This window comes from Neisseria sp. HMSC067G12 (assembly GCF_001812725.1).
Lineage (GTDB): Bacteria > Pseudomonadota > Gammaproteobacteria > Burkholderiales > Neisseriaceae > Neisseria > Neisseria perflava.
The window spans coordinates 56,236-104,566 of sequence record NZ_KV810226.1 but is presented as its reverse complement, the minus strand read 5'-3'; the positions used below and the strand labels follow the sequence as shown (position 1 = coordinate 104,566).

Here is a 48,331-nt window from a genome sequence, read left to right as displayed (position 1 = left end):
ACAAAAGGCCGTCTGAAAATTTCAGACGGCCTTTTGTTTTAAGCCTGAATAATCAGATTATTCGGCTGCTTTCTCTTCGCGAGCAGGTGCTTCCAGCAAAGCTTTGATAGACAGGCGTACGCGGCCGCGATCGTCTACTTCCAATGCTTTCACGTTCACAACCTGACCTACTTGCAGATAGTCGCTGACATTGCGTACGCGCTCGTGGGCGATTTGGCTGATGTGTACCAAACCGTCTTTGCCCGGCATCACGCTGACAATCGCACCAACGTTGTTGTCGAGGATTTTAACCACAGTACCTTCGTACACTTTGCCCACTTCCACTTCGGCAGTGATTTCTTCGATACGTTTTTTCGCTGCATCGCCTGCTTCTTGAGTAGTCGCAGCGATAGTGATGGTACCGTCTTCAGCGATGTTGATTTCAGTACCGGTTTCAGCAGTAATCGAACGAATAGTTTCACCGCCTTTACCAATCACATCACGGATTTTGTCTTGGTTGATTTTCATGGTGAACAAACGTGGCGCGTGTGCAGACAGTTCTTGCGGGCCTGCAACGGCGGCTTTCATCTGATCCAAGATGTGCAAACGTGCTTCTTTGGCTTGAGCCAAAGCGATTTGCATGATTTCTTTGGTAATACCTTGGATTTTGATGTCCATTTGCAGCGCGGTCACACCTTCTGTTGTACCGGCTACTTTAAAGTCCATATCGCCCAAATGGTCTTCATCACCCAAGATGTCGGTCAGGACGGCAAATTTGTTGTTGTCCAAAATCAGGCCCATAGCGATACCGGCAACGTGTGCTTTCAAAGGCACACCGGCAGACAACAGGCTCAAGCAGCCGCCGCAGACGGAAGCCATAGAGGAAGAGCCGTTGGATTCGGTAATTTCAGAAACCACGCGCATGGTGTAGCTGAAATCTTCAGGTTCTGGCAATACGGCCAACAACGCACGTTTAGCCAAGCGGCCGTGACCGATTTCACGACGCTTTGGCGCGCCTACGCGACCCACTTCACCGGTAGAGTATGGAGGGAAGTTGTAGTGCAGCATGAAGCGGTCGGTATATTCGCCGGACAGCGCATCAATGATTTGCTCGTCGCGTGAAGTACCCAAAGTTGCAACCGCCAAAGCTTGGGTTTCGCCACGGGTAAACAGTGCAGAACCGTGAGTGCGCGGCAATACGCCGGTTTGAATGTTCAGCGGACGAACAGTGCGGGTGTCGCGACCGTCGATGCGCGGTTGTCCGTCCAAAATTTGGCTGCGGACAACATCGGCTTCCAAATGTTTGAAAATACCTTTGATTTCGTTGGCTGCCAAAGTGTCGGTTTCTTCGGTAATCAACGCTTCTTTCACGGCATTCCAAGCTTCGTCCAATTTGGCAGAACGCGCTTGTTTTTGACGGATTTTGAACGCTTCTTTAATGGTTTCGCCGGCAATTTCGCGTACTTTTGCAACCAATTCTTCATTGGTTTCAGGTGCTTTCCAATCCCAAACTTCCGGGTTAACTTCGTCGGCAAACTCATTGATGGCGTTAATGGCCACTTGCATTTGATCGTGACCGTAAACAACCGCACCCAGCATCACTTCTTCAGACAAGATGTCGGCTTCGGATTCCACCATCAACACGGCTTTAGAAGTACCGGCAACAACCAAGTCCAATTGTGATTTAGCCAATTCGGCTTTAGTCGGGTTCAGAACGTACACGCCGTTTACATAACCCACGCGTGCCGCACCAATCGGACCGGCAAACGGTACACCGCTCAACACCAGCGCGGCAGATGCACCCAGCATTGCAGGAATGTCAGAATCGATTTCAGGGTCAACAGACACCACCATCGCTACGATTTGGATGTCGTGGTAGAAACCTTCAGGGAACAGAGGACGAATCGGACGGTCGATCAGACGGCTGGTCAGGATTTCTTTTTCGCTTTGTTTGCCTTCGCGTTTGAAGAAACCGCCGGGGATTTTACCTGCTGCGTAAGTACGCTCGAGGTAATCGACAGTCAGAGGGAAGAAGTCTTGGCCTTCTTTCACTTCTTTGTTGGTAGTAACGGCAACCAAAACAACAGTGTCGCCCATAGATACTTTAACGGCAGCAGCGGCTTGGCGAGCGATTTCGCCGGTTTCCAAAGTAACGGTTTGATTACCGTATTGGAAGGTCTTAACGTGTTTATTGAACATCATTGTTCCTTTCAAAATACCGCACTGCTAAAACACTAATAATGCACACTAAAATCCGAATGTGCATAGTTAGGGTTTCAGACCGTGCGGCAGGTTATAAACAAGCTTTCAGACGGCCTTTTCGGACGCTGAAAACAACTTTCAATTATAAAGGCAACTATCCTTAAAATCCAGTATTGATACAATAAAAAGGCCGTCTGAAACATATCCTTTTCAGACGGCCTTCAAACTTAAAAATCAATCCTGAGTCAGCAAAGTCAATGCTTCCTGATATTTTTCGACTGTTTTCTGAATTACATCGGCAGGCACTTTAGGCGCAGGCGCTTTTTTGTTCCAACCGCTTTGCTCCAGCCAGTCGCGGACAAACTGTTTGTCAAAAGACGGCGGATTGGTGCCGACTTTGTATTGATCGGCAGGCCAAAAACGGCTGGAATCAGGCGTCAACACTTCGTCCATCAAAGTCAACGTACCTTCTTCATCCAAACCAAATTCAAATTTAGTGTCGCAAATAATGATACCGCGGGATTTGGCATATTCGGCCGCTTCCGTATAAAGCTGAATCGCTTTGGCACGTACTTCCGCCGCCAATTCTTTGCCGATAATGCGTTCGCATTCTTCAAAGCTGATGTTTTCATCATGATCGCCGACTGCGGCTTTGGTTGACGGCGTAAAAATTACTTCGGGCAACTGCTGCGCTTCCTGCATACCTTCAGGCAGTTGAATACCGCAGACAGAACCGGTTTTTTGATAATCTTTCCAACCGCTACCTGCCAGATAACCGCGCACAATGGCCTCCACTTTCACCGGAGTGAGTTTTTTAGCCACGACGGCGCGTTTCTCCAAAGCTTTGGCTTCGTTTTCAGGCAAAACATCGTAAACCGTTTGGCCGGTAAAATGGTTAGGCATGATATGAGCCAGTTTTTTAAACCAAAAATTGGAAATCTGCGTCAGAATCTCCCCTTTACCCGGAATCGGATCATCCAAAATCACATCGAATGCAGACAGACGGTCGGAAGCAACCATCAACATACGTTTATCGTCAATTTCGTACAAATCGCGGACTTTGCCGGAGTAGATTTTTTTCAAGCTGATTTCAGACATTTCAGGTATCTCTTTGGTAAACAGAAGAATTTGGTATTTTAGCCCAATTTAGCATCTTTCGTCAGATTGTTTACAAAATAAAGGCCGTCTGAAACCTTATAGCTCGGTTTCAGACGGCCTTAGCCTTTGATTTTAGGGACAAACCCTAAAAACCATCATCCTATCAGATGGCAGGAGCCTGAGTCTGATCTTGGATTTGGTTCACAGCAGACAGAGAGTAGTAGTCGCCGTGGCCGGTTACTTGGTAAGTGCTACCGTCAGCAAACTTGAAGTTTTCAACTTTGTGATCGTTACCGGTAAACCAGTCATCGATGGTGATGCTGTCGTTAGTACCAACAGAAACAGTCAAGTTAGCACCTGATTTGCTCAGCAATACGTCAGAAGCTGCAACGCCTTTACCGAACAACAAGGTGTCATTACCGCTTTCTTCACGGATAGTGTCGTGACCGTAACCTTTGTCGAAGAAGTAAGTATCGTTACCGGTACCGCCGATCAGGATGTCGTTGCCGACGCCGCCGTCGAGGTAGTCGTTACCGTCTTTACCCACCAGGCAGTCGTCGCCAGCCAAACCGTACAGATGGTTGTCGCCGCCGTTGCCTTCGATGTTGTTGTTCAAAGAGTTACCGGTACCGTTCAGGTTTTGCATACCTTGCAAAATCAGGTTTTCAACGTGATCGGTCAAGGTGTAGTCAATAACGGTACGGACAGTATCGATACCGGCGTGTGCATTGCCGTACTCGATAACTTGGTCGTTAACGTTGTCAACGAAGTAAACGTCGTTACCGTCGCCACCGCGCATGATGTCCGCGCCGGAACCACCGTTCAGGTAGTCGTTACCGGCACCGCCTTGCAGGTAGTCTTTACCTTCTTCACCGTACAGAGAGTCACCGTCGGCATCACCGTAAATGGTGTCGTTACCAGCACCGGCGTAGATTACGTCTGTGCCGTTGCCACCGTAGATGATGTCTTCGCAAGCAGTACCGTAAATGGTATCTTTAGCATCAGTACCGCGGATAACGTTGCCGTCTTTGCAGTCTTCAGCTCGGATGACATTACCTGGGTTTTTGTCTTCGTGACCGTATGAGTTGTTTTGGTTATGGTCGTCAACACAGTCTTTGCAGTCTGGCTCTGGCTTAGGCTCAGGTTTTGGTTCTGGCTTAGGCTCAGGTTTTGGCTCTGGCTTAGGTTCTGGTTTAGGCTCAGGTTTTGGTTCTGGCTTAGGCTCAGGTTTTGGTTGTGGTTTTGGTTCTGGTTGCGGTTCTGGCTGTGGCTCAGGCTTAGGCTCAGGTTTTGGTTGAGGCTTAGGCTGAGGTTTAGGTTGTGGTTTTGGACATGGGATCGGTTTGATTGGATCGCAGTTGTAAGGTGGGCAAACCGGAACACATTTGTAGTTAGGAGTTTTTGCCGGTGGGCAGAAAGCCGCAATAGCAGAAACCAGACCGGTTACCGCGTTAACTACTGACACGCCGACGCTGGCAATGCTAGCGATGCTGCCGATAGAAACAGAAGATTTTGCTGCAGGAGCGCAGTAGTAAGAAGAGTAGGAAGCCTTAGGCGCGGGTGCGCAGTAAGAACTAACCAGGGGTCTAGTATAATACCCCCCGTAACAGTATGCCATAATAATTACTCCCAAAAGTTAATAAAATATTGGGTTGACGGAACGAGCAAATCCGCCCTTGCCCAATTATTATTTTAGTAATATTTTGCAAAATATTTACTCAAAAATATCAAACGGTAGAATTTGCCGATAAAAGGACGGAGTTTGGCCTATTTTTAAATTCCATTCTCCTAGCAACAATAAAAACATTAACATTGATTCACACTCTCTCAAACAGCATAGATCCTTTATCTATCTTGTTAAAAGCTGAATTTTAACTATAGTTATAGTAAACAAACATAATACCGATAAGTAGTTATTATTATGGATAGATAATATCGACAATTTACCCCAATACAGCCGCATCCGCATTTTGTTCTACGCTAATAATGTGAATTTGTCGTATTTACACTATAATGACACGAACACCTATTTAACAGCTATCAGAGGAGATACTCAACCATGCGTACTTTATTGACCGGAGCCAAAGGCCAGCTTGCCCGTTGTCTGCGCGACCGCCTGCCCGAAGATTGGGAACTGATTGCTACCGACTCTACTTCGCTGGACATTACTGATACCGAAGCCGTGCATCACATGATCAAAAATTTCCAACCAGATGCCATCGTTAATGCCGCAGCTTACACTGCCGTTGATAAAGCAGAAGAAAACGCAGAGGCTGCTTTTGCCGTCAACGCAACCGCTGTTCACAACCTGGCCGCAGCTGCCCGCGCCGCACACGCCCGCTTTATTCATATTTCCACTGATTATGTATTCGACGGCGAAGGCAAACGCCCTTACCGTGAAACCGACTACACCAATCCGCGCAGCACTTACGGTCAATCCAAAGTAGCAGGCGAGCTTTTGGCTTTAGCCGCGCATCCTGAAAGCACTATTATCCGTACTTCATGGCTGTTTAGCGAATACGGCAGCAATTTCGTCAAAACCATGTTGCGCCTTGCCAAAGAACGCGATTCCCTCTCCGTCGTTCACGACCAAACCGGCTGTCCGACTTATGCAGGCGATTTGGCACACGCTATTATCGAATTATTACAACAACCCACCTCCCCACGCGGCATCTTCCATTACTGTGGTAATAAATCGGCAACATGGTACGAATTTACCAAAGCCATCTTTCAGACAGCCCACCACTTAGACGAAAGCTTCCGCATTCCGGAACTGAACGCGATTACTACCGAACAATACCCCCTGCCCGCACCACGTCCGGCATACAGCATCATGGATTGCTCACGCCTAGAGACCGAGTTCGGTATCAAACCGTCCGACTGGCAAAAAGCCCTACGCGAAATTCTCCGCAAAATCGACTGATAAGCTGATTCATCTATATCAAGGCCGTCTGAAAACACATTTTCAGACGGCCTTTTTGTTTCTTTTATATATATCAAAAGCTTTATCTATCCAGTCTGTCATTTGAAAAGTGCTACAATAGCCGTTTATTTTATTTTTCAGACGGCCTGACAATATGTGCAACCATCATCCCAAACATTCACACGATAATAACACCATCCGCATCCGCGGCGCGCGCACGCATAATTTGAAAAATGTCGATTTGGACATTCCGCGCCACAAGCTCGTGGTGGTAACAGGATTGTCAGGCAGCGGCAAATCGTCGCTGGCGTTTGATACTTTGTATGCCGAAGGCCAACGCCGTTATGTTGAGAGCCTTTCCGCCTATGCCCGTCAATTTTTGCAGATGATGGACAAACCCGATGTCGATTTGATCGAAGGCCTGTCGCCCGCGATTTCCATCGAGCAGAAATCCACCAGCCACAATCCGCGTTCCACCGTCGGCACGGTAACGGAAATCCACGATTACCTGCGTCTTTTGTACGCACGCGTCGGTACGCCGTATTGCCCCGAACACAACCTGCCGCTATCCAGTCAAACCGTATCGCAGATGGTCGATGCCGTATTGAAACTGCCGGAAGACACGCGCGTGATGATTCTTGCGCCGGCAGTGCGCGAGCGTAAGGGCGAGTTTGTCGATTTCTTTGCCGACTTGCAGGCGCAGGGTTTTGCGCGTGTACGCGTGGACGGCGAGGTCTATCAGCTTGACGAAGTACCGAAGCTGGAAAAAAACATCAAACACAACATAGACGTCGTCATCGACCGCGTTAAAGTAAAAGCCGACATTAAACAACGGCTGGCGGAAAGTTTTGAAACCGCGCTGCGCCACGGCAACGAGCGCGCGCTGGCAATGGAGATGGACAGCGGCGAAGAACATTGGTTTTCCGCGCGTTTTGCCTGTCCCGTATGCTCATACAGCCTACCCGAATTAGAGCCGCGCCTGTTTTCGTTCAACAACCCGATGGGTTCCTGCCCGACTTGCGACGGCTTGGGCAACACCAATTTCTTCGACCCCGAAAAAGTAGTCGCGCATCCCGAATTATCCTTAGCCGCAGGCGCGATTGACGGCTGGGACAAACGCAACCAATTCTATTTCCAAATGATTCAATCGCTGGCGCATCATTATAAATTTGATGTCAACGCCGCTTGGGAAACTTTGCCTGAAAAAGTCAGAAAAGTCGTCTTGCACGGCTCAGGCAAAGAAGTCATCGACTTCACCTACCTGTCCGAACGCGGCACCACCTTCAACCGCAGCCACGCCTTTGAAGGCATCATCCCCAATCTCGAACGCCGCTACCGCGAAACCGACAGCGAAACCGTGCGCGAAAAACTGCGCGAATACCAAAACCACCGCGCCTGCCCAAGCTGCGGCGGCGCACGTTTGCGCAAAGAAGCCCGCTACGTTTACGTCAGCGGCGAACCTTTGCACGAAGTCTCCGCCTGGCCGCTGACCAAAACCCACCAATTCTTTGAAACGCTGGATTTGGACGGCAACAAAAAACAAATCGCCGAAAAAATCCTCAAAGAAATCACCGAGCGCCTCGGCTTCCTGATTAACGTCGGGCTGGATTACCTGAATTTAAGCCGCTCCGCCGAAACCCTATCCGGCGGCGAAGCCCAGCGCATCCGCCTCGCCAGCCAAATCGGCAGCGGCCTGACTGGCGTAATGTACGTTTTGGACGAACCCTCCATCGGCCTGCACCAGCGCGACAACGACCGCCTGCTCGCCACCCTCAAACGCCTGCGCGATTTGGGCAACAGCGTGATTGTGGTTGAACACGACGAAGACGCCATCCGCGAAGCCGATTTCGTCGTCGATATGGGCCCCGGCGCAGGCGAACACGGCGGCAACGTACTGATTGCCGACACACCCGAAAACGTCGCCAAATGCGAAAAATCCGTTACCGGACAATACCTAAGCGGCAAAAAATCCATTGCCGTGCCGTCTGAACGCACGCCTGTCAATCCCGACCGAATGCTCGTCCTCAAAGGCGCGCGCGGCAACAACCTCAAAAACGTAACCCTCGAGCTGCCGCTCGGTTTGATTACCTGCATCACCGGCGTATCCGGCAGCGGCAAATCCACCCTGATTAATGACACCCTCGCCAAAATCACCGCCCGCGAACTCAACCGCGCCCAAGAAGAACCCGCCCCATACGACGACATCCGCGGCCTCGAACACCTCGACAAAGTCATCAACGTCGACCAATCCCCCATCGGCCGCACCCCGCGCTCCAACCCCGCCACCTACACCGGCCTGTTCACCCCCATCCGCGAACTCTTCGCCGGCGTACCCCTCTCGCGCGAACGCGGCTACAACGTCGGCAGATTCTCCTTCAACGTCAAAGGCGGCCGCTGCGAAGCCTGCCAAGGCGACGGCGTCATCAAAGTCGAAATGCACTTCCTGCCCGACGTGTACGTCCCCTGCGAAGTCTGCCACGGCAAACGCTACAACCGCGAAACGCTCGAAATCCAATACAAAGGCAAAAACATCAGCCAAGTCCTCGACATGACCGTCGAAGAAGCCCGCGAATTTTTCGACGCCGTCCCCACCGTATCGCGCAAACTGCAAACCCTCATGGATGTCGGCCTCGGCTATATCCGCCTCGGCCAGTCCGCCACCACCCTCTCCGGCGGCGAAGCCCAGCGCGTCAAACTCGCCTTGGAACTCTCCAAACGTGACACCGGCAGAACACTCTACATCCTCGACGAACCCACCACCGGCCTGCACTTCGCCGACATCGCCCTGCTGCTGGAAGTCATAGGTCGTCTGAAAGGCAAAGGCAACTCGATTGTGATTATCGAGCATAATCTTGACGTTATAAAAACGGCTGATTATATTGTGGATTTAGGGCCGGAAGGCGGTGATGGCGGAGGGAGGATTATTGCGGAAGGCAGTCCCGAGCAGGTGGCGAAGGTGAAGGGAAGTTATACTGGAAAGTATTTGAAAGTCATTTTATAGCAGGATAAAGTACAATTATTAACAAAGGAATTTATCATGATTAAATTAAATAAAGTTGAATTTTATGGATTTCAGGATACAACAAAAAATGTTGTATTAGAATTTACAAGAAATAATAATGTTACTATTATTTTTGGTGAGAATGGGTGTGGAAAAACTACTTTCCTCAAATTACTTAATGCTACTTTTAAGAGAGATAGTAAAATTTTATCTGAAAATAATATTGATAAAATAAATATCTACTATCAAATAGATGATAAAACAGATAAAAAAATTTCTATTTGTAGAGTAAATATGGATGAAAGAATATCAAAAATTCTTAGAGCGGATAAGTTACTTAATAAATATTCTGATAGATTTTCAAATGATGAAAAGAACAAATTGCTTCAAGCTATCTTTAGTCAACACAAAATAGAAAATAGTTTTAATGAAGATGAATATGATTGGGAGGATTTTTCAAAATCTGAATTGCAAGAATCAAAATCATTAACACTTGGAATTGATAGGGGGAGTAATTACTCTTTCAGTAGAACATTTACCACTCTAGATTTAAAAAACTTTATTTTACGGCATAGAAAGTTTAGAACAATTTTTGAAAAATTAGATATTAATGAATTCTCTGAGGATTTTTCTCTATACATTAAAAATAGAAATAGCCTTAATAAGTCATTGGAAGACTTTGATTTTGAAAACAACCATATATATCTACCTAAAATTGAATTAAATAAAATTACAAATTTACTTCTTAATAAATATAGAGTTGCTAAGGCGGAAACTACAAGCCGAATACAAAATGCACTATTCAAAACATTGTCAAACGTCATAGATGATAAACTTGAAGGAAATGAAAGTAATGGAATTAATCAAGATAGTTGTAATTTAGAGGCAAGATTAGATGCAGGATATAAAGAAAGAATTATTGATTCTTTGTCTGAGATAGCTGATAATCCATTAAAGAATAAAGTGATAGAATTATTACAGAATGAAAACAAAGCGAAAGATAATAAAATATTACAAATACTAATTTATAATATGGCAATGGAGTTAAAAAGAGAAGAAGAATCTCTTACGTCAATAAATGCATTTATAAATGGATTTAATCGACATTTGTCTGGAAATAAAGAGTTAAAGTTAGAACTAGAAAAAATGTATGTTCTTATAAATAAAAAAAAGTATGATTTAGAAATTTTATCTAGTGGAGAGAAGCATATATTTACCCTTTTGGCATTAGTAAATTTATTGGGAAATTCCAGAGATTTCCTGATTGTTGATGAGCCTGAAATTTCTTTAAATGTTACATGGAAAAGAAATTTACTTTCTCTATTAACTAAAATTTTACCAAATACTCAAATTATCGTAGCATCGCACAGCCCTAGTATAGCAGCAAATTTCAATGATTCTTTGCAGAAAATAGAGGAATTGGCTTGATAGAGGATAGGAAAATGATAAGTACAAATGATTTACTAAGAACACCTCTTGAACTATATGCTAGTGCTAAAATGGGAAATAAGCCTATTCTCTTAGTAGAAGGAAAGGATGATTTTGCTCTATATATGGATATGATTAACACCTGTACTATAGATGTGGAGGTTGTGCCTATTGATAATATTTTCGTTGAAAAAGATGGTCATAGGATAATAGGATGTGAAGGAGTGATTTGTGCTATTGATAAGGTAACTATGAGTAATTTAGCCGATGCAAAAAAGCATATATTAGGGATAATAGATAGAGATTTACGTGATTTTAAGAAAACAAATCCAAAAAATGAGCTAATTTTCTTACTAGATAGATATTCTATTGAAAATTACTTTATAAATTTAAATTCTTTTAAAAAATGCATAAGTCATTATACTTATATAAATAATATAAATTTGCAACAAGAATGGGTGAGTGTTATGTTTAAATCGATATATGAAGATCTTATAGAAGAATTATTTTTATTATGTATCGAGGCAATAAAAAAACAATTGGATTCTAATTATCAAAGTGATGTAGATATTGATATTGATAACCCAGATAGGTATCTTAAAGATTCTAATATAGTTAATTCTATCAAGTCTAAGGAGAGGGATTTGTTAGCTTTTGCAAGTAATTTATCAATAAGTAGAAATATTAATTCATTACTATCTATATGCAAAGGTAAGTGGTTATTGAAAACGTATGTTTCATTAGTTCAAAAAATGATAAATTCAGATGTTTTGGCTAAAAAATGTATGGAAAATCTTATACCTCAATGTCAATATTGTATAGTTGGTAATAATAATAATTGTTTATTTAAACATAAAATTAAATGTAATATGGGAGAAACAGAAATTATGATTAAGTCTTTTGAGTTTTTGGATATTCCAAAAGGGTTGATATCTAGAATAAAAGAGTTAAAACTCGCTTAGTAACCATTGCTTGCATACCCAACCAACCGCGTGCGTGGCTGCGCCACACACCCTACCTGTGAATCATGCGGAATTGAAAACCTACGCGTAGGGTGTGCGCGGTACGCACACACGCGGTTGGTTGATTGATGGTTTGCTGTTGTACATTTTAACTTTGTTAAAACTAACGCTTTCAGACGGCATAAAAAATGGCCGTCTGAAAACTGAAAATGCTTTATCCCAAACACTCTAGTTCACACAACAAAAAACGGATTCCAAATCATTGGAATCCGTTTTTCTCTAAAGCTATCCGAATTATTTAGCTTCTTCTTTAGCGTCTTCAGCAGCTTCTTTGGCATCTTCCGCTGCGTCTTTTGCGTCTTCTTTAGCCTCTTCAGCGGCATCTTTGGCTTCTTCGGCTTTCTCTTCAGGAGTTTCTGCAGCAGGAACGCCTTTCAAAGCGTCCAAAGAAGTTTTACAAGTTGCATCGCGTTGATCTGCAGGCAGGTTTTTCAACGCTTCTTTGGTTTGTTCGAAAGATTTTTGCATCATGTCTTTGGTTGCAGCATCTACGTCTTTAGTTGCTTCGGCAAATGCTTTTTCGTATTCGTCACAAACGGCAGAAGAAGATGAGCCTGAACCGCCGCCGCATGCTGACAGGGACAGAGCAGCCAACAAAGCTGCCAATAAAGCTGATGTTTTCATGTGTCTCTCGCTTTTTTAAATTTAGGTTAAAGGATGTTATATGTTAATTCATTATATGAAGACGTCAAGAGTTTTTGTTTAATTTAATCAAAACTATATCATTGAAAGAGCCAGCCTATCTTAACATGATCAAGGCCGTCTGAAGTTTCAGACGGCCTTAGGTTTGCAAGCAATCTTTTTTCAACGATTACGCCGCTTTACGATGATAATGTCTGAGCGCATGCTCTTTGCGTCGTCCGCTGGAGAAGGCGGATACGCGTTTCAGATAGCCGATGACGCGGGTGCCGTAGTCGATGTCGTGGCTGCCGCAGGCGGAGCATGCGTGCAGGGTGCGTTTGTCGATGTGACCGCATTCGTTGCAAATGGTAATGCGCACGTTCACGCAGAAGTAGTTGCAGCCGGTTTGTGCGGCGATGCCCAAGAGCGAGCGGTAGCCGGATTCGGGCAGGGCTTCATCGAGGTTCAGGTGCAGCGCGGAGCCGCCGTCGAGCCAGTCCACCAATTCTTTGCCGTGCAGCAGGAATTTGTCGAGCGCGTTGATTTCTTCGTCTTCGACGACGTAGAAATAGGAGTTGTAGCATTCGCGGCTGACTTTGTAGCCGTCGGCTTTGTCCCATTTGGCGTTTTTCACGCCGAGGTTTTCGGCGGGGACGAACTCAGTATTGAACTTCACGCCGTAGTGTTTGCTGGCGGCTTGGTTGGCTTCGAATATAGTTTTCAGACGGCCTTGAACGAAGTTGATGTAGTCGTCGTTGTAACCGACTTTGATGCCTTGCGATTCAGCGGCTTCCGCCATGCCGTTGATGCCGATGGTGAGGAACTGTTTGTCCAGCGTGATGAAGCCTGCATCGTAAACGGGCAGCATTCCGGCGGCTTGGTATTCTTCCATCAGTTTGCGGTAGGCGTATTGGTATTTGTGGATTTTGCCCACTTCGGCGGCAAGGTCGCGCCCGTCTTGCTCCAGCCGGTTCATGTTGATGGTGATGACGTTGATGGAACCGGTTGCTACGCCACCCGCACCAAGTGTGTAGCTGAAGGTGCGGTCTTCAATGGCATTGCGCAGGCGGCAGCAGGAAGCCAAGGAGTCGGGGTTGTCGGAAAGATAGACGAAGAAGGAATTGCCTTCCGCCAACTCTTTCGCCATTTCGTCGGCGAACACGGTATCTTTGCATTTGCCGCCGTCGGTCAGCATTGCAGCGGTCACGACGGGGAAAGTCAAAACGGCTTTGGTGCGTTCCTGATTGAACCATTTGAGGAAGAAGTTTTGCAGCTTCGCTACGCTCGTCCAAACCGATTTGCTGAAATCGGGGAAGACGAAATCGCCGAACATCGCGTCGAAATAGTATTGATCGTAAACGGAAATATTCCAAAACACGCTCTGATAGCCTCGCGCGGCGGCAGGCTGGTTGATGCTGTATACCACCTGCTGCATGTGGTTGGCGATTTCTTTGCCGTGTGTTTCCAAATAATCGTCGCCGTAGTCTTTGCGGGCGAAGTAGTCGAAATAGGTCAGAAATTCCACCGTTGCCACCGCGCCGGCAAACTGCGCGCTGATGGCAAACACTAGGTTGATAAACGAACCGCAAAACGAAGCCAGATGCTGCGGCGCCTTGGATTCGCCGCCGAGTTTGCTTAAGCCGTCGAGCAGGAAGGGATACAGCGTAACCGACACACAATAAGGCTTGAGGCTGGTCTCGTCGTGCACATAAATCTCATGCGCCTCAATCTGGCGGATGTATTCGTCGGCGACGGATTGGTCGAAAATTTCGGCGATCTTGCGCGACACTTGGGCGCGGTTAATCTGCACGAAAAAGTCTTTCATGATTTCCGCTTCCATCGTGGCGATGTTTTTTTGCGTTACGTTGGCGTTGGCGTCCATTTTCGAGCCGTCCGCCGCGTTTTGCGCGCTGATGTAGTCGCGCATGAATTGTAGTTTTCCGTTTAACTGTTCGGGATGCAGCCGAATCATGTTAATTCTCCTGTATGGTTTGGATGATTTATCAAGCAATGACGGTCAGGCCGTCTGAAACATCGCTGTCAGCGAATACAATAAATTCAATTTAAATCAGTGCAATACAGCATTAAGCTAAATTGAAGCCACTGGAAACACTTTAGATGCTTGTTTATCTTTGATAAACAATCGGTTCAACACTTCACCCGTGCGCAAATCGACAAACTTTTGATTGGTGGTCGGGCTGTCTAAGCCACCCAGCTCCATCTGCCAACGGCCGGTTTTCAGATACGTCAGATAAGGCAGGATGCCGTCTGAAACCGCCTCCAGCTCTTCACGCTCCAGGCCGGTGTACAAGCAGGCTTTCAAACCCGCCTGCGTCACGATGTCCAGCATTTTCTGCAAGGCTTCCGGCTGCCATTCCCCGCCCATAAACAACACGCACGTAATCAATCCGCGATAGCGTTTCAGACGGCCTTTTAAATAATCCTCGGTCAATTCCGTACCAATACCCTCTTTCCATGTATCGGCACTGTGACAGCCTTTGCAACGCAACGGACAGCCTGAAAACAGAAATGCCAACGATACTTCGCCCGGCACTTCCTGCCATACAATTTGCTCGATTGTGAATTTCAAACCGCTCATTGCAATGCCATAAAACACAAGATATGGTGTGAATTAAAACACAATACTACTATATATGGTATTTTATTTAACAATCCATCTTTATTTTGTAATAGGTTTTTATAATTTGATAGATTGTAAATTTCAATAATTACATCTACACGGCTCCCTTGATAAAGGCCGTCTGAAAACAATTTCAGTGCATTAATATAAAAAAAGAATAGCAAACTCCGTTATAACAAAGACGGTTTTAACAAATAAAAAAGGCCGTCTGAAATCATCTTTCAGACGGCCTTAATTTCAGGTTTTACCCCCGATTCGAGCCTTTAACCATATCCATCAAAAACAATCGGCAATCCAAGTTACCATTAAACAGCGGAATTTTACGCTTCGGAGAAAGGCGCATAAATTTCGGCATATCGCGATCGCCGGTAAACATTCCAACCAGCCAGCCTGCGTAGTGTTGTTTCAACCATGTGCCCAGTTGCGGATAAAGCGCCTGCAAAGCCTGAACCTCCGCAAGGCGCACGCCATAAGGCGGATTGGAAATCATAATGCCGTGTTCGCCGTTCGGCCGCGCGGTTTGCGCATCTTGCACGTCAAAGCGGATGAAATTATCCACTTCGGCGGCTTGGGCATTAGCCAATGCGGCGCGGATCATATAACGGTCGTTGTCGCTGCCGGAAATTGGCACGGCAGCCGGTTTGATTTGTTTTTCAGCTTCACGGCGCAGGGCTTGCCATTTTTCTTTGTCAAAGTTTTGCAGTTTTTCAAAACCGAAACGGCGCATCAAGCCCGGTGCGCGGTGTGTCGCAATCCATGCAGCCTCAATGGCAATCGTGCCGCTGCCGCAAAACGGGTCTTGGAAAGGTTGCGTACCGTCATAGCCTGCCAAAAGCAGCAAACCTGCCGCCAAATTCTCTCTTAATGGCGCTTCGCCGGTATCCTGACGATAGCCGCGTTTGAAGAGTGCTTCGCCGGAAGTATCGATAAAGATTTCCACATTGCGCTCATCGATAAAGGCATGAATGCGGATATCGGGATTGATTTTACCCACGCTCGGACGCGCATCATAAATATCGCGGAATGCATCGCAGACGGCATCTTTGATTTTCAAACCGACAAAATCCAAGCTTTTCACATTGGCGCGCTTGCCTTCGACTTTGACTTTAAAGGTCTGCTCCAGCTTAAACCAACCCGTCCAATGCAGATTTCGTGCGAGTTTGTAGATATCGTGTTCGTTGCGATAACCGCCTTTAGTCAAACGCAGTAAAACACGGCTGGCAACGCGCGAATGCAGGTTGATGCAATACACCTGCTCCATCGTGCCTTTACATGCCACACCGCCGTCAACAGCACGTATATCCTGACATGCCATGCTTTCGAGTTCTTGCGTCAAAGGCGCTTCCAAACCGCGAGGACAAGTGATAAAAAGTGAATAAACCGTCATATAAAACCTTTCCGGGTAGGGCTATCCGAACCACTCGGATAACAAATAAAAACAATATTATAGCCGAAAACCAAAAGGCCGTCTGAAACTTCAGACGGCCTTTGAATAAAGCTTGCTTAGTGCTCCAAACTATCGGTTTCCAACTTAACCGCTTTATCGGTTTTATCCTCCGGCAAAACCAAGTTCAACAATACCGCCATAATACCGCCGGCAGAAATTGAGTTTTGGAACAATACCGGCAGGTTTTTGAACACTTCCGGCTCAAACGCCACACCCAAACCCAAACCGACAGAAGTAGCCGCGATAACTGCTTCACGACGGCGAATACCGTGGCTGACCAAAATCCGCACGCCTGCAATCGCAATCAGGCCGAACATCAACACCATCGCGCCACCCAAAACCGGACTCGGAATCGTGGTAAACGCGCGGCCGATGACGGGGAACAAGCCCAACAATACCAAAATTGCCGCAATATATTTACCCACATGGCGAGAAGCCACGCCGGTCATTTGAATCACGCCGTTATTTTGCGCAAAAGTGGTCAAAGGCAAAGAGCCCAACGCAGTCGCAATCACAGACACCAAACCATCTGCCAATACGCCGCCGCGCAAGCGTTTGGTGTATTCCTCACCCTCAATCGGCTGCTCGGAGACCATCGCAGTCGCCGTCAAATCGCCAACTGCCTCAAATACGCTCAACAAGAAAATCGCACCGGCAACGATAAACGCGTGCCAATCAAATGCGAAACCATATTTAAATGGAACAGGCAGAGTAATCAGCGGCAGGTTTTGCAGGGCGGAAAAATCCACTTTGCCCAAAAACAGCGCAACAATATAACCGACAATCAAACCCACCGCGATGCCGCTCATGCGCAGCAATGGATTTTTCAAGCAGTTGAAAACCAATACAATCAGCAACACCAGCGATGCCAAACCCAAGTTTTCCATCGAGCCGAACGTGCCGTCTGCTTTCGCACCGAAGCCGCCGCCGAAATCGGTAATGCCGACATGTACCAAGCTCAAGCCGATCAGCATAACGACCACGCCGCTTACCGTCGGCGTAATCACTTTTTTCAAATAAGGCAAAAGCCAAGCGGAGAAGCACACCAAAAACGCACCGACAAAGGACACGCCCAAGAGCGTTGAAATCATCACATCTTCAGTCAAGCCGCCCTCTTTCATACCGGTACCGAGCGCAATCATCACAGTTACAAAAGAGAAGTTGACCGACTGAATCGACAACATACCCGAACCGACCGGCCCGAAACGGTTGACCTGCAAATAGGTACCGACACCGGAAGCCACCATCGCCATCGACACCAAATAAGCCGTCATTTCAACCGGCAGCTCCAACGCCCCGCCGACAATCAGTGCCGGAGTAATCATCGGAACAAAAATCGCCAGAAGGTGCGTAACCGCACTCAACAACGCATTCCCAAACGGCGGCTTGTCTTCCAAACCATAAACCAAATCAAGCGATTCCGCCTGTTTTTCAGTCATTCCGGCCATGTTGAACCTTCTCTCAAGAATCGTTAAAAAATATTAAGATGCGTATTTTAACCAATTTGAAATGTATCAGCAAATTCAAAACCATCAGGCCGTCTGAAAGTTCCGCCCAGCCGTTTTCAGACGGCCTCAAACCGCCTTAACACATTTTAATTCTTGACATCATTTTTCTACCTAAAAACAAACAAACCAATGATTTAAAAATGTATTATTCATTAAGATAATGACAAGTCACCATTAAACAGCAAAGCCTCATAGCGGATATGTTTCACACAAACAACAAAGTAAGCTACAATCCGATGAATAATCCACCTACACTATAAAATTAAAGGTTTCCGTATGTTAAAAGGCAGTCTGGTTGCCCTGATTACCCCGATGAATCAAGACGGCAGCATCAACTACGAACAACTTCATGACTTAATCGACTGGCACATTGAAAACGGCACCGACGGCATCGTCGCAGTCGGCACCACCGGCGAGTCAGCCACTCTGCCTGTCGAAGAACATTTGGCCGTTATTGAAGCCACCGTCAAACACGTCAACAAGCGCATTCCCGTTATCGCCGGTACAGGCGCCAACAATACTGTCGAAGCCATCGCCCTTTCCAAAGCCGCCGAGCAAGCCGGTGCGGACTACACCTTATCTGTTGTTCCCTACTACAACAAACCTTCGCAAGAAGGCATTTACCAACATTTCAAAGCCATCGCCGAAGCCACTTCGATTCCGATGATTATCTATAATGTTCCCGGCCGTACCGTCGTCAGCATGAGCAACGACACTATTTTGCGTTTGGCCGAGATTCCGAATATCGTCGGCGTGAAAGAAGCCAGCGGCAATATCGGCAACAACATCGAATTGATCAACAGCGTTCCTGAAAGTTTTGCCGTTTTATCCGGTGATGACCCTACCGGCCTGCCTTTTATGCTGTGTGGTGGTCATGGCGTGGTAACCGTCGCAGCCAACGTTGCACCGAAACTCTTTGCCGACATGTGCCGAGCCGCCCTTGAGGGCGATATTGCGACCGCCCGTCGTCTAAACGAGCAACTTATCCCAATTTATAACACCATGTTCTGCGAGCCCAGCCCGGCCGCGCCCAAATGGGGCCTGAGCTTATTGGGCAAATGCGAACCCCATGTTCGTCTGCCTTTGGTAGCACTGACCGAAGCCGGTCAAGCCAAAGTCCGAGCCGCTCTGGAAAAATCAGGACAAATCTGATCCGGAAATAAGGCCGTCTGAATCCCAAACACCCTTTTCAGACGGCTTCCCTGTTAAGAACTTCATCCACAGGAAAACAAGATGACCTATATCAAACCCATCATAGTAGCCCTCGCCCTGATTAGCATGACTGCCTGTTCCGGCAGCAAAAAAGAACAACCCAAACTCGACTATCAAAGTCAATCACACCGCTTGGTCAAACTGGAAGTACCACCTGATTTGAACAACCCAGACCAAGGCAACCTCTATCAATTACCGGCAGGCAGCGGTGCCGTCCGCGCTAGCGACTTCAACAAACGCCGCACTCAGGCCGTACAACAACCTGCCAATGCAGAAGTTTTGAAATCCGTTAAAGGCGTACGCCTTGAGCGTGACGGCAACCAGCGCTGGTTGGTTGTCGATGGCAAATCGCCTCGCGAAATTTGGCCGTTGTTGAAAGTATTCTGGCAAGAAAACGGTTTCGACATCAAATCCGAAGAACCGGCCATCGGCCAAATGGAAACCGAGTGGGCTGAAAACCGAGCCAAAATCCCTCAAGACAGCCTGCGCCGTCTGTTGGACAAAGTCGGCTTGGGCGGCATCTACTCTACCAGCGAACGCGACAAGTTCATCATCCGCATCGAACAAGGCAAAAACGGTTCGACCGACATCTTCTTCGCCCACAAAGGCATGAAAGAAGTTTATGCCGACCGCAAAAAAGACACTACTATGTGGCAGCCAAGCGAGAGCGACCCTAACCTCGAAGCCGCATTCCTCGCCCGCTTTATGCAATACTTGGGCGTTGACGGCCAACAAGCCGAACAGGCTCTGACCCAAAGCGTTGCCGCCCGCAGCAATGCTTCTGAGTTAGCCCGTGTGGACAATGGCACTCTGTTGCTGGCAGGCGATTACGGCCGCAACTGGCGCCGTACCGCCCTTGCGCTTGACCGCATCGGCCTGACTGTTATCGGTCAAAATGCCGAACGCCGCGCCTTCTTGGTTCAACAAGCGCCAACCGAAGGCGAAGCAGTTGCCAATAAAAAACCAGGCCTGTTCAAACGCGTATTTGGCAAAGGCAAAGCAGAAGCACCAAAAACGTATCCTGAAATCATCGTGTATGTTGAGCCTATCAACAATGGCGCACGCCTCCATCTGTTGAACAAAGACGGCAGCCCATACAAAGGCAGCGATGCCTCCACATTGTTGAGCCGCCTGCACACAGAATTACGTTAATCCGTTATTCGACTTAAGGCCGTCTGAAATATTCAGACGGCCTTTTTAACGGATACGGCATGGTTTCAAATTCCCAATCTGACGTTATAATCAGAACATTTTTCCCCCTCCCCCAAGCTGCCATGACCCGACAAAAAGCCTATCTGCTCCTGACCGCCCTGTTTACCCTGATGTTTATCGTACTGATTCTGTTGGGCGCTTATCTTCTGAGCATTCACAGCAAACAATTTGCCGTTGCCGCCTTTCTGTTTGCCTTTGCCACCGTTTTTGCCCAAATCGGCAGCCTTGCCCTTTACATCCGCCACAAAGCACACGCACAAATGGCTCGTATGCAACAAACCGAAAACCATTAAGGAAAAACCATGTTTGAAAAAATCGTCCTTGCCAGTGGCAACTCAGGCAAACTCAAAGAATTTTCCCGCCTCTTCGCCGACTTAAACATCGAAGTCCTGCCACAATCGCAGTTCAATACGCCCGAATGTCCCGAGCCGTACCATACCTTTGTTGAAAATGCCCTGGCTAAAGCACGTCATGCCGCCAAATATAGCGGCTTACCGGCACTTGCCGACGATTCCGGCATCTGCACCAACGCCTTAAACGGCGCACCCGGCATTTTCTCCGCCCGTTATGCAGGCGAAAACCCCAAATCCGATGCCGCAAACAACGCCAAACTGTCTGCCGATCTTGCCGATAAAGACGATAAAAGCTGTTACTACGTCTGCGTGCTCGTCCTCGTCCGCCACGAAAACGACCCGCAACCCATCATCGCCGAAGGCATCTGGCACGGACAATGGCAGGCAGAAGCCGCAGGTACAAACGGCTTCGGCTACGACCCGCATTTCTATCTGGCCGAACATGGTTGCACCGCCGCCGAGCTTGGTCCTGAAATCAAAAATGCCGAAAGCCACCGCGCCCAAGCATTGCGTGAATTGTTAAGAAAAATTGAATCCTTATAAATCGATAACAGGCCGTCTGAAACCTTCAGACGGCTTACCTCACATTCACTCCCATGCCCAAGCCCACACCTGAAGAATTGGCAGCCTTTGCAAAACACGTTGCTGCCTTTATCCCGACTACGCCTGACGAACTTCTGCAACTTATTGACAGTCAAGAAACTGCTATCGTCTTTTTAGGCAAACCAAGCTGTTCATACTGTCGCCGTTTTGTTGCAAAACTGTTTACCGTTTCCTTAAACAAGCAGCTTACCATCCGCTTTACAGACAGCAGCAACAAAGCAGCTTTAAAAACTTTTCGTGAACAACACGGCATCAAAACTGTTCCCGCATTACTCAACATCTCACAAGGCAAAATAAAATTTGTCTGCAATTCCAAATTATCAGAAGAAGAAATAGAAGCTTTTTTGAGAGCTTAGACTTCGCATATTTCCTACTGATTACTTTCCCTGCCGACATTTCAGTTAAAATAACAGCCTAAAAATTTCAGACGGCCTTGAGCCTCAACACATACCATGACCCAAATTACTTTCCAACGCCCCGGCCAGCTAACCGCCCTGCCTCCTTTATCACTCTATATCCACATCCCGTGGTGCATCAAAAAATGCCCATATTGCGACTTTAATTCCCACAGTCTCAAAAACGGCCTGCCGGAAGAAGCCTATATCGATGCCCTATTAACCGACTTGCAGCTTGAATTGCCGAATATTTGGGGCAGACCGGTGGAAACCATATTCTTCGGCGGCGGTACACCCAGTCTGTTTCAAGCGGAGTCGATTGACCGTTTGTTAAGCGGCGTGCGTTCACTGTTGCGTTTGCAACCCGAAGCGGAAATTACTTTGGAAGCCAATCCGGGCACATTTGAAATTGAGAAGTTTCAAGGATTTAAAGACGCAGGTATTACGCGTCTGTCTATCGGCGTGCAGAGTTTTAACGACGATATGCTTGATCGATTGGGACGCGTTCACAATGGCAAAGAAGCCCTGACAGCTATTGATACTGCCTTGAAATTATTTGATAAAGTCAATATCGATTTGATGTATGCCCTGCCAAACCAAACGATTCAGACGGCCTTAAACGATGTGCAAACCGCTATTGCAACAGGCGTATCGCATATCAGCGCATATCATCTGACAATGGAACCGAACACGCCTTTCGGTCATACGCCGCCCAAAGGATTGCCGCAAGATGAAGCAGCATTGGATATTGAAGATGCCGTACACGGTGAATTGGAAGGCGCAGGCTTTATCCACTACGAAACTTCGGCTTTTGCAAAATCTGGTATGCAGTGTCGCCATAATTTGAACTACTGGCAGTTTGGCGATTACTTAGGCATAGGCGCGGGCGCACACGGCAAAATTTCCTATCCCGACCGTATCGAGCGAACTGTCCGCCGTCGTCATCCCAACGACTATCTTGCCGCCATGCAAAGCAATCCGCATGAAGCCGTTGAACGCAAAACCGTTGCTGCCGAAGACCTTCCATTCGAGTTCATGATGAATGCCCTGCGCCTAACCGACGGCGTACCTGTCGCAATGCTGCAAGAACGTACCGGCGTACCTACTGCAAAAATCATGGCTCAAATCGAAACCGCCAGACAAAAAGGCCTGCTTGAATCAGACCCGACCGTGTTCCGCTCGACCGAACAAGGCCGTTTGTTCTTAAACGATTTGTTACAGTGTTTTTTATAAGTGCGATTTTACAACAGCTGACACATTTTTAGATTTGCTTAATTTTCCACAAGAAAATACAATCAGAATAGTTGTTGGGAATGAACAATCCCGGCGATTATCCACTACTCCTAATCCTACATTAAGGACAAAACAATGAAAAAAGTTCTGGTAACACTGATTGCTCTTTCCCTACCTGCATTTGCATTGGCTGATGAAACCAAAGGTTTTTATGTTCAGGCTGATGCTGGTCATGCTACTGTAAAACTGGGTGGCGCATCAATTAAAGGCTTTAGCCCTCGTATTTCTGCAGGCTACGATTTCGGCGATTTCCGTGTTGCTGCCGACTATACGCATTATAAATCTGCAAAGATTAATGTACCTTCGGTATATGCTGAGGCTAAATATCACAGTGCCGGTGTATCTGCTATTTATGATTTTGACCTGCAAGCTCCTGTAAAACCTTATGTAGGTGTTCGCCTGGGTCTTAACCACTCTACTCATAAATATCAAACAGCCGAACAAACAGCTGAACGTAAGGATACTAAAATTGGCGTAGGTGCAATGGCTGGTGTAAGTTATGATGTAACTCAAAATGTAGCACTGGATGCAGGCTATCGCTATAACCACTGGAGCAAGATCAATAACGTTAAGCTCCATTCCCACGAAGTATCTGCTGGTGTACGCGTAAAATTCTAATATTTAAATACTTGGCATGAAGTAACGATTGCTTCATGCATCAAGTAACAAAAGGCCGTCTGAAACCTGTTTCTCAGGATTTTAGACGGCCTTTAAGTTGTTTAAATATGTCTAACTTTTTGCTGCTTTTACTTTTGCTGCAAACCACAGCGCCGCAGCCGTACCTGCCATATCGGCAATACCGTCCGCGATCGAACCCTGGCGCGTAGCAGTCAGAAATGCCTGAGCCAGCTCACTCCCTACTGCAAACAATAAAGCGGCAAGCAGAATGCCTTTATAGGGAATAGTCCTATTGTCTTGAATAAATATTTTTGTGCACAACCATGCCTGACCGAAAAACAGTCCGAAATGGCCGACTTTATCAAAATGGGGAAATGGTGGAGCGCTATTGCCGCCCTCTTTGAAAAGTAAGGCATAAATGGCGGCGGCAAACCAAATCAAGGCAGCGACAGTAAATTTGTTTAACGGCAAGGCTTTCATTTGTCGGCCTCTTCATCCAACCATGTTTGGCAGATATCTGCCAAGCGAACAAATTTCCCACCCCGCGCCTTCAAAATATCACGCCATTGTGCTACTTCTTCAGCATCCGGGGCATCTTCAATACTGCATTCGTAAAGGCAGAAATCTAATGTTTCGCCAACAATGCTTGGGGCTTCGGTTTGCATAAGACTGGTCAGTTCATTCATATTTACTGTTTCTTTAATTGGTTTATCGCTAGTCAGATCGCGCTGCCTGTTTTCAGGCCGTCTGAACATGATGTGCAAGGCTGCCCGTTTGATTCGGATACGCTTACTTACTGTGTAAAAAACGTGTTGCTTCTTCCCATTCACCATTCAACACAGCCGGCAATCCTTGCAAGGATTTGGCGATGGCGTCATCAATTTGCTGTCTGTGTTCCGCCGACGGTTTATTCAACACATAACCGACAACCAGATTACGGTCGCCAGGGTGATCAATACCCAAGCGCAGGCGGTAGAAATTGGGCGTACCCAAACGAGCCTGAATGTCTTTAAGGCCGTTGTGTCCGCCATTGCCGCCGCCAAGTTTGAATTTGATACGGCCGCATGGAATATCCAGCTCGTCATGGACCACCAAGATTTCCTCCGGCTTGATCTTGTAAAACTGAGCCAAAGCGGCTACTGCCTGACCGGAGCGGTTCATAAAAGTCATGGGTTTGAGCAGCCAGACATCGCCATCCGGCATAGTGGCGCGCGCCACTTCGCCGTAAAATTTCTTTTCGTCTTTAAAATTGACTTTCCATTTCCATGCCAGTTCGTCCAACAGCCAAAAGCCGACATTGTGGCGCGTTTGTTCGTATTCTTGGCCTGGATTGCCCAAACCGACGATTAATTTAATTTTCAAGCTCATTACTGTTCTTTCAGTTTGACAGGCCGTCTGAAAAAGTTTCAGACGGCCTTCGATTTATTCTTACCCTGCGCGTTTACGTCTCGCTTCTTTCGGATCAATCAACAATGGACGATAAACCTCAATCCGATCGCCATCGCGCAACACCGTCTCGTCTTTCACTGCCTTGCCGAAAATACCCAAAGGCGCTTGCTGCAAATCCAACTCTGGGAATTCTACCTCCAAACCGCTTTGCAGGGCGGCTTCGCGTACGGTTGTCCCTTCGGCAACGGTCATGCTCTTCAACACTTGCCTATCGGCCAGTCCGTAAACAATTTCAATCTCAAGCATAGCGACGGTCGGCCTCTTTAATAAAAGCATCCACCAGCGTACCGGCAAGATGGCCGAATACTGGAGAAATCATGGCAGAGAGTACGGCATTGGAGAAATCGTATTCTAATCTGAATTCGACTTTGCACATATCATCGCCCAAGTCGATAAATTTCCAAGTGCCGCGCAGGGTTTTAAACGGCCCTTCGAGCAAATCCATGCGGATTTCCTGCCCCGGGATATTGTGGTTGTGCGTCGCAAACGACTGCTTGACGCGCATATAGTCCATAAACAGGCGCGCTTTTAGCTCATTGCCTTTGCGTTCGATGACTTCGGTCTTGCTATACCACGGCAAAAATTTTGGATAGTCCTCAACTTTGTCCACCAGCTCAAACATTTCCTTAGAGCTATGCAGCACCAATAGGTTTTTCTCGACTTTTTTCATGTTGGTTGTAGACCTTGTTTTTGAATATTCGGGGTTCAGACGGCATGATTTAGAAAAATATCTGCCCTACTTTGGGACAAAACTCCCAATTTAAACCGCTTCGCCATTTTGTTTCGCTTCCAGCCATTCCCAGCGTTCCAGCTTTTCCAAAAGCAGCATTTCAATTTCTTCAGCCCTGCTTTGTAACGCACCTGCTTTTTCGTAATCTTTGAAAATTTCAGGATCGGAAAGCTGAGTATTGATTTCAGCCTGCTCGGTTTCCAAAGCTGCGATTTCATCAGGCAGGGCATCAAGTTCGCGCTGTTCTTTATAGGAAAGTTTGACCGTGCGGTTGGCTTTGGGTTTGACTTTCTCAGGCTCGGCAACCGCTTTAGGCGCAGAGGCCGTCTGAATTTTATCTTCCCGCGATTTTGCGTCGATATAGTCCTGATAGCCTCCGATGTATTCTTTCAGACGGCCTTGTCCTTCGAAAACAATGCTTTGGGTAATCACATTATCCAAGAACATACGGTCATGCGAAACAAGGAATACCGTGCCTTGATAATCTCGCAGCAAGTCTTCGAGCAACTCTTGGGTATCAATGTCCAAGTCATTCGTTGGCTCGTCCAAAACCAAAATATTGGCAGGACGGGTAAAGAGTTTTGCCAACAGGAGGCGGTTGCGTTCACCGCCGGAGAGTGATGAAACGGGACTTTGTGCGCGGGCTGGATGGAACAGAAAATCTTCTAAATAGCTCATCACATGCTTTTTCTTGCCGCCGACCTCAACGTAATCATTGCCCTGCCCGAGCGTGTAAAACACAGTGTCGTTTTCATTCAACGCGCTACGGAATTGGTCGAAATAAGCAACTTCCTGTTTACTGCCGATGCGGATTCTGCCGTAGGTCGGCTGCAATTCGCCCAAAATCAGCTTAAGGAAGGTGGTTTTACCGATACCGTTTGGACCGATTAAGCCGATTTTGTCGCCGCGCTGCAAAATGGCGGAGAATCTGTCCATGATGACTTTGTCGCCATAGGCAAACGAAGCGTGTTCCAATTCGGCGATGATTTTGCCGCTTTTTTCGCCGCTGTCGAGCTTAAAGTTAACCTGCCCTTGTACGTTTCGGCGTTCGGCACGCTGGCGACGTAGCTCTTCCAAACGGCGCACACGGCCTTCATTACGGGTACGGCGCGCTTCGATGCCTTTGCGTATCCATGCTTCTTCCTGTGCGTGGAATTTGTCGAAGAGGCGGTTATGTTCCGCCTCGACTGCCAACTCTTGCGCTTTTTTCTCGCTGTATTTGGAGAACGAGCCGGGATAGGAGCGCAGAATGCCACGGTCTAGTTCGACGATGCGCGTGGCGATGTTGTCCAGAAAACGGCGGTCGTGGGTAATCACGACCAAGCTGCCTTCAAACGCTTTAAGCAGATTTTCCAGCCAAATAATTGCGTCAATATCCAAATGGTTGGTCGGCTCGTCCAGCAGCAATACGTCGGGCTTTTGCACCCAAGCCTGCGCCAAGGCGACACGCTTTTTCTGACCGCCGGAGAGGTTGCCGATTTTTTCGTTTTCCGGTAAACCCAGTTCCCCCAAAGTCTGCTTGACTGCCGCATCCAACTTCCAGCCGTCCTTCGCTTCGATTTCAAGTTGCAATTCATTGAGTTCTTTCAATAAAGCCTCACTCGAACCATTTTCCAACTCATGGCTGACATGATGATAACGGCGCAATAAATCGCGAATTTCGCCCAAACCTTCGGCAACGGTATCAAATACGGTTGCGTCCTTATCAAAAAAGGATTCCTGCGGTACATAAACGATTTTGAGATTGTTTTGAACAATAATCTGCCCGTCGTCGAGCTTCTGTACACCGGCGAGGATTTTCAGAAACGAAGACTTACCCGCACCGTTGCGGCCGATTAAACCGATTTTCTCGCCGCTGTCAAGTTGAAAAGAAGTTTTGTCGAGCAAGGCGACATGACCGACAGCAAAAGAAGCATTTTCTACGGATAAGATATTCATGGGGAAACTTCAAAAAAGAAAAGGGGAACATTTTAACCGATTATCGGCAGATATTTGCCGACAATCATATGAAATTGAAAGTATCAGGCCGTCTGAAAGCAGTTTTCAGACGGCCTTCATTATTATTCTTGAACCTTCAAGCCAAAATGCAGATAGGCTCGTTCGGTTGCTACGCGTCCGCGCGGTGTACGTTGCAAAAAGCCCTGCTGAATCAGATATGGTTCAATCACATCTTCGATGGTATCGGTCGATTCACCAATCGCAGCGGCCACGTTTTCCAACCCGACAGGACCGCCGCTGAACTTGTGCAAAATCGCCTCAAGGAATTTCCTGTCCATCACATCCAAACCCTGACCATCCACATCCAGCATACTCAAAGCCGCATCGGCAATTTCCGCATCAATGATGCCGTTGTTTTTCACATCGGCATAATCGCGTACACGTCGCAAAAGGCGGTTGGCAATACGCGGAGTGCCGCGGCTGCGCTTGGCCACTTCCATAGCGCCCTCGTCGCCCATATCCAACTGCAATAGTTGAGCAGAACGGGCAACAATAGTCGCCAAATCTTTATTCTGATAAAACTCCAATCGGGACACGATACCGAAACGGTCGCGTAAAGGGTTGGTCAGCATGCCGGCGCGGGTCGTCGCACCTACCAATGTAAACGGCGGCAAATCGATTTTGACCGAACGCGCGGCCGGTCCTTCGCCTATCATGATGTCCAACTGATAATCTTCAAGCGCAGGATAAAGGATTTCTTCAACCACGGGGCTTAAACGGTGGATTTCATCAATAAACAGTACATCATGAGGCTCGAGGTTGGTCAACAAGGCTGCAAGGTCGCCGGCACGTTCCAAAACCGGGCCGCTGGTTTGGCGCAAATTAACGCCTAACTCTTTGGCGATAATGTGTGCCAAAGTAGTTTTGCCCAAACCCGGAGGGCCAAACAGCAAAGTGTGGTCAAGCGCTTCGCCACGTTTTTTCGCCGCCTGAATAAAAATGGCCAACTGCTCTTTTGCCTTATCCTGCCCGATATAGTCGTTTAAAGTTTTCGGACGTAAAGCACGTTCAAGCAATTCCTCCTGAGCGGAAATATTTTGAGCAGTGATAATGCGCTGAGGTTGTGCAGAAGTAAGATTATCGGTTTGTAACATAATGTTTCTAAATTCTAAGACCGTTCCCGACCCGTTGTTTCAGACGGCCCGAACAATCAGATAAAGCGGTTAAATTATGATTTTGGCCATTATACCCGATAAGGCCGAGCCGCTTTCCCCTCAAATCTAAATCACACAAAAATTTTCGTTTTCAGACGGCCAAAGCAACGTATAATAAACGGTTAATTCAAATACCTATCGCATTCAGGAGAACACATGAGCCTCAAGCAAAAAGTCATCGCCATCGACGGCCCCAGCGCATCCGGCAAAGGGACAGTTGCCTCACGCGTAGCCGAAGCCTTGGGTTTTCTTTACCTCGACTCCGGTGCGCTTTACCGCCTGACCGCGCTTTACGCACAAAAACAAAATGTTGCCTGGACAGATGAAGATGCCGTCAGCACACTGGCAGAAACTTTGCCCGCACAATTTGAAGGCAGCGCCGTATTATTAAACGGCGAAGATGTATCCGAGCAAATCCGTACCGAAGCGATTGGCATGGGCGCATCTGCCGTCGCGCAGTTGCCTAAAGTGCGTGCCGCCCTTTTGCAACGCCAACGCGACTTCCTAACCGAAAAAGGCTTGGTCGCCGACGGCCGCGATATCGGCTCGGTTATTTTCCCTGATGCCGCATTAAAAATTTTCCTGACCGCAAGTGCCAATGTCCGCGCCCAACGTCGTGCCAAACAACTCGGTATCCCATGCGAAGGCGTTGCATTCGAGCGTATTTTGTCGGACATTGAAGCGCGTGACGAAGCAGACCGCCGCCGCCCTGTTGCTCCGTTGAAACAGCTTCCCGACGCCCTGCTTTTAGATACCGATAACCTTTCTATCGAAGAAGCTGTAAAAAAAGTGCTTGATTGGTATCATAAAGTTTAAAATTTGGAGTATAATCGCGAAGTTTTCATTTCAGACGGCCTGTTGACCCTAATAACAAGGCCGTCTGAAAACATTTCTCAACCTGCCGCGCCAAGGACGGCAGGTCATTTCAAACCTAACCCGCACCCCTTGGCGGTGTACCGAAAAGAGTATATATGACTATGGAAAATTTTGCCCAGCTGCTGGAAGAAAGCTTTACCCTGCAAGAGATGAACCCAGGTGAAGTGATTACTGCCGAAGTAGTCGGCATCGATCAAAACTTCGTTACCGTTAACGCAGGTCTGAAATCAGAATCTCTGATTGATGTTGCTGAATTCAAAAACGCTCAGGGCGAGATTGAAGTTAAAGTTGGCGATTTCGTTACCGTTACCATCGAATCTGTTGAAAACGGCTTCGGCGAAACCAAACTGTCCCGCGAAAAAGCCAAACGCGCTGCCGACTGGATCGCTTTGGAAGAAGCTATGGAAAACGGCGACATCCTGTCCGGCGTTATCAATGGCAAAGTCAAAGGTGGTCTGACTGTTATGATCAACAGCATCCGTGCATTCCTGCCGGGTTCTTTGGTTGACGTACGTCCTGTAAAAGACACTTCTCACTTCGAAGGCAAAGAAATTGAATTCAAAGTGATCAAACTGGACAAAAAACGCAACAACGTTGTTGTGTCCCGCCGCGCTGTTCTGGAAGCTACTTTGGGCGAAGAACGCAAAGCCTTGCTGGAAAACCTGCAAGAAGGTTCAGTTATCAAAGGTATCGTTAAAAACATCACCGATTACGGTGCATTCGTTGACTTGGGCGGCATCGACGGTCTGTTGCACATCACCGACTTGGCATGGCGCCGTGTGAAACACCCAAGCGAAGTTTTGGAAGTAGGTCAAGAAGTAGAAGCTAAAGTCCTGAAATTCGACCAAGACAAACAACGCGTTTCTCTGGGTATGAAACAACTGGGCGAAGATCCTTGGAGCGGCCTGACCCGTCGTTACCCACAAGGTACCCGCCTGTTCGGTAAAGTATCCAACCTGACCGACTACGGTGCGTTCGTTGAAATCGAACAAGGCATCGAAGGTTTGGTACACGTTTCTGAAATGGATTGGACCAACAAAAACGTACACCCAAGCAAAGTTGTTCAACTGGGTGACGAAGTTGAAGTAATGATCCTGGAAATCGACGAAGACCGCCGCCGTATCTCTTTGGGTATGAAACAATGCCAAGCTAACCCTTGGGAAGAGTTTGCCGCCAACCACAATAAAGGCGACAAAATCTCCGGCGCAGTTAAATCTATCACTGACTTCGGCGTATTCGTAGGCCTGCCTGGCGGCATCGACGGTCTGGTTCACTTGTCTGACCTGTCTTGGACTGAAGCCGGCGAAGAAGCTGTACGCAAATACAAAAAAGGCGAAGAAGTTGAAGCTGTTGTATTGGCAATCGATGTTGAAAAAGAACGCATCTCTTTGGGTATCAAACAACTGGAAGGTGATCCGTTCGGCAACTTCATCAGCGTAAACGACAAAGGTTCTTTGGTTAAAGGTTCTGTGAAATCTGTTGACGCCAAAGGTGCCGTAGTCGCTCTGTCTGAAGAAGTTGAAGGCTACCTGCCTGCTTCTGAATTCGCTGCTGACCGCGTTGAAGACCTGACTACCAAACTGAAAGAAGGCGACGAAGTTGAAGCCGTTATCGTTACCGTTGACCGCAAAAACCGCAGCATCCGTCTGTCTGTTAAAGCGAAAGACGCTAAAGAAAACCGCGAAGCGCTGAATTCAGTTAACGCTGCTGCAACTGCCAATGCCGGTACTACCAGCCTGGGCGACTTGCTGAAAGCCAAACTGTCCGGCGACCAAGAATAAGGTTGCAGACATGACGAAGTCTGAATTGATGGTTCGCCTCGCAGAAGTGTTTGCCGAAAAAAATGGCAACCAACTGCTGGCTAAAGATGTCGAATACAGTGTAAAAGTCTTGGTTGATACCATGACCCGCTCACTGGCTCGTGGACAACGTATCGAAATCCGCGGCTTCGGCAGCTTCGACTTGAACCACCGCCCTGCCCGTATCGGGCGCAACCCCAAAACCGGCGAACGCGTGGAAGTGCCAGAAAAGCATGTTCCTCACTTCAAACCGGGTAAAGAGTTGCGTGAGCGTGTAGACTTGGCATTGCAAGAAAGTGCTCATTAATACTTAGTAGCAAAACGCCGCAGAAATGCGGCGTTTTTTGTTTTTTCAAGAAATACCAAAGCCAGCTCTTTTTACGCATACCTTAATCGCACACTTTTCCAACTATATTGACAACAAAGCCTTTGCAAAAAACGCAGGCCGTCTGAAATCATTTATAATAGACCGACTATTCTGTAATGAAAACATCATTCCAACTACTGTCCAAACTATTGCGGATGATGTTTCGACTATCGCCAGTAAAGCATAATAAAGGTTACACATGAGCAATAGAGATCAACTATTCACACCACCTCCATTTGAAAACCACAGCCCATTGACTTGGTATCAAGCTGCAGCCGAACAGCCCAACTTTATCCGTGACGAAGCACAAGCACGAGCCATTGAATATTTGGATCGTTTATGGACCGAGCTGATGATGTTCAAACGCAAACGCAACCGTTTTCTCGGCCGCAGCCTGCGTTCCCCTCAAGTACCTAAAGGACTCTATTTTTATGGCGGCGTAGGACGCGGTAAAAGTTTTCTGATGGATGCTTTTTTTGGCTGCCTCCCTTATCGCCGTAAGCGCCGCGTGCATTTCCATGCCTTTATGGCCGAAATTCATCAACGACTGAAAGCTTTAAAGAGTGAAGCAAATCCTTTAAAAGCCGTTGCAGCAGAAATTGCCAAAGAAACACGCGTATTATGCTTTGATGAATTTCACGTCAGCGACATTGCCGATGCAATGATTTTAGGCCGCTTGCTGGAAAACCTGCTGAGCGAAGGTGTTGTTTTGGTGGCTACTTCCAACTACGCCCCATCCGAACTCTATCCTCAAGGCCAAAACCGCAGCAGCTTTCTGCCAACCATCGCCCTTATCGAATCTAACCTGACCGTTTTAAATGTAGATGGCGGCGAAGATTACCGATTGCGCACATTACGCCCTGCCGAAATTTTCTTTGTACCCAATAATGAAGAAAACGAGCAAAAACTGGCCGCTTTATTTAAAGAAATGAGCGGAATCTCTGAATTGAATCCGGGAATCAGCATTATTCATGGACGGGAAATTCCTCATAAAGCCCAGTCGGAACGCGCCATCTGGTTTGATTTCCGTGCATTGTGTTTCGGTCCGCGCTCACAAGCCGACTATCTTTATTTGGCCGAACATTACGAGATGGTTTTTCTATCAGGATTGGAACGCCTGACCCCTCAAGAAAAAGCAGAAGCACGCCGTCTGACATGGTTGATTGACGTTTTATATGACTTCCGCGTGAAATTGTGCGCCACCAGTGCCGTTGGCGTAAACGATATTTATGTTGAAGGCGATTTTGCCGAAGAATTTACCCGTACAGCCAGCCGTATGGTCGAAATGCAGTCCGAAGTCTATTTGGAGCAACCGCACCTGACTTTAAGCAAATAATGCCTTTCCCAAAAAAGGGCGAAATTTGGTAGAATATACTCCCCTTGCCTTTGGGTTACGACAACTTACCTTTCAATAAAAACAAGGACATAATATGGCCATCGAACGTACGATTTCCATCATCAAACCCGATGCAGTAGAAAAAAACGTCATCGGCAAGATTTATAGCCGCTTTGAAGAAAACGGCCTGCGTATTATTGCGGCAAAAATGAAACAGCTGTCTGAGCGCGAAGCAAAAGAGTTTTATGCCGTACATAAAGGCCGCCCTTTTTACGAAGACCTAGTTAAATTCATGACACGCAATCCCGTCATGATTCAAGTATTGGAAGGTGAAAACGCTGTTGCTAAAAATCGTGAATTGATGGGCGCAACCAATCCGGCTGATGCTGCTCCAGGCACAATCCGCGCCGACTTTGCAGAATCTGTCAGCGTCAATGCTGTGCATGGTTCTGACAGCGTGGAAAACGCTGCGATTGAAATTGCCTACTTCTTCAGCCAAAGCGAAATCTGCCCACGATAAAAGCAAAAAGCCTGTAGCCGCTTTACGGCCGTCCGATTCCATATCGGACGGCAAAAGTGCTTTGTATGCCCTGCAAATGACAGGCCGTCTGAAACCCCCTAAAGGCTTTTAAAGCAAAGCTGACCGATAAGCCTCTTTACTTTAAAAGCTTTATTGAGAAACATAAAAATACATGAAAACCAATCTACTGAATTACGATTTAAACGGACTGACGCAACACTTTGCCGAAATGGGTGAAAAACCTTTCCGCGCCAAGCAAGTCATGCGTTGGATGCATCAAGCCGGTGCCCAAAATTTTGAAGAAATGACTGACTTGGCCAAATCATTGCGCGCCAAGCTGAATGAACAAGCCACAATCGAAGTGCCTAAATTAATGATGGCACAAGAATCTACGGATGGCACACGCAAATGGTTGCTGGATGTCGGCACGGGCAACGGTGTAGAAACCGTCTTCATCCCCGAAGCCGAACGCGGCACTTTGTGCATCTCTTCCCAGGTAGGTTGCGCATTGGAATGCACCTTCTGCTCTACCGGACGACAAGGTTTCAACCGCAACCTGACTGCCGCAGAAATTATCGGCCAGCTTTGGTGGGCCAATAAAGCCATGGGCGTTACCCCTAAAAATGAACGCGTTATCTCCAACGTGGTGATGATGGGCATGGGCGAACCCATGGCAAACTTTGATAATGTTGTTACCGCTTTGAGCATTATGCTGGATGATCACGGCTATGGCTTGAGCCGCCGCCGCGTGACCGTTTCCACTTCAGGTATGGTTCCGCAAATGGACAGACTGCGTGATGCAATGCCTGTTGCTTTGGCCGTATCTTTACACGCCTCCAACGACGAAGTGCGCGATCAAATCGTTCCGCTGAATAAGAAATATCCGTTGAAAGAATTAATGGCGGCCTGTCAACGCTATCTGGTCAAAGCTCCCCGTGACTTTATTACCTTTGAATACGTTATGCTCGACGGCATCAACGATAAGGCTCAACACGCGCGCGAATTGATTGAATTGGTTAAAGACGTACCGTGCAAATTCAATCTGATTCCGTTCAACCCTTTCCCGAATTCCGGCTACGAACGTTCTACCAACGAGAATATCCGTATCTTCCGCGATATTCTGCAACAAGCCGGCTTTGTCGTTACTGTCCGCAAAACCCGCGGTGACGATATTGATGCCGCTTGCGGACAATTGGCCGGACAAGTACAAGATAAAACACGCCGCCAACAAAAATGGCAACAAATTTTGGTCGAACAATAAGGTTAATTATGAAAATCAAGTTCGGATTCGCTTTACTTACCGCACTGACTCTTTCTGCCTGCGCTTCCTCTTCCGGACCAAGCCCAAAAGAACGTGCCATTCAGGTTTCCAATATCAAAACCCAGCTTGCCGTAGAATATATGCGCGGCCAAAACTACCGCCAAGCTACCGAAAGTATCGAAGAGGCGCTTAAATTCAATTCAAAAAACGATATTGCTTGGCTGGTACGCGCTGAAATTTATCAGTATCTGAAGGTCCGCGATAAAGCTCAGGAAAGCTTTCTTAAAGCATTGTCTTTAAAACCGGATAGTGCTGAAGTTAACAACAATTACGGTTGGTTCTTATGCAATCAAATGAATGCACCTGCCGAATCTATGGCTTATTTTGATAAGGCACTGGCCGACCCGACCTACCCGAGCCCCTTTATTGCTAATATGAATAAAGGCATTTGCAGCGCAAGGTTAGGCCAATACTCTTTGGCTCAAGCCTATTTGGAAAGGTCTTTGGCAGCCAATCCACAATTCTTCCCTGCTTTCAAAGAGCTTGCCCGAACCAAAATGATGGCAGGCAATCTGAACGATGCCGACTATTATTTCCGCCAATACCAAAGCAAAGTCGATGTCCTTCAGGCTGACGATTTGCTTTTAGGCTGGCGTTTGGCTACCGCCTTGGGCAATAAACACGCTGCATACGAATATGAAGCCCAACTTAGGGCAAACTTCCCTTATTCTGACGAACTACAAACTGTTACAACAGGCCACTAAATGGAAAATAACGATAAAATCAACTACGACACACAAGCCGCCAAAACACTGGGGGATGAATTACGCAAACACAGAACTGATGCCAAAATCGATATTGAAGATGTTACTTCACGTTTAAAACTGTCTGCCGAACAAATTAACGCCTTGGAAAAAGGGGAATATTCAAATTTTCCAGGCCTGGTCTTCGTCTCAGGCTATCTTCGTTCATATGCACGATTTCTCAAAATCGATGAACAAACCATCACCAAACATTTGCACTCGATTACTCCACAACTTGAAGACCATGTATATGCAGTAACACGCAACACCAACAGCGGCTTGAGCTATGAAGATGCTGAAAAACAGGGTTTCCCTAAATGGATATTGTGTGCAGCCGCATTGGCTTTAGCAATAGGCGGTGTTTACTTTTGGCAAAGTAAATCCAGCTATGAAAACGAACAGGCAAATATTCAAAACAGCAAAGATGTTGCCGATACGATGAAAACGCCTGCTTTGAAAACGGATAATGTTGCCGTTAGCGAAATGACCGAAGACGGTAAAAAAGAAATTACCAATAAGCCTGAAGCAGCCAATGAACAAGCAGCTTCAGCAGCTTCTGACGTTGTAGAAGAAAAGCCTGCCGTCAAAGTCGAGAAAGACGAACTGTGGATTAAAGTCCAATACCGAAGCAATCTGATTATTGCAGACAAAGATGGAAAAGTAGTATTCAGCCGCATTGTTCCGGCCGGAAGCGAACATCGTCTGAGAGGCGGCGCGCCTTATAATGTTTGGATCGGTATTGCAGCCGGTTCGGAAGCCAATTACGGCGGCACACCAATCGAACCTTTAAAACACCGTGTTGCCGGTGAAAAATCCGCCTCTTTTGTTGCAGGAAAAAACTAAAATGACCACACCTAAACGCCGTCTGACACATCAAGTACAAATCGATCATCTCATCGTCGGTTCGGATGCGCCCGTCGTTGTGCAATCTATGACCAATACCGACACCGCAGATGCAGAAGCAACCGCCCGACAGGTCAAAGAGTTGAGCGATGCCGGCTCGGAAATGGTACGCATCACGGTCAATACTCCGGAAGCGGCTTCCAAAGTCGCCGAAATCCGCAGCCGCTTAGACGATATGGGTTACACCACGCCCCTGATCGGCGACTTCCATTTTAATGGCGAACGCTTATTGGCTGAATTTCCCGAGTGCGGCAAAGCCCTGTCTAAATACCGCATCAACCCGGGCAATGTCGGCAAAGGCGCAAAAGGCGATGAGAAATTTGCCTTTATGATTCGTACGGCGGCAGAAAACAATAAAGCCGTACGCATCGGTGTGAACTGGGGTTCGCTTGATCAAAGCCTTGCCAAGCGCATGATGGATGCCAACCTAGCTTCTGCCACACCAAAGCCGCCTGAAGAAATCATGAAAGAAGCTTTGATTGTTTCGGCGCTGGAGTCAGCAGAAAAAGCCGTAGCTTTGGGCTTGCCTGAAGATAAAATCATTTTGTCGTGCAAGGTCAGCGCCGTACAAGACTTGATTCAGGTTTACCGCGAATTGGGCAGCCGTTGCCGCTACCCGCTCCATCTCGGTCTGACCGAGGCTGGCATGGGCAGCAAAGGTATTGTGGCATCTACCGCTGCCTTGGCTGTATTGCTGCAAGAAGGTATCGGCGACACCATTCGAATCTCCCTGACCCCCGAGCCCGGCAGTTCGCGCACTCAGGAAGTCATTATCGGTCAGGAAATCCTGCAAACCATGGGTTTGCGTTCCTTCACACCAATGGTTACAGCCTGCCCGGGCTGCGGCCGTACCACCAGTACCGTATTCCAAGAATTGGCGCAAGACGTACAAAACTATTTACGTCAAAAAATGACTGTTTGGCGCACTGAGTATCCAGGCGTTGAATCATTGAACGTTGCCGTAATGGGTTGCGTAGTCAATGGCCCGGGTGAAAGCAAGCTTGCCGATATCGGTATCAGCCTGCCAGGTACAGGCGAAACTCCGGTTGCGCCGGTTTATGTAGACGGCGAACGCAAAGTGACCCTCAAAGGCGACAATATCGCTGCCGAGTTTTTACAAATCGTTGAAGATTATGTCAAAACCAACTACTGCGAAGGTGGCGCAAAACGTAAGCAAAACCGTGTCATTCCGATTCAGTCTGCCTAAAACATTATCAAGATAAAGAGGCCGTCTGAAAATATGTTGGGCAAACTGGATACTTGGCTGACTGAGCATCCCAAACGCAAGGATTTGCATGGTTGGCGACGCTTTATCGTTGAATTTTGGTTTTTCGGTTTGAAAGAAGCACGAGCCTGCTTATTTGCAGGCTTGTTTTTCATTGCCATGTTTCTTATTCCGAAAACAGGTTGGCTGGGAATTTCGCGCTATGACCTGCTGCTGATTTTTGCCGTCTCCGTGCAAGCAGCCATGCTGTATTTCAAGCTGGAAACTTGGGACGAAGTAAAATCGATTACGCTGTTTCACTTGGTCGGCTTTGCTTTAGAGTGGTTCAAAACATCGGGCGGTATCCAATCCTGGAGCTATCCGGAAGAAGCATATACCAAAATCGACGGCGTACCGCTGTTTGCTGGCTTTATGTATGCCGCGGTCGGTAGCTATATTATCCAAGCATGGCGGCTGTTTGATCTCAAAATCAAAAGCCATCCGCCATATTGCTTGGGCACTTTGTGCGCGCTGGCGATTTATATCAATTTTTTCACCCATCACTATATCGGCGACTATCGCTGGTATCTCGCAGCCTTTGCCCTCGGCCTATACGCCCGGACGACAGTCTTGTACACGCCCTATGACACCACTCGCAAAATGCCGCTCCTGCTCGCTTTTGTCCTGATTGGATTTTTCATTTGGCTGGCGGAGAATTTGGGAACTTTATTCGGCGTTTGGCGCTATCCAAACCAAATAGGCGCGTGGGCATCGGTACACATCAGCAAATGGAGCTCATGGGCTTTACTGGTGATGATGACTTTTACCATCGTTGCGAATTTAAAACATATCAAGCATACCATCAGCGTATCAAAAGATTAGTTGCTTAATATTTTAAAAGGCCGTCTGAAACTTTCAGACGGCCTTTCATTTTAACAATCAATTAAACAAACTTAAGGCTTTAACAAACACCATAATGACGCCATAGCCCAAAGGAATGCAAACCAAAGCCCAGCGCCACCATACGCCGATACCGCCCGCTGATACTTTCTTACTGATCAGATAGGCATCGGATACAGCAGTTTCATCATCGGGATTGCCACTATGGGCCGCGACCTTAATGTCTTTTTCGTGATGCTTTTCATGAACCGAACGGACACTCAAATTACACAACAAACCGACAATCAACAAACCTGCCATGATGTACATGGTAATGCTATAAGCTTCAGCAGCCGGAACGCCGCTTTCAATTTGGCTTTGGCGGATATAGTTGACCAACACCGGGCCAATAACAGCCGCAGTTGACCATGCCAGCAAAATTCTGCCGTGGATTGCACCGACTTGATAAGTGCCGAACAAATCCTTCAAATACGCCGGAATCGCTGCAAAACCGCCGCCATACATGGAAATGATGACGCAAAACCCAATAACAAACAAAGCCTTGTTACCGCTCTCGCCAATCGACGGAATGGCAAAATACAACAGCGAGCCGAGTACAAAGAAAATGGTATAAGTATTTTTACGCCCAATTTTGTCGGACACGCTGGACCACAAAAAGCGGCCGCCCATATTAAACAGGCTCAACAGGCTCACAAAACCTGCCGCCGCACCCGCGCCAATGGCAGCCTGTTTACCGACAGAAGTTTCAGAAAACAGCTCCTGAATCATGACGGAAGCCTGTCCCAATACGCCAATACCGGCCGTTACATTCAAACACAACACCCAAAACAAGAGCCAGAATTGCGGCGTTTTCATGGCTTGTGAAACATTGACATGATTGCTGCTGACCAATTTGCTTTTGTTTTTCGGCGCAACATAACCTTTAGGTTTCCAGCCATCGGCAGGTACACGGATCGTAAACGCGCCGAACATCATCAATACCAAATAAAACAACCCTAAAACCACAAAAGTCTGTGCAACGCCAACCGAAGTTTCACTGGAGAAAAAATTCATCAGCGACACGGATAAAGGCGAGGCCAACATCGCGCCGCCACCAAAGCCCATAATCGCCAAGCCTGTCGCCATACCCGGTTTATCGGGAAACCATTTCATCAAAGTCGATACAGGCCCGATATAGCCCAAGCCCAAACCAACCCCGCCAATCACACCGTTACCCAAATAAAGCAAAAACAGATTGTGCGTATGAACGCCAATAGCCGACACAAAAAAGCCCAAACTAAAACAGCAGGCTGCAACAAACATCGCCTTACGCGGCCCAACGCGTTCCATCCAAGTTCCGAACATGGCCGCAGACGCACCCAACATCGCCAAGGCAATACTGAAAATCCAACCGACCGTGGTCAGCTTCCAATCTCCGGCAGCCGACTCAGTAATACCGATAAGCTTGGTCAGCGGCGCATTAAACACGGAATAAGCGTATATCTGCCCGATGGCAAGATGCACGGCCAAAGCGGCAGGCGGTACCAGCCAACGATTAAAGCCGGGTTTGGCAATGGTCGCCTCACGGTCTAGAAATTTCATAAAATCCTCTTGTCTATGTGTGTCAAACGCTGATTCCATATCATGCGGAATCAGAAAATTGTTGACAATATTTTAGCATAATCTCCCGTTTATCCTTTTTTCTGCTCCATGATAATTTTGCGCATCAGACAGAAAAAACATTCATCTAAACCATTTCTTCACGCCAATATCGACAAAAAGGCCGAGACCTTTGCAAAAGTCTCAAGTTGACCGTATTGGCGGAAAAAATTCAAACGCGTAGTAAGGGCATTTTCAGGGAGTTGTTGAACAGTATGCATAAAATTCGGCAAATAATCGCAGTTCGGGGAAAGGATATTTGGGTGGCGCACCAAAATTACTACAAAATGACTTGCGTCTATTGGTAGGTGAATGCACTTTTATAAGAAATTTCCCCATCATAATAAATAATCCATGTAGAAATAAAATTTAAAGATTCTGGCTCATGCATAGATGTAATAAGTACTGAATGTTACTTTTTTTCTATCCCATCAGCTATAGATGTAGCCCAGCTATTTTTATATTCTTCAATACCCCAATAGTCTATTGGAATATGTAATTCTTCTACATATTCACCTAAAGAGATTGAAGCCAAAATATGCATCCCATATCCATTATCAAAAGATGTACCTTTATCTTTAAAGAAAATACCAAACATTATTAATCCTTAATTCTTTTTAAATCCTTGTCATAAATAAATAGTTCCAATCTTATTCATATTTTTCATGGCGCTTATATACACATATATAATTATCAAAAGATAAATATTTAGGGTAATCAATCCTAACTAAATTCTCATCAATAGTATAATCCTCACCAAAATTAGAAATAATATCTGTACCAATTTTATAAATCTCTTCATTCCAATAGGTAGAGATATCTCCATCAATAACGATATAAATACTTATACAATTTTCATTGATTCTTACATAAACACCTCTAACCTCTTTGGTAATTTTACCTATCAAGGCATTTTGGGTAACAATTCTTAATCTTATAATGTCATTATTCATAGACTATTATTCCTTTGGTTTAGCCGGAACTACATGATATCCATTTTTACTATAATGAATAATCCCCATAGTTGTTGGGGTTTGATTTCCTGTAACAGGATCGATATAAATACCGATATTTTTATTGAAGTTCACCCTTTCTTTAAAACCAGGAAGCCCAATTTCAGTTTTTCCCACCTGCTGTCCAGTTCCTACATAACCTTTTAAAGAATCTAAACTTACAGTGATAAAGATGCAGTAAAAAGGCATAATGATAGCCCCATTTTTATAATTATTTATTTTAGGGGCAAAAAGATGAATATTTTATTACTAGACGGTAGAAAAGAGTTTGGTCATTCGCATGGTGAGTTGAACCATACGCTTCACAAAAAAGCGAAAGAAGTTTTGACCGCACTTGGACACAATGTACAAGAAACCGTGATTAATGCGGGCTATGATGTTGAAGCAGAAATCGAAAAATTCTTGTGGATGGATGCCGTGATTTGGCAAATGCCAGGCTGGTGGATGCACGAACCTTGGACAGTGAAAAAATACATAGACGAAGTATTAACTGCCGGACACGGCAAGCTTTACCACAGTGATGGCCGCCATCGTGTCAATCCGATAGAAGGCTACGGCACAGGTGGTTTGTTGCAAGGCAAAAAAACATGCTCTCGCTTACTTGGAATGCGCCGATTGAGGCCTTCACCCGAGAAGGCGATTTTTTCGAAGGCAAAGGCGTGGATGCGTTGTATATGCACTTCCACAAACTCAATGAGTTCATCGGTTTGACCCGTCTGCCGACATTCTTATGTAACGATGTGATTAAAAATCCACAAGTGGAACAATACTTAGCAGACTACCAAGCACACTTAGAAAAAGTATTCGGCTAATGGCAAAAAAGGTGGGTAAAATGCCCACTTTTTTATTATTGATGAATGGGTGTGATCATTGTAAATGAGCCACATCGTTAAGCTGCTCAATATGAAAACCGCTTTCACTATCATATTTCACAATACTGATTGAAGTATGCAACAATGACACGGATTTACCCTCATCACGATGGTTTTCCCAAGTCGCTCCGCCTAGTAAGGACAATAAAAGCCGCAGGGTATGACCATGCGATACCACTAAAATAATAGCGCCCGATTGATGTATCGTAAAGGGCGGCCATTGCACGTACTGCTAATTGTTCAAAGGTTTCAGGCCGTCTGAAAAATTTTCAGACGGCCTTTTCACTCATATCGTTTTATGCGGCGAAGCGTTTGGCAACTTCATCCCAGTTAACAATTTCCCAGAAACCTTTCAGGTAGTTAGGACGGCTGTTGCGGTAGTCGATGTAGTAGGCGTGTTCCCATACGTCGCAAGTCAACAGCGGAGTGTTTTCAGTAGTCAGCGGAGTACCTGCATTGGAAGTAGAAACCAGATCCAATTCACCGGCAGGTGTTTTCACCAACCATGCCCAACCGGAGCCGAAAGTACCGGCCGCGCAAGCATTGAACGCTTCTTGAAATTTCTCGAAGCTGCCCCATTTGGCGTCGATGGCTGCAGCCAATTCGCCGGCAGGTTTGCCTTGGCCTTTAGGGGTAAAGCCCAGCCAGTAGAAAGTGTGGTTCCAAGTTTGGGCAGCGTTGTTGAACATACCGCCGGAAGATTTTTTCACGATTTCTTCCAAAGGCATTTCTTCAAACTCAGTGCCTTTGATTTGATTGTTCAAGTTGGTGATGTAGGTTTGATGGTGTTTGCCGTAGTGGAACTCCAAAGTTTCTTTGGTCAGATGTGGGGACAATGCGTCCAGTTCATAAGGCAGTTGTGGCAGCTTATGTTCCATTTTTGTGCTCCTGATTGTTGATATTTATATTTTGGTAGTGTGCGTCGTCATATTGACAACATGACTATTTTACCTGCTTTAGCCTAAACAAACCAATTGAACTTACACTGCGTTATAATAGCGGATTACAATTTTCCAGCCAGAGATGCCCGTCATGAGCAATTATTCCGACATGCCGTCTGAAGACCGTGAAATCAGCGCATTATCCTTGCCGCCGCATTCCACAGAAGCGGAGCAATCCGTTTTGGGCGGCCTGATGCTGGAAAATTCTGCTTGGGACCGTATTGCCGATGTCGTTTCCGGCGAAGATTTCTACCGCCACGAACACCGCCTGATTTTTCGTGCCATTGCCAACCTGATTAACGAAAGCCGCCCTGCAGACGTCATTACCGTTCAGGAAAGTTTGGAACGCAATGAAGAATTGGAAGCGGCAGGCGGATTCAACTATCTGATTACGCTGGCGCAAAACACGCCATCCGCAGCCAATATCCGCCGCTACGCCGAAATCGTGCGCGAACGTTCCATCATGCGCCAGCTTGCCGAAGTCGGCACGGAAATTGCACGCAGTGCATACAATCCGCAAGGGCGCGATGCAGGCCAGCTTTTGGACGAGGCGGAAAACAAAGTATTCCAAATCGCCGAAAGTACCGCCAAATCCAAACAAGGCTTTCTTGAGATGCCCGACCTGTTGAAAGAAGTGGTCGAGCGCATCGATATGCTTTATTCGCGCGACAATCCTGATGAGGTAACCGGCATATCGACAGGTTTTATCGATCTCGACAAAAAAACATCAGGCCTCCAACCGGGTGATTTGATTATCGTCGCAGGCCGTCCGTCTATGGGTAAAACCGCCTTTTCGATCAATATTGCCGAACACGTTGCCGTAGAGGGCAAACTGCCTGTCGCTGTATTCTCGATGGAGATGGGCGGTGCGCAGCTGGTTATGCGTATGCTGGGTTCAGTCGGACGTTTGGATCAAAGCGTTTTGAAAACTGGCAGATTGCAAGACGAACACTGGGGCCGTCTGAACGAAGCGGTCGTTAAACTTTCCGATGCACCCATGTATATCGATGAAACTCCGGGCTTGACCGCGCTCGAACTACGCGCCCGCGCCCGTCGCCTTGCGCGCCAGTTCAACGGCAAATTGGGTTTGATCGTCATCGACTACCTGCAATTGATGTCAGGCTCCGGCCGTTCTGACAACCGCGCTTCCGAGCTTGGCGAAATTTCCCGCTCCCTCAAAGCATTGGCGAAAGAGTTGCAAGTTCCCGTCATTGCCCTGTCGCAGTTGAGCCGTACGGTTGAGCAGCGTACCGACAAACGCCCGATGATGTCCGATTTGCGTGAATCCGGCGCAATCGAACAAGATGCCGACTTGATTATGTTCATGTATCGTGATGAATACTACAACTCAGAATCACCCGCAAAAGGCTTGGCGGAATGTATTATCGGCAAACACCGTAACGGTCCCGTCGGGAAAGTATTCCTCACTTGGATGGGTCAATTTACCAAATTTGATAATGCTGCCTATGTTCCAGAATCCATGTTGATGGAAGATTGAGACAGATTATCTGGAAAACTAACCGAATTTCATATTTTATTAGTCACGCATTCCAAAATCGTTTAGAATAAATCCAATAAAAGCAAAAGCATTGCCACAAGCAAATGCAAAAAGAGAAAACGTCGGTTACCCCAACACATTACTACCAAAAAATCACTCATGTATCAGACACAAAAAGGCTTCACCCTAATTGAGTTGCTGATCGTCATTACTATTGCAGCAGTAATGGCCGTCATCGCACTTCCCAATATGAATCAATGGATTGCCTCCAGACGTGCGGCATCGCAAGCAGAGCAAATTGCCAATCTGCTGCGTTTCGCGCGAAATGAGGCCGTCCGTCTCAATCTTCCCGTTTACATCTGCCCGGTCAAAATCAAATCCGATGGCTCGCCCAATAATGGTTGCGATTCCAAATATGCCGGTAATGGTATGTTGGCCTACGCCGATAAAAACGGAGATTCCAACTATAAAAACGATACAGTCGATTTGTCCGTCCGCTCCATTATCCTTAATGGGGATACCGACAAAGTGGAATACAGCTTCAACTATATCCCTATCGGCAATGACCGTTCCGCCCTCTCGACCTCAGCTTCAAAAGAAGTCTGGTGGAGATTCCTGCCCAATGGTACATTTGGCCATTCAACCGATGGCAAAAATTATCAATTTTCAGACGGCTACATCAAAATCAGCCTGACGGATAAATCCGCCTCCGATGCTGAAACCAAGAAAGCCCGTGCTACCGTACTTTTAATCAATGGCAATGGGCATGTCGAAATCTGTGCTAAAAACGATGAGCGCAAAATGTGCGAATACTCTTCCAAATAATAACAACGGTATCTTATGAACATTACTAATCCTACTCATCTCAGATCATTTAAAGGCCGTCTGAAAACGAGCTCAACAAGCTTTACCCCAAAACTTCAATCAGGTATGACCCTGATTGAAGTTTTGATTGCCATGTTTGTCCTTGCCATCGGCGTACTGGCCCTTCTGGCTGTCCAACTACGTACCGTATCCAACGTGCGTGAGTCTGAAAATCAAACCACAGTCGCCCAAATTACGCAAAATCTAATCGAAGGCATGCTCATCAATCCGACGCTCTCTGAAGAAACCGATACTGCAGGCGACAAAACCTCCCGTTATAAAAAATCCTACGATGCTTACATCACATCAAGCTCTGAACAGCTTAAAGACTCAAAGCAAACCAATGAATTTAAAGATAAAATGACAAAAGCGCAACTTGCGCAAGCTCAAATTGCCCAGTTTAAAGCCGATTTAGCCAAAGCCCTTCCCGAAGCCCAAGTCTTCTCGACCATCTGCAAAGATTCTTCCGGTGCAGAGCCGACTTACGAAAATGGGTTTAACGCAAAATGCGATGACAAAGGCGACACAACCATCGTGAAAGTTTTATGGTTGCAAGATGTCGAAGAAGAAAATACCGCAAAAAATCTCAATACATCGGGGCATCACGTTGTCTATACCTATCAATCACGCGTAAGAGACTAACAATGAACAATAAACGCTTACTCAACCATATTCCCAATAAAACCGCGATGCGCGGTTTCAGCATCCTTGAATTTCTGGTTGCCAGCCTGCTCAGCATGATTGTCTTAATGGCTGTCAGCTCCACCTACTTTACTGCACGCGGATTGAACAAATCTGCCAACACCCGTATCGGTATCCAACAAGATTTGCGCAACGCCGCCAATATGATTGTCCGCGATGCGCGTATGGCAGGCAATTTCGGCTGCTTCAATATGTCTAATTTTCCTGCCTCTGCAGTAACAGAAGACAAAAGCTCGGATGAATACACATTGAAAACGGCTGGTGTGAATAATCTGTTACCGATTAAAGAAATCAATAAATTAGGCTATGCAGGCTTTGCTCAAACCGGCAAAGCCCTGCTGTTTCAATATGGAATCGACAAAGCAAACCCTGCTGCAAAAACTGCTATTGTCAGCAGCTGTTTCGGCATTGCCAAACCTCAAACAGAAATTAAAGATTTGGATGCGGCAAAAACGGCTTTGAAAATGACCGACTCTGATCAAAACGGCAGTATCGCCATTATGAAGCATGAAATGATTGCCTACGCTGTCGGTAAACTTGGCGAAGAGAGCGGTTTGTTCCGTTTCCAATTATCAAATGATGGCTCATGGAGTAATCCGCAGCTCCTGATTAAAGGCATCACTACTATGGATATCCACTATATCTATGCAGAATGTCCTCATTCTGAAAATGCCTCTGCCAGCGGAGTAAATACAGAATCCTTTGATTACAAAACCGCATTGGATAGCTCAGCTGAAGCCAAGTCTCCCGCCTCAATCCAAATCGTACTGAATAACGGCAGTATCGACCCATCGAAAGAACAAGACAATAAAGTCGATATCTATAATATTAATGCCACCATCCGCGGAGGAAACGTATGCGCCGACCGATCACTCTAATAAAACCTGACCGACAACAAGGCTATGCTTTGTTTATCGTCTTAATGATGATGATCGTCATCGCCCTGCTCGTGGTTACAGCCACCCAGTCCTACAATACCGAACAGCGTATCAGCACCAACGATGCCGACCGCAAACTGGCAACCACCTTGGCCGAAGCCGCATTGCGTGAAGGTGAAAATCAAATTTTTGATATTGAAGGGAAAAAGACTAATTTTACTAAAGAGTGTAAAGATGGTTTTTGCGCCACACCTAACGTGAAATCTGACAGCGAAGCCATCGAAGAAACCGCTACTGAAGATGCCTGGAAAAGAAAATGTGATAAAAATCAAAATCTTTGCATCGATACCAACGGTAAAGAATACTCTCTAGGTAAAAATAGCGGCATTGCAAAAAATCCCCGCTACATCATTGAATATTTAGGTAAAACTACTGAGGGTCGAATTACCTACCGCGTTACCGCCAAAGCATGGGGTAAGAATGCCAATACCCAAGTCGTTCTTCAGTCTTACGTTGCCAGCGAATAATAAAATGAATAAAACCTCTACCCAACAACTAGGCTTTACGCTGGTTGAGATGATGATTGTCGTCGCCATCTTAGCCATCCTGAGCGTCATTGCCATTCCCTCTTACAATCGCTACATTGAACGCGGCTACCAATCACAAGCGCATGCCGAGTTAGTCGCCATCAATTCTGCTTTTAAAAACCAGATGGTTAAAAATCCAAAGTGGAAAACTGATGAAATTAAAACCAAGTTGGATGACTTTATCTCCTCATATAAAGGTCATAAAGATTTGGCAGACAAATACCAATACTCTGCCGAAATGATTGATGCCAATAAAAGCCGAGCCTATCGTTTGAAAGCCATACCCATCAAAACAGGCTATACCCTTTCCGTTTGGATGGATAGTTTGGGCAATGCTTACAAATGCACTGATATTGATTCCGCCAAAGATTCCAAAACCACAATGACCAATGGAAAAGGTTGCGAATCGGTTTCCAAAAAGAAATCTTCTTAGTCTAAATAACTATAAAAAAGCAGTGTCATTTTATCGACACTGCTTTTTA

At 46.7% G+C, this 48,331-nt stretch carries 48 protein-coding genes and 1 pseudogene; 28 read left to right on the top strand and 21 right to left on the bottom strand.

The annotated features are described in order from the left end of the window. Positions 1–57 precede the first annotated feature (57 nt). The 3 genes from pnp to HMPREF2871_RS10455 form a co-directional block, all read right to left on the bottom strand. A complete protein-coding gene (gene pnp / locus HMPREF2871_RS10465) occupies positions 58–2,181 on the bottom strand; it encodes a polyribonucleotide nucleotidyltransferase (RefSeq protein ID WP_107697060.1) in 2,124 nt (707 codons plus the stop codon). A 234-nt stretch (positions 2,182–2,415) separates the two neighbouring features. After that, positions 2,416–3,279 carry a phosphoribosylaminoimidazolesuccinocarboxamide synthase gene (locus HMPREF2871_RS10460; RefSeq protein ID WP_049322835.1) on the bottom strand — a complete coding sequence of 288 codons (864 nt, stop codon included), beginning with the start codon at positions 3,277–3,279 and terminating at the stop codon, positions 2,416–2,418. A gap of 163 nt (positions 3,280–3,442) precedes the next feature. Then, the gene (locus HMPREF2871_RS10455; protein WP_192830386.1) at positions 3,443–4,744 is read right to left on the bottom strand and encodes a calcium-binding protein; all 1,302 of its coding nucleotides are present in this window, start codon (positions 4,742–4,744) and stop codon (positions 3,443–3,445) included. Positions 4,745–5,338: 594 nt separating this feature from the next. On the opposite strand from HMPREF2871_RS10455, the gene rfbD reads away from it, so the two are divergent. The 4 genes from rfbD (at position 5,339) to HMPREF2871_RS10435 (ending at position 11,593) form a co-directional block, all read left to right on the top strand. Beyond that, positions 5,339–6,202: a dTDP-4-dehydrorhamnose reductase gene (rfbD, locus tag HMPREF2871_RS10450; protein ID WP_049344787.1), complete on the top strand. Its 864-nt coding sequence runs from the start codon at positions 5,339–5,341 to the stop codon at positions 6,200–6,202. 154 nt (positions 6,203–6,356) lie between these two features. Next, entirely contained in the window at positions 6,357–9,203 is a 2,847-nt protein-coding gene (uvrA, locus tag HMPREF2871_RS10445) for an excinuclease ABC subunit UvrA (protein ID WP_049344786.1), read from the top strand. Positions 9,204–9,239: 36 nt separating this feature from the next. Continuing rightward, positions 9,240–10,631, top strand: coding sequence for an AAA family ATPase (locus tag HMPREF2871_RS10440; protein WP_049344785.1), 1,392 nt, complete (start codon positions 9,240–9,242; stop codon positions 10,629–10,631). 14 nt (positions 10,632–10,645) lie between these two features. Next, the gene (locus tag HMPREF2871_RS10435; protein ID WP_049344784.1) at positions 10,646–11,593 is read left to right on the top strand and encodes a DUF4435 domain-containing protein; all 948 of its coding nucleotides are present in this window, start codon (positions 10,646–10,648) and stop codon (positions 11,591–11,593) included. 294 nt (positions 11,594–11,887) lie between these two features. On the opposite strand, the gene HMPREF2871_RS10430 is transcribed toward HMPREF2871_RS10435, so the two are convergent. The 5 genes from HMPREF2871_RS10430 to HMPREF2871_RS10410 all read right to left on the bottom strand — a co-directional run bounded on the left by HMPREF2871_RS10430 (position 11,888) and on the right by HMPREF2871_RS10410 (position 17,810). Further along, positions 11,888–12,277, bottom strand: coding sequence for a DUF5339 family protein (locus HMPREF2871_RS10430; RefSeq protein ID WP_049344783.1), 390 nt, complete (start codon positions 12,275–12,277; stop codon positions 11,888–11,890). 187 nt (positions 12,278–12,464) lie between these two features. Beyond that, positions 12,465–14,246 carry an anaerobic ribonucleoside-triphosphate reductase gene (gene nrdD, locus HMPREF2871_RS10425; RefSeq protein WP_049344782.1) on the bottom strand — a complete coding sequence of 594 codons (1,782 nt, stop codon included), beginning with the start codon at positions 14,244–14,246 and terminating at the stop codon, positions 12,465–12,467. Between the two features lie 117 nt (positions 14,247–14,363). Further along, positions 14,364–14,873, bottom strand: a complete 510-nt coding sequence (gene nrdG, locus HMPREF2871_RS10420; RefSeq protein WP_049344781.1) for an anaerobic ribonucleoside-triphosphate reductase activating protein — start codon at positions 14,871–14,873, stop codon at positions 14,364–14,366. A gap of 286 nt (positions 14,874–15,159) precedes the next feature. Continuing rightward, a complete protein-coding gene (locus HMPREF2871_RS10415; protein WP_049344780.1) occupies positions 15,160–16,302 on the bottom strand; it encodes a THUMP domain-containing class I SAM-dependent RNA methyltransferase in 1,143 nt (380 codons plus the stop codon). A gap of 116 nt (positions 16,303–16,418) precedes the next feature. After that, positions 16,419–17,810 (bottom strand): nucleobase:cation symporter-2 family protein, encoded by a 1,392-nt coding sequence (locus HMPREF2871_RS10410; RefSeq protein WP_049344779.1) that lies wholly within the window; start codon positions 17,808–17,810, stop codon positions 16,419–16,421. A 336-nt stretch (positions 17,811–18,146) separates the two neighbouring features. Between HMPREF2871_RS10410 and dapA the strand changes: the two genes are divergently transcribed. From dapA to HMPREF2871_RS10375, 7 genes are all read left to right on the top strand, one after another. Beyond that, positions 18,147–19,022, top strand: coding sequence for a 4-hydroxy-tetrahydrodipicolinate synthase (gene dapA / locus HMPREF2871_RS10405; protein WP_049344778.1), 876 nt, complete (start codon positions 18,147–18,149; stop codon positions 19,020–19,022). An 81-nt stretch (positions 19,023–19,103) separates the two neighbouring features. After that, on the top strand, positions 19,104–20,234 hold the full coding sequence (gene bamC / locus HMPREF2871_RS10400; RefSeq protein ID WP_049344777.1) for an outer membrane protein assembly factor BamC: 1,131 nt from the start codon (positions 19,104–19,106) through the stop codon (positions 20,232–20,234). A gap of 122 nt (positions 20,235–20,356) precedes the next feature. Next, positions 20,357–20,587 (top strand): NGO_0222 family membrane protein, encoded by a 231-nt coding sequence (locus HMPREF2871_RS10395; RefSeq protein WP_049344841.1) that lies wholly within the window; start codon positions 20,357–20,359, stop codon positions 20,585–20,587. Positions 20,588–20,596: 9 nt separating this feature from the next. Then, positions 20,597–21,190 carry an RdgB/HAM1 family non-canonical purine NTP pyrophosphatase gene (gene rdgB, locus HMPREF2871_RS10390; RefSeq protein WP_049344776.1) on the top strand — a complete coding sequence of 198 codons (594 nt, stop codon included), beginning with the start codon at positions 20,597–20,599 and terminating at the stop codon, positions 21,188–21,190. Positions 21,191–21,243: 53 nt separating this feature from the next. Continuing rightward, complete coding sequence (locus tag HMPREF2871_RS10385) at positions 21,244–21,606, top strand: DUF6568 family protein (RefSeq protein ID WP_049344775.1); 363 nt, start codon at positions 21,244–21,246, stop codon at positions 21,604–21,606. 96 nt (positions 21,607–21,702) lie between these two features. Beyond that, positions 21,703–22,878, top strand: a complete 1,176-nt coding sequence (hemW, locus tag HMPREF2871_RS10380) for a radical SAM family heme chaperone HemW (RefSeq protein WP_049344774.1) — start codon at positions 21,703–21,705, stop codon at positions 22,876–22,878. Between the two features lie 135 nt (positions 22,879–23,013). Continuing rightward, positions 23,014–23,556, top strand: coding sequence for an opacity family porin (locus tag HMPREF2871_RS10375; protein ID WP_049344773.1), 543 nt, complete (start codon positions 23,014–23,016; stop codon positions 23,554–23,556). Positions 23,557–23,667: 111 nt separating this feature from the next. On the opposite strand, the gene HMPREF2871_RS10370 is transcribed toward HMPREF2871_RS10375, so the two are convergent. The 7 genes from HMPREF2871_RS10370 to ruvB form a co-directional block, all read right to left on the bottom strand. Then, entirely contained in the window at positions 23,668–24,036 is a 369-nt protein-coding gene (locus tag HMPREF2871_RS10370; protein WP_049344772.1) for a VanZ family protein, read from the bottom strand. Further along, positions 24,033–24,242, bottom strand: coding sequence for a hypothetical protein (locus HMPREF2871_RS10365; protein ID WP_049344771.1), 210 nt, complete (start codon positions 24,240–24,242; stop codon positions 24,033–24,035). Before HMPREF2871_RS10365 ends, HMPREF2871_RS10370 begins: the two co-directional genes overlap by 4 nt. A gap of 103 nt (positions 24,243–24,345) precedes the next feature. Beyond that, positions 24,346–24,924 (bottom strand): aminoacyl-tRNA hydrolase, encoded by a 579-nt coding sequence (gene pth, locus HMPREF2871_RS10360; RefSeq protein WP_049344770.1) that lies wholly within the window; start codon positions 24,922–24,924, stop codon positions 24,346–24,348. Between the two features lie 60 nt (positions 24,925–24,984). Next, positions 24,985–25,251, bottom strand: a complete 267-nt coding sequence (locus HMPREF2871_RS10355) for an RnfH family protein (protein ID WP_049344769.1) — start codon at positions 25,249–25,251, stop codon at positions 24,985–24,987. Next, a complete protein-coding gene (locus HMPREF2871_RS10350; protein WP_049344768.1) occupies positions 25,244–25,675 on the bottom strand; it encodes a type II toxin-antitoxin system RatA family toxin in 432 nt (143 codons plus the stop codon). Before HMPREF2871_RS10350 ends, HMPREF2871_RS10355 begins: the two co-directional genes overlap by 8 nt. Positions 25,676–25,765: 90 nt before the next feature. Continuing rightward, positions 25,766–27,673, bottom strand: coding sequence for an ATP-binding cassette domain-containing protein (locus tag HMPREF2871_RS10345; RefSeq protein WP_049344767.1), 1,908 nt, complete (start codon positions 27,671–27,673; stop codon positions 25,766–25,768). 122 nt (positions 27,674–27,795) lie between these two features. Further along, positions 27,796–28,827, bottom strand: coding sequence for a Holliday junction branch migration DNA helicase RuvB (ruvB, locus tag HMPREF2871_RS10340; RefSeq protein WP_049344766.1), 1,032 nt, complete (start codon positions 28,825–28,827; stop codon positions 27,796–27,798). A 216-nt stretch (positions 28,828–29,043) separates the two neighbouring features. Between ruvB and cmk the strand changes: the two genes are divergently transcribed. The 10 genes from cmk (at position 29,044) to HMPREF2871_RS10285 (ending at position 38,838) form a co-directional block, all read left to right on the top strand. Beyond that, a complete protein-coding gene (gene cmk / locus HMPREF2871_RS10335; protein WP_049344765.1) occupies positions 29,044–29,703 on the top strand; it encodes a (d)CMP kinase in 660 nt (219 codons plus the stop codon). Positions 29,704–29,858: 155 nt separating this feature from the next. Then, positions 29,859–31,544, top strand: a complete 1,686-nt coding sequence (gene rpsA, locus HMPREF2871_RS10330) for a 30S ribosomal protein S1 (protein WP_003678994.1) — start codon at positions 29,859–29,861, stop codon at positions 31,542–31,544. A 10-nt stretch (positions 31,545–31,554) separates the two neighbouring features. Beyond that, positions 31,555–31,869: an integration host factor subunit beta gene (locus HMPREF2871_RS10325; protein WP_003678992.1), complete on the top strand. Its 315-nt coding sequence runs from the start codon at positions 31,555–31,557 to the stop codon at positions 31,867–31,869. Between the two features lie 259 nt (positions 31,870–32,128). Beyond that, positions 32,129–33,265, top strand: coding sequence for a cell division protein ZapE (gene zapE / locus HMPREF2871_RS10315; protein WP_003747022.1), 1,137 nt, complete (start codon positions 32,129–32,131; stop codon positions 33,263–33,265). Between the two features lie 94 nt (positions 33,266–33,359). After that, entirely contained in the window at positions 33,360–33,785 is a 426-nt protein-coding gene (ndk, locus tag HMPREF2871_RS10310; RefSeq protein ID WP_003747024.1) for a nucleoside-diphosphate kinase, read from the top strand. 172 nt (positions 33,786–33,957) lie between these two features. Then, on the top strand, positions 33,958–35,046 hold the full coding sequence (gene rlmN, locus HMPREF2871_RS10305) for a dual-specificity RNA methyltransferase RlmN (protein ID WP_003747025.1): 1,089 nt from the start codon (positions 33,958–33,960) through the stop codon (positions 35,044–35,046). A gap of 8 nt (positions 35,047–35,054) precedes the next feature. After that, entirely contained in the window at positions 35,055–35,810 is a 756-nt protein-coding gene (gene pilW / locus HMPREF2871_RS10300) for a type IV pilus biogenesis/stability protein PilW (RefSeq protein ID WP_003683469.1), read from the top strand. Further along, positions 35,811–36,692 carry a helix-turn-helix domain-containing protein gene (locus HMPREF2871_RS10295; protein WP_049344764.1) on the top strand — a complete coding sequence of 294 codons (882 nt, stop codon included), beginning with the start codon at positions 35,811–35,813 and terminating at the stop codon, positions 36,690–36,692. Position 36,693: 1 nt separating this feature from the next. Then, the gene (gene ispG / locus HMPREF2871_RS10290; protein ID WP_049344763.1) at positions 36,694–37,959 is read left to right on the top strand and encodes a flavodoxin-dependent (E)-4-hydroxy-3-methylbut-2-enyl-diphosphate synthase; all 1,266 of its coding nucleotides are present in this window, start codon (positions 36,694–36,696) and stop codon (positions 37,957–37,959) included. Between the two features lie 33 nt (positions 37,960–37,992). Then, positions 37,993–38,838, top strand: a complete 846-nt coding sequence (locus HMPREF2871_RS10285; RefSeq protein ID WP_049344762.1) for a DUF817 domain-containing protein — start codon at positions 37,993–37,995, stop codon at positions 38,836–38,838. A gap of 57 nt (positions 38,839–38,895) precedes the next feature. Here HMPREF2871_RS10285 and HMPREF2871_RS10280 read toward each other — a convergent pair whose 3' ends face one another. The 4 genes from HMPREF2871_RS10280 to HMPREF2871_RS11600 all read right to left on the bottom strand — a co-directional run bounded on the left by HMPREF2871_RS10280 (position 38,896) and on the right by HMPREF2871_RS11600 (position 41,696). Then, complete coding sequence (locus HMPREF2871_RS10280) at positions 38,896–40,437, bottom strand: L-lactate MFS transporter (protein ID WP_049344761.1); 1,542 nt, start codon at positions 40,435–40,437, stop codon at positions 38,896–38,898. 469 nt (positions 40,438–40,906) lie between these two features. Next, positions 40,907–41,092: a hypothetical protein gene (locus HMPREF2871_RS10275; RefSeq protein ID WP_049336588.1), complete on the bottom strand. Its 186-nt coding sequence runs from the start codon at positions 41,090–41,092 to the stop codon at positions 40,907–40,909. 52 nt (positions 41,093–41,144) lie between these two features. Then, complete coding sequence (locus tag HMPREF2871_RS10270; protein ID WP_004519792.1) at positions 41,145–41,447, bottom strand: MafI2 family immunity protein; 303 nt, start codon at positions 41,445–41,447, stop codon at positions 41,145–41,147. Positions 41,448–41,453: 6 nt separating this feature from the next. Beyond that, positions 41,454–41,696, bottom strand: coding sequence for a polymorphic toxin type 50 domain-containing protein (locus tag HMPREF2871_RS11600; RefSeq protein WP_079453701.1), 243 nt, complete (start codon positions 41,694–41,696; stop codon positions 41,454–41,456). Positions 41,697–41,741: 45 nt separating this feature from the next. Here HMPREF2871_RS11600 and HMPREF2871_RS10265 point away from each other — a divergent pair. Next, positions 41,742–42,319: pseudogene (locus tag HMPREF2871_RS10265) on the top strand (NAD(P)H-dependent oxidoreductase). A gap of 55 nt (positions 42,320–42,374) precedes the next feature. On the opposite strand, the gene HMPREF2871_RS11595 reads toward HMPREF2871_RS10265, so the two are convergent. Beyond that, entirely contained in the window at positions 42,375–42,605 is a 231-nt protein-coding gene (locus HMPREF2871_RS11595) for a histidine phosphatase family protein (protein ID WP_204371641.1), read from the bottom strand. Between the two features lie 70 nt (positions 42,606–42,675). Next, positions 42,676–43,257: a superoxide dismutase gene (locus tag HMPREF2871_RS10260; protein WP_003683473.1), complete on the bottom strand. Its 582-nt coding sequence runs from the start codon at positions 43,255–43,257 to the stop codon at positions 42,676–42,678. 154 nt (positions 43,258–43,411) lie between these two features. Between HMPREF2871_RS10260 and dnaB the strand changes: the two genes are divergently transcribed. The 6 genes from dnaB to HMPREF2871_RS10230 all read left to right on the top strand — a co-directional run bounded on the left by dnaB (position 43,412) and on the right by HMPREF2871_RS10230 (position 48,282). After that, on the top strand, positions 43,412–44,818 hold the full coding sequence (gene dnaB, locus HMPREF2871_RS10255) for a replicative DNA helicase (RefSeq protein WP_036490624.1): 1,407 nt from the start codon (positions 43,412–43,414) through the stop codon (positions 44,816–44,818). Between the two features lie 159 nt (positions 44,819–44,977). Beyond that, positions 44,978–45,643, top strand: a complete 666-nt coding sequence (locus HMPREF2871_RS10250; RefSeq protein ID WP_049344760.1) for a GspH/FimT family pseudopilin — start codon at positions 44,978–44,980, stop codon at positions 45,641–45,643. 15 nt (positions 45,644–45,658) lie between these two features. Beyond that, positions 45,659–46,324, top strand: coding sequence for a type IV pilus modification protein PilV (pilV, locus tag HMPREF2871_RS10245; protein ID WP_193388912.1), 666 nt, complete (start codon positions 45,659–45,661; stop codon positions 46,322–46,324). A 2-nt stretch (positions 46,325–46,326) separates the two neighbouring features. Beyond that, the gene (locus tag HMPREF2871_RS10240) at positions 46,327–47,262 is read left to right on the top strand and encodes a PilW family protein (protein WP_049344758.1); all 936 of its coding nucleotides are present in this window, start codon (positions 46,327–46,329) and stop codon (positions 47,260–47,262) included. Beyond that, positions 47,241–47,789, top strand: coding sequence for a pilus assembly PilX family protein (locus HMPREF2871_RS10235; protein WP_049322681.1), 549 nt, complete (start codon positions 47,241–47,243; stop codon positions 47,787–47,789). Before HMPREF2871_RS10240 ends, HMPREF2871_RS10235 begins: the two co-directional genes overlap by 22 nt. Positions 47,790–47,793: 4 nt before the next feature. Continuing rightward, positions 47,794–48,282, top strand: coding sequence for a PilX family type IV pilin (locus tag HMPREF2871_RS10230; protein ID WP_049344757.1), 489 nt, complete (start codon positions 47,794–47,796; stop codon positions 48,280–48,282). Positions 48,283–48,331 lie beyond the last annotated feature (49 nt).

Bases quoted from the DNA above. Each gene is read 5' to 3' on its own strand.
- pnp (WP_107697060.1), bottom strand. From the start codon at position 2,181: ATGATGTTCAATAAACACGTTAAGACCTTCCAATACGGTAATCAAACC.
- HMPREF2871_RS10460 (WP_049322835.1), bottom strand. From the start codon at position 3,279: ATGTCTGAAATCAGCTTGAAAAAAATCTACTCCGGCAAAGTCCGCGAT.
- rfbD (WP_049344787.1), top strand. From the start codon at position 5,339: ATGCGTACTTTATTGACCGGAGCCAAAGGCCAGCTTGCCCGTTGTCTG.
- uvrA (WP_049344786.1), top strand. From the start codon at position 6,357: ATGTGCAACCATCATCCCAAACATTCACACGATAATAACACCATCCGC.
- HMPREF2871_RS10440 (WP_049344785.1), top strand. From the start codon at position 9,240: ATGATTAAATTAAATAAAGTTGAATTTTATGGATTTCAGGATACAACA.
- HMPREF2871_RS10435 (WP_049344784.1), top strand. From the start codon at position 10,646: ATGATAAGTACAAATGATTTACTAAGAACACCTCTTGAACTATATGCT.
- HMPREF2871_RS10430 (WP_049344783.1), bottom strand. From the start codon at position 12,277: ATGAAAACATCAGCTTTATTGGCAGCTTTGTTGGCTGCTCTGTCCCTG.
- nrdD (WP_049344782.1), bottom strand. From the start codon at position 14,246: ATGATTCGGCTGCATCCCGAACAGTTAAACGGAAAACTACAATTCATG.
- nrdG (WP_049344781.1), bottom strand. From the start codon at position 14,873: ATGAGCGGTTTGAAATTCACAATCGAGCAAATTGTATGGCAGGAAGTG.
- HMPREF2871_RS10415 (WP_049344780.1), bottom strand. From the start codon at position 16,302: ATGACGGTTTATTCACTTTTTATCACTTGTCCTCGCGGTTTGGAAGCG.
- HMPREF2871_RS10410 (WP_049344779.1), bottom strand. From the start codon at position 17,810: ATGGCCGGAATGACTGAAAAACAGGCGGAATCGCTTGATTTGGTTTAT.
- dapA (WP_049344778.1), top strand. From the start codon at position 18,147: ATGTTAAAAGGCAGTCTGGTTGCCCTGATTACCCCGATGAATCAAGAC.
- bamC (WP_049344777.1), top strand. From the start codon at position 19,104: ATGACCTATATCAAACCCATCATAGTAGCCCTCGCCCTGATTAGCATG.
- HMPREF2871_RS10395 (WP_049344841.1), top strand. From the start codon at position 20,357: ATGACCCGACAAAAAGCCTATCTGCTCCTGACCGCCCTGTTTACCCTG.
- rdgB (WP_049344776.1), top strand. From the start codon at position 20,597: ATGTTTGAAAAAATCGTCCTTGCCAGTGGCAACTCAGGCAAACTCAAA.
- HMPREF2871_RS10385 (WP_049344775.1), top strand. From the start codon at position 21,244: ATGCCCAAGCCCACACCTGAAGAATTGGCAGCCTTTGCAAAACACGTT.
- hemW (WP_049344774.1), top strand. From the start codon at position 21,703: ATGACCCAAATTACTTTCCAACGCCCCGGCCAGCTAACCGCCCTGCCT.
- HMPREF2871_RS10375 (WP_049344773.1), top strand. From the start codon at position 23,014: ATGAAAAAAGTTCTGGTAACACTGATTGCTCTTTCCCTACCTGCATTT.
- HMPREF2871_RS10370 (WP_049344772.1), bottom strand. From the start codon at position 24,036: ATGAAAGCCTTGCCGTTAAACAAATTTACTGTCGCTGCCTTGATTTGG.
- HMPREF2871_RS10365 (WP_049344771.1), bottom strand. From the start codon at position 24,242: ATGAATGAACTGACCAGTCTTATGCAAACCGAAGCCCCAAGCATTGTT.
- pth (WP_049344770.1), bottom strand. From the start codon at position 24,924: ATGAGCTTGAAAATTAAATTAATCGTCGGTTTGGGCAATCCAGGCCAA.
- HMPREF2871_RS10355 (WP_049344769.1), bottom strand. From the start codon at position 25,251: ATGCTTGAGATTGAAATTGTTTACGGACTGGCCGATAGGCAAGTGTTG.
- HMPREF2871_RS10350 (WP_049344768.1), bottom strand. From the start codon at position 25,675: ATGAAAAAAGTCGAGAAAAACCTATTGGTGCTGCATAGCTCTAAGGAA.
- HMPREF2871_RS10345 (WP_049344767.1), bottom strand. From the start codon at position 27,673: ATGAATATCTTATCCGTAGAAAATGCTTCTTTTGCTGTCGGTCATGTC.
- ruvB (WP_049344766.1), bottom strand. From the start codon at position 28,827: ATGTTACAAACCGATAATCTTACTTCTGCACAACCTCAGCGCATTATC.
- cmk (WP_049344765.1), top strand. From the start codon at position 29,044: ATGAGCCTCAAGCAAAAAGTCATCGCCATCGACGGCCCCAGCGCATCC.
- rpsA (WP_003678994.1), top strand. From the start codon at position 29,859: ATGACTATGGAAAATTTTGCCCAGCTGCTGGAAGAAAGCTTTACCCTG.
- HMPREF2871_RS10325 (WP_003678992.1), top strand. From the start codon at position 31,555: ATGACGAAGTCTGAATTGATGGTTCGCCTCGCAGAAGTGTTTGCCGAA.
- zapE (WP_003747022.1), top strand. From the start codon at position 32,129: ATGAGCAATAGAGATCAACTATTCACACCACCTCCATTTGAAAACCAC.
- ndk (WP_003747024.1), top strand. From the start codon at position 33,360: ATGGCCATCGAACGTACGATTTCCATCATCAAACCCGATGCAGTAGAA.
- rlmN (WP_003747025.1), top strand. From the start codon at position 33,958: ATGAAAACCAATCTACTGAATTACGATTTAAACGGACTGACGCAACAC.
- pilW (WP_003683469.1), top strand. From the start codon at position 35,055: ATGAAAATCAAGTTCGGATTCGCTTTACTTACCGCACTGACTCTTTCT.
- HMPREF2871_RS10295 (WP_049344764.1), top strand. From the start codon at position 35,811: ATGGAAAATAACGATAAAATCAACTACGACACACAAGCCGCCAAAACA.
- ispG (WP_049344763.1), top strand. From the start codon at position 36,694: ATGACCACACCTAAACGCCGTCTGACACATCAAGTACAAATCGATCAT.
- HMPREF2871_RS10285 (WP_049344762.1), top strand. From the start codon at position 37,993: ATGTTGGGCAAACTGGATACTTGGCTGACTGAGCATCCCAAACGCAAG.
- HMPREF2871_RS10280 (WP_049344761.1), bottom strand. From the start codon at position 40,437: ATGAAATTTCTAGACCGTGAGGCGACCATTGCCAAACCCGGCTTTAAT.
- HMPREF2871_RS10275 (WP_049336588.1), bottom strand. From the start codon at position 41,092: ATGTTTGGTATTTTCTTTAAAGATAAAGGTACATCTTTTGATAATGGA.
- HMPREF2871_RS10270 (WP_004519792.1), bottom strand. From the start codon at position 41,447: ATGAATAATGACATTATAAGATTAAGAATTGTTACCCAAAATGCCTTG.
- HMPREF2871_RS11600 (WP_079453701.1), bottom strand. From the start codon at position 41,696: ATGCCTTTTTACTGCATCTTTATCACTGTAAGTTTAGATTCTTTAAAA.
- HMPREF2871_RS10260 (WP_003683473.1), bottom strand. From the start codon at position 43,257: ATGGAACATAAGCTGCCACAACTGCCTTATGAACTGGACGCATTGTCC.
- dnaB (WP_036490624.1), top strand. From the start codon at position 43,412: ATGAGCAATTATTCCGACATGCCGTCTGAAGACCGTGAAATCAGCGCA.
- HMPREF2871_RS10250 (WP_049344760.1), top strand. From the start codon at position 44,978: ATGTATCAGACACAAAAAGGCTTCACCCTAATTGAGTTGCTGATCGTC.
- pilV (WP_193388912.1), top strand. From the start codon at position 45,659: ATGAACATTACTAATCCTACTCATCTCAGATCATTTAAAGGCCGTCTG.
- HMPREF2871_RS10240 (WP_049344758.1), top strand. From the start codon at position 46,327: ATGAACAATAAACGCTTACTCAACCATATTCCCAATAAAACCGCGATG.
- HMPREF2871_RS10235 (WP_049322681.1), top strand. From the start codon at position 47,241: ATGCGCCGACCGATCACTCTAATAAAACCTGACCGACAACAAGGCTAT.
- HMPREF2871_RS10230 (WP_049344757.1), top strand. From the start codon at position 47,794: ATGAATAAAACCTCTACCCAACAACTAGGCTTTACGCTGGTTGAGATG.